This window comes from Myxococcus faecalis, assembly GCF_050039385.1.
GTDB classification, from domain to species: domain Bacteria; phylum Myxococcota; class Myxococcia; order Myxococcales; family Myxococcaceae; genus Myxococcus; species Myxococcus fulvus.
Map to the genome: position 1 here is coordinate 4,585,539 of NZ_CP144336.1, position 57,020 is coordinate 4,642,558.

Genomic DNA, 57,020 nt, shown 5'->3' on the forward strand with positions numbered 1-57,020 from the left:
GTGAGCCGCGCGTGCACCTGGTGGTGGTGGGCGCGGGGCACGTGGTGGGCGCGGAGGGCATCGTGGCGCTCTTGCAGAAGAAGGGGCACACGGTGCGACAGCTGCCGAGGGATGCGGCGGTGGAGTGAGGGGCGGGGCTACACGGGGGTGAACTTCGCGCCATTGGGCTTCAGGCGCTCCAGGGCCTGCTTGAGGTCCTGGGAGACGATGAGGGCGGTGCGCCAACCCTTGGTGCGGAAGACCTTGGCGTCGCCCACCTTCGATGTGTCGATGCGCATGTCGTCCACCGCGAAGTACTTCCCTTCCTTCCCGGGCGGCGCGTGCTTGGGGTCCCAGAACTGCACCTTGGACGCCTGCTCGTCGATGCAGTGGATGACCTTCGTGGCCACCAGGATGACGTACTGGTCCGGCTGGCCCTTGATGCTCACGGGGAAGGTCTGCACGTCGTCGGGAGCCATCTCCATGAAGAGGGTCGCCAGCCTCACGTGGAGGATGGGGACAACCCCCACGCCCGCGAGGCAGAAGTCCAGCGGCTTTCCTGGCGCATCGATGGACACCCAGAGAGGCCCCTGGACCTGGATGGGTTGCCCCGCCATGAACATCCAGGGGTCGTCCACCTCCTGGCCCGGGGCGCTTTCGATGTCGCCCAGGTACCAGTATCCAGCTCGGACGTCCTCATCCAGCCTGAAATAGCGACTTGGCATGACGTCGTTTCTAGCGGCTATCCGCCCCGAGTGACGAGGATGTTGAGCTCCGTCCCCTTCGTCGCCACTTCGTCGCCCAGTTGCTTGAGCGAGCGCGTCAGCACTGCGCGACACTCATCCACCCGGCGGCAGTCACCGAGCGCCTCGCGCAAACGATCCAGGATGCGTTGGTGGTATGCCTCTGGATGAGGCCCCTTGTGCCCATCGACGCGCACGATGTTCTCGGGGTCCTTCAGCTTCATCCCAGCCCGCTTGAAGAGTCTCTCGAACCTCGGGGTCCAAGGCCCTCCGCGCGCGGCGGACTTGCTGTTCTTGTTCGTCGCGAGGTGGTGCTTCTCGGTGCGCCCGCTCGCCATGGCGACCGCATGAGGCGCCAGCGCCACCGTGAAGCCCTCGGCCGACATCGCCACCGAGCGCACGCTTCCCACCGCCATGTACCGATAGCCCGCCTGCGACGCCACCGCGACCGCCGCCTGCGCCGAGCCCGGCAGCCCTGACGCCTTCGCCGCCAACCCCGCCGTGCTCCCAATCGCCGCCGTCGCGAGCATCATGAAGACTCGCGCCGAGTTCTCTCCGAGCACCTCGCCGTACGCCTCTCCCGCCGCGCTGAGCTCCTCGAAGCTCCGCGCCCGGTCCGCCGCGCGCACCAGCACCACCCAGCCATCCAGCACCCGCCACACCGTGTCCACGCCCAGGTACGCAATCGCTGTCGCCGTCAGCAGCGCCGCCAGCCCCTTGGACACGGGCTCGGGCAGCGCCCACAAGAGCAAGTACATGCTCACGGACGCCGTCACTGTCGCCAGCAACGCCTGGGGGTCCGTCGCATCCTCCAGCGCCTCCGCGGTCTCCTCCCACACCGCGTCCATCGCGATGGCCAGCGCCAACGAGTACCGGCCGTCACTCCCCAGCAACGGTCCCTCTTCCAGTAGGCGCAGACAGTCTCCAGGCTGCGACTTGCGCTCGCACCAGCGCCCGTAGTCCCGTGTCAGCGCGTCATCGGCGTACGTCTCCAGCAACCGGAGTCCTCCGACCTCCGCGTCCCCGCGCGGGACGAGCCTGGGGCCCTGAGGCTGGTACTCGTACACACCACTTCGCTCCGGCACACCGAAGCGCTCGCGGGCCTCTCTCAACGGGTGCTCGAAGGGCTTCACGTCCCGGGCGAGCACCACCAGGGCCTCTTCGAACTCATCGTCGTCCAACTCCACCGGCCCCGCGTCCTCTTCCTCGAAGGGCACATGGACCTCTGGCACGCCCTGGCCTGAGTCCAGTCGGACGACCCGCGTGCTCGAACAGCCCATCAAGGTCAGCGCCAACACCCACACGATGAAGCGATGCGCGCTCATCCAGCCCCCGTGCACATGACTTCGCGAGATTCGGGACGCAATAGCAAAGCAGTCCGACGTTCCACGGCGGTGTCCATCCAAAAGCCGAGGCGATGCGAGCGGCGCTCGTGGAGCAGACGCCGACACGGCCCGAAGTCCGGCCAAGACACCTCCGACAGAGACCTCCGCGCAGGCGCTCGCCGCCCTCCAGGAGGGTCACCAAGGTCATCGACAACGCCATCGCCTCCCGACGCTGGACAGACGAGGACGCCAGCGCCCTGCGCCGCACGCTGAACCGCCTGACCGCATCACAGCAAGACGAGGTCGTCCGCAGACTCGTCACCACCCTCAACTCCAACACCCTCGAGCTGCGCACCCATGGCGCTCCGTCCTGAGCCTCGCGCGCCTCATCTTCTCGAAACGGAAGAGCCGTGAGTCCTCGGCGATACACCCGACACGGCTTCGCTCTCAATCCCTGGCAATCCCGCGGTGAGCCGCGGGCGACGCAATCCAGACCCGGGGTGTCTCACGAACCCCGCGTCTCGCGATGTTTGCCTTCACGGACCGTGAACGCCATCCTGCCGCCCGGAGAGACATCCCGTTTCCTCCAGGAGAGACATCCATGACGAAGTACACCGCGAAGCTCGTGGGAATCGGCATCACGGCCCTTATCGGGACGGCGGCCTGGGCAGGCGCCAAGAGCACCAACACCGTCCTCGTCAACCTGTCCGCGATGAACGCCTCGGGCTCGATGGGCGACGCGCGAAACAGCGCGGACACCCGGCAGTTCATCGGCTGCTCCATCACCACGTACGTGGGGAGCGCGCCCACCCTCGGCTGCTTCGCGATGGATTCGGCCGGCAACTACGGCGGCTGTTCGTCGACCAACGCGGACCTGGTGGCGACCGCGCGATCCATCACGACCGACTCGTACCTCGTCTTCAACTGGGACGCGTGGACCTCCTGTACGTCCCTCCACGTGACGAACGCGTCGCATGGCGCGCCCAAGCAGCCGTAAGCCCGAAGGCCCGTGGGGATGCGCGCCCCCTTCGCGTGCATCCACATGGGCCGCCCTCCGCGATGACACCTCTGTCGAAGCCCCTCCTCCTGCTGAGCGCTTGCGCCACCGCGTTCCTCGCCGGACGCCAGACCGCCCTGGATACGAACGAGCAGGTCCTCCACGAGCTCGCGAACCAACGCGCGGTGTTCGACACGCTCCTGGCGCGAGCCTCCTCACCCTCTCCGGACGTGAATGAGCGGGTCCTCCGTGAACTCGCGAGCCAGCGCGCGGTGCTCGACACGCTGCTGGCTCGGACCGCCCCTTCACCCGACTCGCGCCAGGCCCTCACCCCCGAGGCCAGCGTCCCGGCCTCCGCCGAGAACCTCGCTGCCGCGCAGGAAGGCGAACGGCTCGTCGACGCCGCGCTCCGCGTCCGGCGCTGGACGAGCGACGATGCCCAGGCCTTCCGCGCCGCGCTCGCCGACATGACGCCGGACCAGCGCACCGAGGCCCTGCGTCGGCTCCTCACCGCCATCAACAGCCAGGCACTGCAGGTGCAGACCGGCGGCGCACCATTCTGAGACGGCGCAGGCCCTCCGCTTCGCCCGCGCGGGTCACGCCCGCGCCCACCGTGGCGACCGCGCTTCCCTTCCCCGCGCCTCACACCTGTCCGCTCCCCGGCACCACGCGTGCAATCGAGCCCGTGGGGCCCCGACTGCCCGTGAGCGAACGGACAGCCGGGCGACCTCCCACGTCGTTCACCCTTGCACTTCCACCCCACTTGCTTATTTTGCACGCCAAGTTTAATTTAACTGTCGAAACCTCGAAGCACTTATAAAAATAAGGTCAGACCCGCCGATGCCCATGGATGAGCTCGACTTCCGCCTGGTGGACCTGCTGCAGCGCGATGGCCGCGCGACGCAGCTGGAGCTGTCGCGCGCGGTGGGGCTGTCGCAGCCCGCGGTGGCCGAGCGCATCCGCAAGCTGGAGGAGCGGGGCGTCATCACCGGCTACGCGGCGCGCGTGGACGCGACGAAGCTGGGCAAGGACATCACCGCCTTCATCGGGGTGAGCATCGAACATCCGAAGTACTTCGAGGGCTTCGCCAAGAAGGTCCTCGCGCTGCCCGACGTGCTGGAGTGCCACCGCGTCGCCGGGCAGGACTCGTATCTGTTGAAGGTCAAGTCGGCCAACACGCGGACGCTCGATTCGCTCCTCGTGGAGACGCTGCGCACCATCGCCGGCGTCACCCGCACGCAGACCGTCATCGTCCTGTCGTCCATCAAGGAGGACACGCACGTCCGCGTGCCTCCCGAGCTCGCCAAAGGAGAGTGAAAGATGAGCGCCGATGCCATGAGCGCACCCCTTCCCCCGCCGCCGGTCTGGCGACTCGCCCAACGCATGTCGCGCATCAAGACGTCCGCGGTGCGCGAAATCCTCAAGGTGGCCGAGCGGCCGGACATCCTGTCCTTCGCCGGCGGCCTGCCCGCCCCGGAGCTGTTCCCCGTCCAGGCCATCGCCCAGGCGCACGCCCAGGTCATGGCCGACGAGGGCCCCGCCGCCCTCCAGTACAGCACCACCGAGGGCTTCGGCCCCCTGCGTGAGTGGATTGCAGGCCACCTGGGCAGGAAGGGCCGCGTCTGCGAGGCCAACCAGGTCCTCATCACCAACGGCTCGCAGCAGGGCATCGACCTGGTCGCCAAGGTGCTGCTGGACCCGGGCGATTTGGTCATCGTGGAGAACCCCAGCTACCTGGCCGCGCTGCAGACCTTCGGCGGCTACGAGGCGAAGTTCGCCACCGTGGAGAGCGACGACCAGGGCATGCGCATGGATGACCTGGAGCGGGTGCTGGCCACGTGCAAGCCCAAGCTGCTCTACATCGTCGCCAACTTCCAGAACCCCAAGGGCACCACCCTGGCGCTGGAGCGCCGCAAGAGGCTGGTGGAGCTGGCGCAGCAGCACCGCTTCCTCATCCTCGAGGACGACCCGTACGGCGAGCTGCGCTTCCGCGGCGAGCACCTGCCGTCCCTGGCCGCGTTCGATGACCAGGGCGTCGTCGTCTCGCTGGGCACGTTCTCCAAGACGCTGGCCCCCGGCCTGCGCATCGGCTGGGTGGCGGGTCCGCGCGACTTCGTGCGCAGCCTCACCATCGCCAAGCAGTCCACGGACCTGCACACCGCCACCCTCGCCCAGCGCGCGGTGGCCCGGCTGCTCAAGGACTTCGACTACTACGCGCACCTGGACGCGCTCACGCCCGTGTACGGCCAGCGCGCCAACGCCATGCTGGACGCGCTCAAGGCCTACATGCCCCAGGGCACCAGCTGGACGCATCCGGAGGGCGGCATGTTCCTGTGGGCCCGGCTGCCGCCCGGCCTGAGCGGGGACACGCTCCTGCCGCGCGCCATCGACCAGAAGGTGGCCTTTGTGCCGGGCAGCCCGTTCTTCGCCAGCGACCCGCGCTCGGAGTTCATCCGCCTCAACTACTCCAACCGCCCGCCCGAGCTCATCACCGAGGGCATGAAGCGGCTGGGTGGCGTCATCTCCGGCGCGCTCTAAGCCGCGCCCCTGACACCTCGAGGTCGTGCCGCGCCGCGTCGGACACCCGACGTGGCGCTTTCGTTTCCGCCCAAGTTGAATGTCGATTCAGGTTTCAACTCCATCGGTGCTGGCCAGGGCGGGCCGGGTTGCGTAGCCTTGGCGGCGGGTTTCCCGGCGGCACGGGCCCACAGGTGGGTTTCGACAGGCCGCCCCAACACACCGGAGAGAGACAGACATGCAGCTCAAGGACCTGAAGGTGATTGTGACGGGCGGCGCCCAGGGCATGGGCGCGCACTTCGCGCAGCGGCTGATGGAGGCGGGCGCGCAGGTGGCGGTGGGCGACGTGGCCGAGGACAAGCTGGCGGCGCTGCCCGCGGGCATCCACCGGCGCAAGCTGGATGTGTCGTCGGAGGCGGACATCACGTCGTTCGTGGCCTGGGCGCACGGGGCGATGGGCGGGCTCAACGGCCTCATCAACAACGCGGGCATCCTCCGCGACGCGCTGCTGGTGAAGAAGGACCGGACGACGGGCGAGGTGAAGAAGCTGTCCACCGCGGACTGGAACGCCGTCGTCGGCGTCAACCTCACGGGCGCCACGCTGATGGTGCGCGAGGTGGTGGCGAAGATGGTGGAGACGGACCAGAAGCCCGGCGTCGTGGTGAACATGTCGTCCATCGCCCGGCACGGCAACCGTGGTCAGTCCAACTATGTGTCCGCGAAGGCGGCGCTGGCGGCGAACACCGTGACGTGGTCGCGCGAGTTCGGCCCGTTCGGCGTGCGCGTGGGCGCGGTGGCGCCGGGCATGATTGAGACACCGATGACGCAGGGCATGAACCAGAAGGCCCGCGACGCGCTGGTCTCCGCCATCCCCGTGGGCCGCATCGGCCTGCCCGAGGACATCTGGCTGGCCGTGAAGTTCATCCTCGAGTGTGACTACTTCAACGGCCGCACCATCGACGTCGACGGCGGCCTGAGCTTCTAAGGCCGTCGCAGTGCGGGCGCGTCTCCGTCACCCCGAGGAGACGCGCCGCACACGCCGCTATCGCCGGCTGGCGGCCTCGACCTTCGTCGGGTGCAACATCACCGGCTGCCCCGTGTAGAGCAGCTTGTAGGCGCCGTAGCTGCCGAGCACGTGCTTCACGTACTCGCGTGTCTCGTCGAACGCGATGTGCTCCACCCACTCGTCGAGCTCCGCCTGCGGCAGCGCCTGACGCCAGCGGTCCACCGCGTGCGGCCCCGCGTTGTACGCCGCCACCGCGTACGCGACGTTGCCACCGAAGCGGTGCAACAGCTGCCCCAGGTACGCCGAGCCCAGTCGCACGTTCTGCGCCGGCTGCAGCAGGTTCGACTCACCCACGTCCCCCAGCTTCAGCGCCTGCGCCACCTGCTTCGCCGTCGCCGGCATCAGCTGCGCCAGCCCCAGCGCCCCCGTGGACGAGCGCGCCGTGGGACGGAAGCGGCTCTCCTCGCGGATGAGCCCCTGCATCAAATCCGGGTCCACCTTGGACGCCTTCGAGTACCGCTGGATGACGTTGCGGAACGCCAACGGCCACGTCGCCTCCCACACCGGACGTGACTCGGGGCTGAGCGGGCCCTGCACCTCGCGCCGCAGCGACTCGCGCGCCACCTGCCGCGCGGCCCGCTTGCGCCCCGTGCGCACCATCGTCTGGTAGAGCAGCCGCGCCGGCGCCTCCGACAGCCCTCGCGAGTTCACCGCGAGCAGCTCGTCCGCCGCGCCCGGATGCCCCAGCCGCAACAGCTCCACGCCCGCCGCGAAGCGCACGTCGTGACGCAGCGGCCCCGGCGGCAGCGGCCACACCTCGTCCGCGGGCTCCTCCGCGGCCCCGCTCGCCCCAGGCACCGGCGACAGCCGCCCCAGCCGCTCCGGCGCCAGCATCGCCAGTCGCGAGCGCGCCAGCATCCCGTACCAGGTCGCGGGCCGCTCGGTGGCCAGCTGCTCGTAGTCATCGAGCGCGGTCGCGCTCGTCAGGGGCACGGGCTCGCGCACCCGCGCGCGCCAGTACCGCGCCCGCCACAGCGCCTCGTCCGTGCGCGACGCCGCGGGCAGCCGCTCCACCGCCTCGAGCGCCGACAGCGCCTCCGCCTTCGCCTCGCGCCGCGTGTGCAGCCAGAAGGCCCGGAAGAGCGCCTCCGACGCGAAGTTGCCCGCCGGGTAGCGCTCCGCCGTCTCCTGGTAGCGCGCGAGCGCCTCATCCAGCTGCCCCGTGCGCTGCAGCAGCCACGCCTCGAAGAAGAGCGCGTCATCCGCGTACCCATGCTCGGGATAGTCGCGCGCGAGCGTGGCGTACGTGGTGATGGCCGACCTCGGGTCCACCACCGACTGCGAATAGCCCAGCACGTAGAGCGCCTGCGGCCGGTACTCCGCCGACGTGCACTTCTCCACCACCGGCGTCAGCATCTGGATGGCGCGGCGGTGCTGGCGCTCCTTGCGCAGCGCGCGCCCGAAGGCCAGGTGCGCCCGACACGACAGCTCATCCGGCGGGTCCACCTGGGACATCACCCCCGCGAGCAGCTCCGTCGCGGGCCCGTGCCGGTGCAGCTCCACCAGCGCCTCCCCACGGCGCACCTTCCACTTGAGCGGCAAGGGCAGCCCCTTGAGCCGCTCCTTCGCGCGCTGCGCCTCGCGCGACAGGGGGCTCGTGGCCCACACCTCCAGCAGCGCGCGGTGCTCGACGTTGTACAGCCCCTGCGCCCGCGCCAGGTCACAGATGGCCAGCAGCGCCTTCATCCGCAGCGCATCCGGCCCCCGCGCCTGCCGGCTGTCGATGAGCTCCTGCAGCGCCTGCAGCGCCCCCGGGATGTCCCGCTGCCGCTGCAGCACACGCGACAGGCTGAAGCGTGCCTCCGCGTACAGCGGCGAGCCCGCGCTCACCTCGCGGTACTGCGAGGCGGCCAGCTCCAACCTGCGCAGCTTCTCGTTCGCCTGCGCCGCCCACAGCAGGCAGTGGTCCTTCAACGGCACATAGTCCACCGCCAGCGCCGACAGCTCTTCCGCGGCAGTTGAGTAGTCGCGGCCGAGCAGCGCGCTCTGCGCCCGCAGGAAGCGCACCGGCAACGTGGGCTCCTGGTCCGCGAGCAGCGCGCGCGCCTTCGCGAAGCGTCCCCTCCGCACCTCCGAATGCGCCCGCGCGAGAACCCCTTCCGCGAAGTAGGGCGCGAGCTGCTCCGGGCCGAACGACGCCACGGACAGCTCCGCGCCCGAGGGCTGCTCGGCGGGAGTGTCGAGGAGCTGTTCGAGCTGCTCCTCCGACAGCACCTCTCCCGGCTCTCCCTCATCGGGAGCCTGCGCCCACGCGGAGCCCGCGCCGCCCACCAGGCCCGCGCACGCCACGCACACCGCCATGGCACTCGCGCGCAGCCGACGTCGTCCATCCATGCATGCCCTCGTCGCGTTTCGGGCCGCTGAGGATTTGCACGCCGGGCGGAGTTGGGACCGGGCTGCGCGCACGCCACACGCGCACCCGTCGTCCAGGCGATACACGCGCGCGACGTGTCCGCGCGTCACTGCCAGAAAGCCAACGGAAGCCCCTCGCGCGCACGTGGGTGCGCCTGCGCCAGGGTGCCTCCGGAGACGACGTCACGCGGGGCGCAAGGCCGCCCTCACCCGCTCCGCGAGCGCGCGGTTCATCCCCTCATAGGCGGCCCGGAACGCGTCCCGCCGGGGCTTGCCCATGAACCACGTCACCACGCCGCTGAAGTCCTCGCCGTGCACCAGCCGCGTCCCGGAGCCCTCGGGGCGCAGCTCGAACCCGTGCCGGCCGAACATCAGCCCCGGCACGCCGCCCGTCCACTCCAACCTCATGGGTGGCTCCACCCGCGTCAGCGTGGCGCGAAAGCCGAACACCCGCCCCGAGCCATCCGGCGAGCGCGCCTTCATCGCCACCCGCGCGCCCACCTCCACCCTCCCGTGCGCCTCCAACATCAACGGGTTCCACAGGGGATAGGCCTTGAAGTCACACAACACCGCCCACACGGCGTCAGGGGACGCGTCGATGAAGGCCTCGGTCCTCAACTGGAACATCCACCCCCCTCGCGCCCTTCGCTTCTGGCCACTGCAAAGTCACACCCACGCCGTCACCGGTGTGAAGCCAACGCTCACATGCCTCCCGGGACGATTGCGGGATGACAGGCGAATCGCGAGTTTCTAAGTTAATCAGGAACAAGCGGAGATAACGTGAGTTCCCCGGATTGGAAGCCGGGACTCGCTCTCCGCGCCGCCAGGTGGAACGAGCCACCACGGGCCGCCCTCCGGGACATCGGATGGGGAGCCCAGACCAGGGGTGCACGGCGAGGGGCACCCACCGCTAGTAGAGGTCGACGGGCATCATCGCGCCCGCCTCGAACTCCGGAGCGCGCCGCAGCTGGTCCAGCACGCGAGGCGCGCAGCGCAGGTGGAGCATGGGCATGGAGCCCGGCTCGCTCACCGAACGCACGGAGCCCAGGAGGTGGTGCGCCTCGAGCCAGCGCATGAAGCTCTCGTGGAAGCGAGCGCTCTCCGCCAGCCCGGCCCGTTGGACCTCCGCCCGTGACAGGGGCGGGGGCCGTGCGGGCGCGCGCGCGCGGGGAGGCGCGGGCGTCTCCCGGGGCATCACGGTGATGTCGATCCACTCGGGCTGCGTGCGCGCGCTGGCCATGCCTGGCAAGGCTCGCACACCCGAGGAGACGCGGGGAACCCCCGCCGCGAAGCCGTCTCCGGGTTCGCCATTCTTTCTGCTCATGGCCTCATCCTCCCCCGGGCCCGGCGCTCGACTGGCGCCGACCCCGGTTTCGACCCACCACCGTCACCTGAAGACAGCCAGGCCCTTGCCCGTTCGGTGACCACCAGAGCGAGGAAGCTTGACCGCATTGGCCAAAATCAAATCCCGCACCTCGAGCGCCGTCAAGTCAGGGGCGCGGCACCGATAGAGCGCCGCGATACCGGCTACATAAGGCGCCGCCATGCTGGTGCCACTCATTCGTTCGTAGAACGCCTGGTTGTTACAACGCCGCTCGGTGCTCGAGTACACATTGACTCCGTAACCCATGACGTCGGGTACGACGCGGCGCTCCACGACACCGCTGGCGGAGAAATGAGCCACGTTGCGCTCGAAGTCGACTGCACCGACGGCCAGGGACTCGTCAAAGGCGGCTGGATAACCAACCGTGTCGGGTCCACTGTTACCTGCCGCGACAACAGGCAGCACGTTGCTGTCGAGCAGCCGACGGATCATGGTCTGCAGCGCGCGCTGGTTGAGGCGGTAGTCGGCCTCCGAGATGCCCGGCGGCGGCTTGAGCGGGAAGCCCAGGGACAGGTTCACCACCGCGGGGCGGGTGACGTTCTGCGGGCTGCTGAACTGGTGCAGCAGCCACTCCATGCCGGCGGCCACGCGGCCCAGGCTGGTGCGGATGGTCTCCGATTCGATGACGGACGCGACGTAGAGGTCCACCTCCGGGGCGACGCCGTGGTGCGTGCCCGCGGCGATGCCGCACACGTGGGTGCCGTGGCCGTCCGGGTCGAAGCCGCGGATGTCCCGCGCCGGATTGTGCGGCGAGTTGGGGAACAGCGACACGTAGCGGAACTGGATGACCCTGGCGGCGTGCTCGGGGTGGTCGGCGTCCACGCCGGTGTCGAGCACGCCGAGCAGCACGCCGGCGCCGCGGATGCCCTGGGCGTGGGCCAGGGGGACACCGCTCTCCTCGGGCCACTCGCGCTCGGCCAGGGAGCTCATGCCCCGGTTGCGCGGGCCGGACTGTCCGGCGGACACCGGTCCGGGGAACGACAGGGGCACCACGTCGGGGATGAACTCGAAGTCGGCGGCGAGCTCGCCGCGCGCCTCGGCCTCCGTGGCGTCCGAGTAGAAGTGGGCCATGGTGGCGCCGATGAGCGGCATGAAGCGGAAGCTGCCCGCCTCGCTCCCCGTCTGCTCCGAGACAGGAGCGCCGGGCAAGGGCGGGGTGGTCGCGTCCGCGCCACGGGTGGTGGGGCGCTTCACCTTCGAGCCCTTCGCGACGCGCTTGCGCGCCTCCTGCCCGCTGACGGGAGGACGGGGACCGGGCAGCGTCGCCGAGCGCAGGCCCAGGAGCGACAGCGTGTCCGGCGCGCGGTTGGCGACGGTGAAGCGAAGCGCCGTGGTGCGCGGCAACACGCGCTCACCCTGCTGCGTGCCGCGAGGCCCGACGCGGGCCTGCGTTTCGATGGACTCCTTGGGGACCAACAGGTAGGACTTCATGGGTTGTCGACTCCTTGAACCACCGTGCAACGCGGATGGCGACGGACAAGGGCCACCCGTATCCAGACCGCGTCCGCCATGCCCGGAGCCTCGCGAGCCCGGCGGATGTGAAGGCGCGCTTGCTGGGCGCGCGTCTGCCGGGACCTCCCGCCCGGCGTGATGAGACCTCCCGGAATCCCTGAAGCCATTGTGAGATTGGACAGGGCCGACCTGACAATTAAAGCAGGGTTTACAAGCTGTAGACGCCTGAGCCCCCCTGTTTCGGTCCTGGCGGGACTTTCTGGAGCGTCGGGAAGTATGAAGGAGGCCCTCTGACTGCTCGGAGCGGCACAGGAGGGGTGTCCGCCAGCCGACCCGGGCCGTCCGGGCGGCAGGGGCGGCAGAGGGGGAAGTTCGCCTCCCCACAATTGTTCGCCTACGTCGCCCCCGACGGATTAAGTGGGGCGGACGGTCCGTCCTCTGGAGCCATCGACGTGATTCCTTACTGGCATGCCCCCTCGCTGAAGCTGGGGCCCCTCACCATCGAGCCCTTCGGCATCTTCGTGGCCGCGGGCATCCTGCTGGCCGCCAACCTGCTTGGCCGCCAGGCGAAGCGGCAGGGGTTGGACCCCACGCCGCTCGCCGACTACGCCCCCTGGGGCGTGGGCGTGGGCGTGCTGGTGGGACACTGGGTGCACCTGTTCTTCTACCACCCGGAGGAGCTGTCCAAGAGTCCGTTCCAGATTCTGAAGGTCTGGGATGGGCTGTCGTCCTTCGGCGGCCTCGTCGGCGGCATCATCGCGGCCATCTTCTTCTTCCGGCACCGCAAGCTGCGCTTCAACGACTACGCGGATGCGTTCGCGCTGGGCGTGGCGCCGGGCTGGGCGGTGGCGCGGCTGGGGTGCTTCGCGGTGCATGACCACCCGGGCGTGCGCACCGACTTCTTCCTGGCGGTGGCGTTCCCCAACGGGCCCCGCCACGACCTGGGCATGTACGACGCCATCGCGCTCTTCGCCATCTCCGGCCTGCTGTACGCGCTGCGGGACGTGGAGAAGATGAAGGGGCGGCTGTTGCCGCTGCTGGCGATTCTGTACGCGGCGTGCCGCTTCGGCTTCGACTTCCTGCGCGCCACGGACATGAGCTACGTGGACGCGCGCTACTTCGGGATGACGCCGGCGCAGTACGGCTGCTTCGCGCTGGTGGCCTACGGCCTGTGGGGCCTCTTGCGCCGCCGCGAGCCGAGCGCCCAGGCCACCGCGCCGGGCGAGGGCTCCCACGCGGGCCACCCCACGCACCGACGCGCGGGCTGAGCCACCCCACGCCCGGGCCCCTTCACACGGGCTCGGGCATCCGGAGGTTCGCGAGCTTGCGCTCGGCGAGCACCGAGTGGATGTGGGCGATGCGGCCATCCGCGCCCAGGTCCACGCGCACCACCGCCCGCGTCGCGAGCATCGGGTCCTTCGCGGGCGCGAGAATCATCACCAGCGCGGGCAGGCCGTTGAGCCACTGCAGCTCCACCGCTCGCGGCGAGCCGCGCAGCTCCATCAGCTTCGTCAGGAACGTCAGCACGCGGCGCGCGCCCACCACGGGCACCAGCGCGGCGCGCACCTCGCCCCGGCCGTCCGAGAGCGCCTTCACGTCGACGGACAGGAGCGCCTCGGCCGCGGCCACGTCCCGCTCGAGCAGCGCCGCCATGAAGCCCTCCAGCGCCGCGAGCGTGCGCTGCTGGAGGTCCCTGGTCGGCACGCAGCGCTCGCCCTCGTACGCGGCCATGGCCGCCCGGGCGCGGTGGTGCACCACCTTCACGTGCGCCTCGCTCATGCCCAGCGCCTGGGCCACCTCGCGCACGGAGGAGTCGAACACGTCGCGCAGCAGCAGCACCGCGCGCTGCTTGGGCGTCAGCGCCTCCAGCGCCAGCAGGAAGGCGAAGGAGACGCTCTCCAGCAGCTCGTAGCGCCCCTCCGTGGAGCCGCCTCCGGGCAGCCTCGCCTCCACCGCGGGCGGCACCTCCTCGTCCCCCGTCTCCAGGGGTGACGGCAGCCACGTCCCGACGTAGCCCTCGCGACGGCGACGGCGCAGCGAGTCCCGCGACAGGTTCACCGCCACCCGCGTCAGCCAGGGGCGCAGCTCCTCGTGCCGCGCGGGCGGCGAGGCGAGGGCGCGGGCGAAGGTCTCCTGCACCAGCTCGTCCGCGTCCGCCGCCACGCCCGTCATCCGGTAGCACAGGCCCCAGAGGTAGCGCTCGTGCTCGCGCGCCGCCTCCTCCAACACCCCTCGTGACAGGTCCGACATGGCCTCAGGCTCCCACCGCCAGGCGACGCGGCGCCACCTCCGCGTGATGGAGCAGCGCGCGCTCCACGGACTCCGCGCTGGCGAAGGACGCGTCCGAGAGCATCCCCTCCCCGCCGACCCAGTCTCCCACGCGGAACAGGCCCGCGACGTGCGGCACCGCGGGCGCGGGCCTCCCCGACAGGCCGCCCGTGCTCGCCGTCGGGAGCCAGTGGCTCACCACCAGCGCGGGCCGGAAGCGGCGGGCGACGAGCACCTCGCGCCAGCCCGGCTGCAGCGCGTCCATCACCGCCTCCAGCTCCGCCTCGGTCGCCTCGGGGGCGGACGGCGACAGGTACTTCATCACGTGCACCATGGCGCCGCCCTCCGGCCCCAGCCGGGCATAGGCCGAGTGCACCGAGGCGTACCATGGGCCATCGACGCCGAGCGCGAAGAGGGACTCGCTCCTGGGCAGCCGCGACAGGCCCAGCTCCAGCGTGGCGGCCCGGATGGGCGTGGCGCCTTCCGCCTCCTTCGCGAGCACCGCGTCCCCGGGCAGCAGCGACGCCACGTCCCTGGGGCTCCCCGCGAGCACCACCGCGTCCGCCGCGCGCACCGAGCCATCCGACAGCCGGAGGCCGCGCACCTGGCCCTGCTCGACGACCACGCCCTCGACGCGCGCGGACAGCTCCAGCGTCGCGCCGGACGCCTTCGCCACGGCGGCCACCGCGTCCACCAGGCCGGCCCAGCCGTCATCGAGGTAGAGCACGCCGGCCTCGATGGCGAGCTGCACCTGCGTCACCGCGGCCTCCGCGCTCAGCGTGTCCAGGTCCGAGGCATAGGTGGCCACGCGCACGAGCGCGGCGACGAGGGCGCGCCCGTCCTCCCGGGACATGCGCGTGTCGAGCCACTGGCGCATCGGCACGTGCGTCAGCGGCTCCGTGTCCACGCGGCGCAGGCTCGCGAGCAGCCGCGCCATCTCCAGCTTGCTGCTCAACTGCAACACATCCGTCGTCAAGAGTGACACGGGCCCGCGCGGCAGCGTGTGCAGTCTGCCGGCGCGCAGCGCGTAGGAGCCGCCCGACTCTCCGGCGACGCGGCCCCGCGGCTTCACGCCCAGGCGTCCGAGCACCCGCATGCCGGCCCCCGCCCGGTACAGCGCATGCGGCCCCAGGTTGAAGCGGAAGCCCTCCACGTCCGTCGTCTGCGCGCGACCGCCCAGGTGCTTGGAGCGCTCGTACAGCGTCACCGCGCAGCCGCCGCGCGCCAGCAGCGCCGCCGTCGCCAGGCCGCCCAGCCCTCCTCCCACCACCGCCACCTTCTTCGCCTCCATGTCCGTCCTCCGTCGCACCGCCGGGGGAAGTCCCGGCGTTCGACGACTCCACGAAAATGGGCGGCGAAAGGTTACAGGGGCTCGACGAACAGCCCGCACGCGGCCCTTGTTGGGGCCAGGCGCGAAACGCCGCGGCCCACGCACACGCGCCCACGAAACGCCCGAGGTCGATGACCGCCGCCCCCGCCGCGCCCTGGACTGTCGCGCGCACCGGTCGGTGATAGGGTGGCTCCCGCTTCGCGAAGGGGGACGACATGCGCCACACCATCTCGTACATCGCCATCGTCACCGGGCTGCTGCTCGCCGGCTGCGACCACGTGAACGGCATCCAGGTCAACGGCGGCCATCGCACCGCCGCGAAGCGCGCGCAGCCGTTCAAGCTGCCGGACCCCAACCCGAGCGATGAGCCCGTCTACGGCCCCGCTCCTTCGTCGTCGGGCGCCGACGCGAAGACAGACGCCCAGTCCTCCTGAGCGTCCGGCCGTTCACCTCGACGAAGCACCCGAGCCCGGGGACATGGCGCGTCGCAGCCCGATGACACGCGTGGGTTGCGCAGCTTTCCCCGCTCGGGTGTCAGGCCCTCGTGAGCCCTTCCCACCGGCGATTCCATCCCGCGCCGGTCATGTGGAGAACTCGACTACGGTGCGGGATTCAGAGCCGTCGGAGAATGCCATGCGCAACGTCGCCGTCGCCGTCATCGCCAGTCTCTTCTTCACGGGTTGCAGCAACTACTGGTGGCTCGCCCGCGCGCTCTTCCCCGGCCACGAGGTCGGTCACCCGAGCGACCGCGGCGGTAGCCGGAACTTCCAGGAGCCCCCTCCGAATCCCTCCAGCGAGCCCGTGTACGGACCGGACCGCTCCTCGGATGCTCCGGACGCGAAGCAAGAAGAGTCCAAGACCGCCAGCGACAAGCCCTGAAGCGCTTCGCGCCAGCGCGGCCCATCGCTGAAAAACCGTGGCCCCGCCCTACGTCGCGGCACGTCATGGGCGTGCGGACCTGGCCCTTCGAGACGTCGTCTTCGCGCATCGTCAAGCCAGGTTCGCGACACGGACTTGATACAGATTTCGCCGCGACAAGAACCTTCCGCTCCGAGTGGCGTGAGACATCTCGACCGGGTCTGTTTCACCTCGGACCTGGAGCGAAGACGACCCCACACGTCGCGGCAACCGAGGCAATGTCAGAGGTAGTCGTAGGATGATGCGTGCACGGCGGATTCCCCGCCGGGACTGGACAAGGCACGCATCCATGAAGACGCTCCTCGCCGCCCTGCTCACGCTTCCCCTGCTCGCCTGCGGCCCCGCGCCCGAGGCGGAGCCCACCGCGGCTCCCGCGGACACCGAGAGCCTGACGCAGTCGAGCGAGCTGTCCTCCGCGCCCCGCGAGCGCTCCATCCGCCTGCGCACCGGCGTGACGCTCCGCTATGTGGAGCAGGGCTCGCGGCGTGGCCCCGCCGTCGTCTTCCTGCACGGCTACACGGACTCGCACCACACCTGGGACCTGAACCTGTCGCGCTTCTCACGCGACCTGCACATCTACGCGCTGGACCAGCGCGGCCACGGCGACTCGTCCCGCCCCGCGTGCTGCTACACGCAGCAGCACTTCGCGGCGGATGTGGCGGCCTTCCTCGACGCCGTGGGTGAGCCTCGCGCCATCCTCGTCGGCCACTCGATGGGCAGCTTCATCGCGCAGCAGGTGGCGCTGGACCACCCGCGCCGCGTGGAGGCGCTGGTGCTGGTGGGCTCGGCCCCCACCGTCGCGGGCAACGAGGTGGCCCTGGGCCTGAAGTCCGTCGTCGACGAGCAGGTGGGCACCGTCGACCCCGACTTCGTGCGCGAGTTCCAGTCGAGCACCTTCGTGCGCTCCGTGCCCGCGTCCTACCTGGACACGCTCGTGTCGGAGAGCCTGAAGGTCCCCGCGCGCGTGTGGCAGGACTCGCTCGACGGGCTCATCGCGGAGGACCACTCCCAGCGCCTTGGCTCCATCCGCGTGCCCGTGCTCGTGGTGGGCGGAGACCAGGACGGCTTCTTCCCCGTCGCGCAGCAGCAGGCGCTCGTCAATGCGCTGCCCGACGCGCGCTTCATCCTCTACCCCGACACCGGCCACGCGCCCCACGCGGAGCTGCCGCGGACCTTCGTGCGCGACGTGAGTCAGTTCATCAAGCGCGTGACGCGGTAGTCCCTCGACGGCCCGCGTGAGGCACTCCCGGGCGGGTGTGCCTCACGCGGTGGTATCCGCGCCCTCGGGCTTCAGGCTCTGCCCCGGGACATCCGAGCGCGCGAGCAGCACGGCGGCCGTGAGGATGAGCACCCCGCCCAGGCCCTGACGCAGGCTGAGCCGCTCGTTCAGGAAGAGCGCGCTCAGCACCACCGCCGTCAGCGGCTCCATGTTGGACACCAGCGACGTGTTCACCGGGCCGATGCGCGCCATGCCCAGGAAGAAGAGGAACACGGCGGCCACGGTGGAGATGAGCGACAGGCCCACCACCGCGGCCCAGCCCAGCGTCGTCGTGGGGAAGGACGGCCCCTTCACCAGCGTCGCCAGTCCGAAGGTGAGCCCCGCGGACATCAGGATGACGGTGCTGGAGACCAGCGGCCCCGCGCGGCCCGCCACGCGCGCGCTGGTGACGACGTACACGGCATACAGCAGCGCGGACAACAGCCCCAGCGTCACCCCCAGCGGCGTCACCCCACCCTGGCTCAGGTCCGCCGTGAGCCCCGTGCCGCACAGGGCCAGCACCACCGCCACCCACTTGATGCGCCCCAGCTTCTCGCGGAAGACGAACACCTGGAGCAGGGCCACCAGCGCCGGGAACGAGTACAAGAGCAGCGCCACCAGCCCCGCGGGCGCGTGCTGGAGCGCGGCGAAGTACACGCCCGCCTCGCTCACGTAGCCCACCGCGCCCAGCAGGATGAGCGACACCAGCAGGCGCCCCTTGGGCAGCGGTTGGCGCATCGCCACCATCACCGCGCCGAGCACCGAGCCCGCCAGCGTGAAGCGCAGGAACAGCAGCGTGGAGACGTCCGCGCCGGCCGCGTAGGCCAGGCGCCCGAAGAGCCCGAGCGCGCCGAAGCACGCACCGGACAGGGCCACGATGAGGAAACCAGCGGTGCGGTTCATGACGGGAGCGACGGCACGCTGCTCCATGCCGCCCGCCTTGTCACGCGTCGCGCGGGGCCCAGGCCTCGCACGGCCCCGCGGTCACCAGTTGTTCACCGAGCGCAGGTCGAAGACGTCCGGGAAACCATTGGCGCGCAAAATTTGTGTGGCCACCGCGCTGCGGCCTCCGGCGGCGCAGTACACCACCACGGGGGTGCCGGGCGGGCCGACCTCCTTGACGCGCTGGGGCAGCTCCTGCACGGGGATGTTGCGAGCGGCCTCGGGGTGTCCCTGCTGGAACTCCTGAGGGGTGCGCACGTCCAGCAGCACCGCGCCATCGGCGACGAGCTGCCGGGCCTTCTGTGACAGTTCCTGGGGCGTCATGGGCGACAGCATGCCCTACTTGCCCGGGGCAGGGCTCGCTCGTCGCGCGGGTCCTGTTCCCTTCAAGGCACATCCCCCGGCTCAGAGCTCCACCGTCTCCTCGAAGCCGCCCGCCCTCACCGTGAGCGACTGGAGCGCGGGGAAGCGCTCGCGCGCCTGGGCCACCACCGTGGCGAGCGCGTCCTTCGCGGCCTCCTCCCGGTCGTAGCAAAGGGTGAGCTCGCGCAGGCTGTCCGAGCGCAGCTCGTGCACCCCCACGCCGTCCCCGGGGAAGAACTCGAACGCGCGCAGCCTGGGCAGGAACTCCACCAGCAGCGCCAGGATTCGGTTGCCTTCACCCAAGGACCACGTCTCGGTGGTGTCCACCCGCGCGCGCCGACGCCGCCAGACGAAGGCCGGCTTCAGGGTGATTCGGCTGCTGGCGTCGCCGCTCCACTCCGGCGTGAAGCCGTGCTCGCGCAGCACCTCGACGATGGTGCGCCCCACCGCCGCCGCGTCCTCGCTCACCTTCGCGTCCTCCGCCTCGGTGCGCTCGTCCTCGCGCGCGTCGTCCTCCGCGTCGTTGACGAGCCCATAGGCCAGGTGCAGCGGGTGGCCCTCCATCGCGGAGGCCGCGTCCTGCTGGTCGAAGAACACCGTGCCGACAATCGTCTCGCCCTGCTCCCGGCGCAGGTCCGCCAGCTCGCGCGACACCTCCCACCCGCCGCTCATCGTGGTGGACGCGGACATCTCCGCCACGAAGCCCCGCGCGCGCAGCACGTCGAACGCCGCCTCCAGCCGGTCCGCGGGGATGACGTCCGGCCAGGTCTTCTCCTCCTCGGCGCGCGCCCGCACGTGCGCGCAGACCTGCTCCAGCACCCGACGCCGCAGCCGGTCGTCGTCAATTTCATCCCAGTCCGGCATGCCCAGGTAGTCGAAGAGGCTGTTCAACGGGTGGTGGCCGTACTCGAACTGCTCGAGCACCGCCTCCACCACGCCCGGCACCCGCGCGGCCTCGTCCTCGGGCTCCGGGGCCCTCATCGCCTGGAATCCCAGCGCCCCCAGCTTCGCCGCCAGCGCCAGGGCCTGGGCCTCCAGCCCCAATCGCCGCGCGCATCCCGGCTCCGGGACATCCCCGCGCGTGGTCGCCAGCGTCTCGAGCTGGAAGCGCCACTCGCGCCTGTCGAAGGTGTGCACGCCCACCTCCAGATGGCCGTCCCCTCGCCACTCGACCACGGCGTCGTGCCCCGCGGGCTCCAGGACCTCCTGCGCCAGCGCGAGCACCCGCAGCTCCCACTGCTCCTGCTCCGACGGAGGACGCGGGGCGAGCGCCCTGAGCCGCTTCGCCAGCGCCTCGACCTCCTCGAGCAGGCCTTGCTGCTTCGCCCACAGCCGCAGGTGCACCTCGCCCAGCGTCGACGTCAGGGTGCGGAAGGCGACCTGTCCCGTGTCCGGGTCGACTTCGTCGACGTTGACGTAGCCCCGAGGCGGCGCGTGCCAGGTGGTGACGCCCAGCGAGAGCGCCTCGCCCAGCACCTCCCGGGCGACTTCGCGGATGCGCCCCCGCAGCTCCTCGTTCTCCATCTGTCGCGTCCTTCCCGGTGGGTGGGGGGCCGGCGCCGTGTACGGGCTTGCCACGAGGAAGAACGCCCAGGTGCACGGGATGTCGCATCGGCCCACACGGTGCGAGCCCGCGAGGGGGTGCCCGGTGGCGACGGAAAACTGGAGCCGGCGCCCAGGCGCGCTACAGTTCTGTGCCATCATGTCACTCGACAAGCAGGCACTGCTCCTCCAGCTCGCCGAGCGCCTCCAGCAGAGCGACCGGCTGGCCCACAGGGCCGAGGCCGAGGCTCGCGAGGCGGCCCGCAGCCTGGCCACCGAGTCGGAGAAGAAGGAGGACGGCCGCGCGGCGTTGGAGTTCGGCAGCCTGGCCACGGGGCAGGCCAACCGTGCCCGCCGGGTGCAGGAGGAGCTCCAGGCGCTGACGCACTTCGGCCAGGCCCCCATGCCGCGCTTCTCGCGCCAGGGCCCGGTGGGACTGGGCGCGCTGGTGGACGTCAGCACCGAGGACGAGGAGGGCTTCGCCGAGCGGACCTTCTTCGTGCTGCCCGTGGGCGCGGGCACGGAGCTGACGGGCCCCGGCGGCGACGGCTTCCTGTCCGTCATCACCCCCGCATCCCCGGTGGGCCGCGCGCTCATGGGCCGCAAGGCGGGAGACACCATCGAAGTGACGCTGGCGGGCGAGGTGCGCGAGTGGACGGTGCTCGAGGTCGCCTGACGCCGGGTGTCCCGCCCTGGTCGTCCGGGGTGTCAGGCCCCCGACGCTCGGCGAGGGAGCACTAGAACCATGGGCCCGGCCACGCCTGAATCCGGGAAGAAGATGTCTCCACCTCCCCCAGCGCGCACGCCCCAGGCGCACGCCTCCGCCACCCTGCTGCCGCTGACCTGGCCCGCGGCGCTCATCGGCCTGCTGTTCGGCGTGCTGATGACGTACGTGCCCTACGAGTTCCGGGTGGCCGCGTTCCGGCCCCTGTACCCGTACGTGCGGCTGCTGGGCGTCGTGTACCTCACCGGCAGCATCGCCCTGATGGGCGCCCTGCTGTATCCGCGCGCGCCGCGCTGGCTGGACGTGGGCGGACGCCTGCTCCTGGGCGTGGCCATCGCGCTGTACTGGTGGGTGCTCAACGTGCTGCCCGGCAGCCTCACGGGCATCGTGCTGTACCCGCTGCTGTTCGTCGGACTGCTCCTGGAGGGGATTCCCGCCCTGCGCCAGCGCGCCATGCTGCGGGGGCTCGCCGCCCTCACCGGCACCGCGTTCGGCGTGGCGCTGCTGTCCGTGCCGGAGCGCTTCCCGCTGTCCGTCTACGCGCACCTGGCCCCGCTGCGGCCGCTGGTGGGCCTGCTCTTCGCGGCGGGCGGCGTGGGGCTGCTCCTGCCCGCGCGCTGGCTGCACCCGCGCGTGCCCGCGCTGCTGATGGGCGTGCTCGCGGTGCCCTTCTCGCTGCTGGCGTACGCGCTGGCGCGGGGCGCGTCGTGGCTGGGCGCCAGCGTCTACACCGTGCTGGCGCTCGCGTGTGTCGCGCAGGCGGTGAGCTGGCGGCCGCGCGCGCCGCGCACGGTGGGCTGGAAGCTCTTGCGCGGGCTGGCCTTCGCGGGCCTGGTGCCGCTGCTCGCGCTGGGGGGACTGGCCGCGTACCTGGCGCAGAAGGCCATCGAGAAGCAGGTGCGCGACGACACGCGCTACGCGGCGGCGGGCGAGGCGGACTTCACCCGGCGCTACCTGGATGACTCGCGCGAATCGCTGTACCTGTTGCTGGAGTCACCGGGTTTCCGCGCCGCGCTCATGAGCGGGGAGCGCGAGTCCCTGCGGCCGTACCTCTCCAACCTCGCCGCGCGCGAGCGCACCTTCCACGCCGCGCTGGTGCTCGACGAGCGCGCGACGGTGCTGGCCACCTCCGAGGGACTGGAGGGCTGGGGCTTCCAGATGCGGGAGCTGTTCCCGGAGGCCCCCGCGCCCGGGGAGCTGCCGCTGTCGCTGCCCTTCACCCGGCCGCCCGACAAGCCGCTCGTGGCCGTGGCCCTGCCCTTCCAGCTCGACCTCCACGGCGCGCGCCGGGGCCTGCTCGTGGGGCTGCTCTCGCTGGAGCGGCTGAGCGAGGCCGCCACGCCCGCGTCGCGCCGCTTCCGCGTGCAGGTGCTGGACCGGCGCGGACAGAAGATCCTCCGGGACACCGCGCCGGGCGCCCAGCTCTTGGGCTCCGCGCACCTGCCGGAGGCGCTGCAGGAGGAGCTGGCGCGGCCCGGTGGCGGCGTGCTGGAGGCGTTCGACGCGGCGGACCGGCGCGTGCTCGCGGCCGAGGCGCCCGTGGAGGGCTCGCCCTGGAGCGTCGTGGTGACGCAGGAGCTGGGCGTGGCGTACGCGGCGATTACTCGCATGAGCGCGGCCGTGGTGGGGCTGGTGCTGATGGGCGTGTTGCTGGCCCTGGCGCTCTCGCAGCTCGTCGCGCGCGACGTCATCCGCCGGCTGGGCACGCTGCGCGAGGCCACCGCCGCCCTGGCCGCCGGCGACCTCACCCGCCGCGTGGAGGTGGAGGAGGACGACGAGCTGGGAGAGCTGGCGCGCGGCTTCAACGAGATGGCGGACCGCACCGGCGCCACGCAGGCGGAGCTGAAGGAAGCGGTGCGCGCGCGCGAGGAGTTCCTCAGCGTGGCGAGCCACGAGCTGCGCACGCCCCTCACGCCACTCAAGGGCTTCGCGGCCCTGACGCTCCAGCGACTGGAGAAGAGCGGCGACTTCCCGGAGCGCGAGCGGCTGCTCAAGGCGCTGCGCTCCATGGCGCGGCAGACGGAGCGGCTGGCCCGGCTGGTGGATGACCTGCTCGACACCGCGCGCATCCAGGGCGGACGCTTCGAGCTGGAGCGCCAGCGCGTGGACCTGCTGCCCGTGCTGCGCGAGGTGATGGAGCGCTTCGAGCTGCGCGGCGAGGGCGGCGTCACCTTCGAGCTGCGCGTGCCCGAGCACCCCGTGGAGGGCGACTGGGACGCGCCCCGGCTGGACCAGGTGCTCACCAACCTGGTGAGCAACGCCGTGCGCTACTCGCCCCAGGGGGGCCTGGTCCGCGTGACGCTGGAGGAGGCGCCCGACAGCATCCACGTGCACGTGAAGGACGAGGGCATCGGCATCCCCCCGGAGAGCCTGGCGGGGCTGTTCCGTCCCTTCGCGCGCGCTTCCAACGCCACCGCGCGCCACTACGGCGGCCTGGGCCTGGGCCTGTTCATCTGCCGCGAAATCGTGGAGCGCCACGGCGGCACCATCTGGGCGGAGAGCCCGGGGCCGCAGCAGGGCAGCGCGTTCCACGTCCGGCTGCCGCGCAACGTCGCGCCGCCCGCCGTGTCCGACGCGGCCGCGTGACTCAGGGCTCGGGCGCGCCCGGCACGGACAGCCACTCGTCCGGGATGTCGCCCCGGGGCAGCTCCAGCACGAAGGTGGAGCCCTGCCCCAGCGCGCTCGTGGCCTTCACCGTGCCGCCGAACGCCTCGACAATCTGCCGGGTGATGTAGAGCCCCAGCCCCAGGCCGCCGTAGTGCCGGTCACTCACCGCGCGCTCGAAGCGCTCGAAGATGCGCGGCAGGTCCTGCGCGGAGATGCCGATGCCGCCGTCCTCCACGGTGAGGCGCGCGGTGCGCCCGTCCGCCTCCACCGTGAGGCGCACGGGCTGGCCCGCGCCGTACTTCAGCGCGTTGGACAGCAGGTTCGTGACGACCTGCTCCAGCCGCAGCCGGTCCCACCGCCCCAGCACCGGCACCGGCGCGTGCATCTCCAGCGAGCAGTGGAGCTGGGCCGCGGACGGCGCGAAGCGGTAGAGGATTTCCGCCGCCACGCTCGCCAGGTCCATCTCCTCCAGCTCCAGCTTCAGCCGGCCGGCGGTGATGCGCGACACGTCCAACAAGTTGTCGACCAGGCTGGTCAGCTTGCGCACCTGGCGCTGCACCACGTCCAGCGTCTCGGAGACGCGCTCGGCGGACACGGGCTTGCCGTGGGCGGCCAGCACGTCCACCTGCTTCTGGAGCAGCTGAACCTTGAGGTGCAACGGCGTCAGCGGCGTCTTCAGCTCGTGGCTGGCGATGCCCAGGAACTCGTCGCGAAGCCGCACCGCCTCGCGCGCCTCGCGCAACAGCCGCGCGTTGTCCAGGGACAGCGCCGCCCGGCGCGCCAGCTCCTCCGCCACCCGCTCCTCCTCGTCACCGAAGGCGGGCGCCCCCTCCGAGCGGAACAGCGCCAGGGCGCCGATGACGCGTCCGCGCGCCACCAACGGCACGCCCAGGTAGCGCGTCACCCCGAGGAGCGCGAACAGCCGCGCGTGCTCGGAGTCCCGGGTGAGGGCCTCCACGTGCGCGTCCGACAGCTCGGCCACCCGCTCGGTGCGCCCGGTGAGGAACAGGGCCGGCAGCCCGCGCGGGTCCAGCGGGTCCGGCGGGTAGCGCCGCAGCATGTCCACCAGCAGGACGTGGCGCTCCGGCTCCGCGTGCACCGCCGCCGCCGCGCGCACCGCCTCGCCGCCGGCCCCCAGGAAGAACACCCCCGCGTCCGCCAACGTGGGCACGAGCAGCCGCAAGAGCGGCTCCACCCGCTCCTCGTTCTCCAGCTCCGCGGCCAGGAGCGCGCCCGCCTCCGCGAGCAGCCGCGCCGCGCGCATCGCGTCCAGCCGCGGCTCCTCCATCACCTCCCGCGCGCGCAGCAGCACGCCGGCCGGCTTCGCGCCGGGCTCCTGCCCCACCGGGAACACGCTCCCCTCGAGCACCACCCGCGTGCCGTCCGGACGGCGCAGGCCCCAGCGCTCGTCGCGCACCCCCTCGCCCGCGAGCGCCCGGGACAGCGGTGACACCGCGGGCACCCCACCGCCCTGGTCCAACCGAACCCAGACGCAGCCTGGAAGATTGCCGTGAGGCTCGATTCTCTCGGGCGGGGGAATACGAAAGCGCGACCCGGCTTCGGAGTTGAAGGCGAGCACGCGGCCCGTCGCATCCATCAGCAGCACGGCCTCGCCCGTCTGCTCCACGAGCAGGCGCAGCGCCGCATCGCTCAACCGGGCTTCCGCCCGTTCCGCGAGCGCCTGATGAATCAAAGAAAGCTGGGCGCGGCCAGAGGACATGAGTTCAGGGACTTTCCGCTCGTGGCATGGTGGCATCCCCACCCGCCTGAAGGAAGACAACTCCCCGCCCTCGCACAACATCCAACGGCACGCGGTCCGAATCCCTGCCCCGGGGTCAGGCCAGCCCCCTTGCTTGGACTGCAGGAAATCCTGAATCGTTGGATAGTTGCACATCGTCCGGACTCCTCGTCCGGATGAGCGCCGTCCACTTCCTCGAGCCTCAACATGCAGACGCCGCCCCCCAGGCCAGACTGGACTCCACACGAGCGACGCTACCGGCTCGTCATCGACAGCCTGAAGGAGGTGGTGTTCCAGACGGACGTGCAGGGCCGGTGGACGTTCCTCAACCGCGCGTGGACGGAAATCACCGGCCACGCGGTGGACGTGTCGCTGGGCAAGTCGTTCCTCGACTTCGTGGACCCGGAGGACCACGCGCCCTGTCGGGAGAACCTGCGCCGGCTGATGACGCGCGAGGTGGAGCACGTGCGCATCGAGGTGCGCTACCTGACGCGCGATGGAGGCTTCCGCTGGGTGGAGGTCTTCGGCCGGGTGATGGTGGGCGAGGACGGCGAGCTGGTGGGCACGTCCGGCACGCTCAACGACATCACCGAGCGCAAGGCGTCGGACGGGGCGCTGGCGCGGCGTGAGCGCTACCTCACGGCGCTGGTGGAGATGCAGCAGCGGCTGCTCGCGGTGCGCGATGGCGGAGACCTGTACGGCTCCGTGCTGTCGTCGCTGGGGCTCGCCGCGGGGGCCAGCCGCGTCTACGTCTTCGACCTGCACCCGGGCCCATCCGGGGAGCGGATGTGCAGCCAGCGCGCGGAGTGGTGCGCGCCGGGCGTGCACGCGGAAATCGACAACCCGGACCTGCAGAACGTGCCCATGGTGCCCGTGCTGGAGCGCTGGGAGACGACGCTGTCGCGGGGCGATGTCATCGAGGGCCTGGTGGCGAGCTTCCCCGAGGTGGAGCGGGCGCTGCTGGACCCGCAGGGCATCCTCTCCATCCTGGTGCTGCCCCTGCGCGTGCAGGGGGCGCTGACGGGCTTCGTGGGCTTCGACAACTGCTCGGAGGCGCGGCGGTGGGACCGGCTGGAGGTGGACCTGCTGTCCGCCGCGGCGGGCGCCATCTCCGTCGCGCTGGAGCGGCGCGAGTCGGAGCGCGCGCTGCGTGAGCGTGAGCGACGCTTCCGTCAGCTCGCGGAGAACGCGTCGGACGTGCTGTACCTGTACCGGCGCGAGGCGCCCCGGGGCTTCGTCTACGTCAGCCGGGTGGCGCACGCGAAGCTGGGCTACGGGCCGGTGGCGCACTACGGCGACGCGGACCTGTGGTACCGGCGCGTGCACCCGGAGGACCGCGCCGCGCTGGAGCAGCTGCTCGAGGCGCCGCGCGCGTCGGCGGGGGCGCCGGTGACGGTGCGCTACCTGCACCCGGACGGCCGCATGCTGTGGCTGGAGCACGTGGTGGTGCCGGTGACGGACGCCATGGGCCGCATGGTGGCGGTGGAGGGCCTGGCGCGCGACATCACCGAGCGCCGGCAGGCGGAGGAGGCGCTGCGGCTGTCCGAGGCGAGCTTCCGCGCGCTGTTGGAGGGCGTGCCGGACGCGGCGGCCATCGAGCGGGACGGGCACATCGTCTACGCGAACGCGGCGCTGGTGGGCACGCTGGGCTTCGAGCGGGCCGAGCAGCTCGTGGGCCGTCAGCTCTCCGAGTTCGTCAAGGACATGCGCGGCGTGGAGGCGGTGCGCGCGGGCGCGCTCACGGGCGAGCGGCGGCTGGTGCGGCGCGACGGGCGCACGCGCGTGGCGGAGGTCGTCTCGCTGCCCCTGCGCTTCGACGGACAGCCCGCGGTGGTGTCCATCGCGCGCGACGTGACGGAGCAGCGGCAGCTGCAGGCGCGGCTGACGCTCGCGGACCGGCTGGCGTCGGTGGGCACGCTGGCGGCGGGCATCGCGCACGAAATCAACAACCCGCTGGCCTTCGTGCTGTCCAACCTGAGCTTCCTGTCGGACGAGTTCCGCCGCAACCTGCCCCCGGGTGACGGCGCCGCGGCGTTGCAGGCCCGGCTGCGCGGCGAGCCCGACCTGGCCGAGTGGGGCGAGGTGCTGCACGAGGCCTGCGAGGGCGCGGAGCGGGTGCGCCAGATTGTCCGTCAGCTGAAGACGTTCTCCCGTCCCGACGAGGAGCGCGTGTCGCCGCTGGATGTGCACACGGTGCTGGAGTCGGTGGCGATGATGGCGGCGAACGAAATCCGCCACCGCGCGCAGCTCAAGCGGGAGTACGGCGACATCCCCTCGGTGATGGCGAACGAGGGCAAGCTGAGCCAGGTGTTCCTCAACCTGGTGGTGAACGCCGCGCAGGCCATCCCCGAGGGCTCCGCGCACCGGCACGAAATCCGGCTGGCGACGCGGCGGGACGGGCTGTCGCGCGTGGTGGTGGAGGTGCAGGACACGGGCGTGGGAATCGCCCGCGAGGTCATCGACCGCATCTTCGACCCGTTCTTCACCACCAAGCCCGTGGGCGTGGGCACGGGGCTGGGCCTGTCCATCTGTCACAGCATCGTCCACGGGCTGGGCGGTGAAATCACCGTGGAGAGCGAGCCGGGCCGGGGCACCACCTTCCGCGTCGTGCTGCCCACCACGGAGCCGGAGGCGCGCGCGGTGGCCACGTCGCCGGAGCCCTCGGGCGCGCCGGTGGGTCCGCCGAGGGGACGCGTGCTGGTGGTGGACGACGAGCCCGCCGTGGGCCGCGTGCTTCAGCGCATCCTGCGCGGCCACGAGGTGGAGGTGGCGTGCAGCGGGCGACAGGCGCTGGAGCTGCTCGAGCAGGGGCTGAAGCCGGACGCGGTGCTGTGCGACGTGATGATGCCGGACCTGACGGGGCGCGACGTGTACGAGCTGGTGCGGCGCGCGCACGCGGGCCTGGAGGGGCGCTTCGTCTTCGTGTCCGGCGGCGCATTCACCACGGGCGCCCGCGAGTTCCTGGCGAGCATCCCGAATCTCCTCCTGGAGAAGCCCTTCGACGAGGGACGCGTGCGGCGCGTGGTGGATGACCTGGTCCGCCTGCGACCTCCGGAGGCCTGACGCCGCGTGTGGACCGATGAGGAGCTGCGAGAGCTGGAGACATGCGCCGCGCGGCTGCTCGCACGGGTGCGCGAGTCGGACGGGTTCGAGCAGGTGAGCGCGCAGGTGGCCGAGGCCCAGGCCGTGGACGCGGGGCTCGTCGCGGTGATGACGGCGGGGCTGGTGAAGAGCTTCGGGATGTACCGCGAGCCTCGCTACCTGCGGCAGGAGGCGTACGTCTGGGAGGCGCTGGACGGCGTGCGCCGCGCCCGCGTCCGGCCGCTGTCGGGCCTGTTGCTTTACTGGGCGGGCGGCGACGTGAGCCCCTACGTGCCCCAGGAGGTGTGGGGCCAGGGGCTCGTCGAGCACCACTACGAAGAGACCGCGACGGAGAACGCGCTGGACTCCAGCGCGACCAACTTCGACACCTGCGGCGGCTTCGGGCTGGGCTCGGTGGGCGATGCGCTGCTGGAGCTGGCCGAGGACCGCGGGCTTCGCGCGCTGGAGGTGTTCGCTCCGCTCGAGAAGCTGCTGGTGGTGCGCTCACTCCAGTGCGCGCGTGAGGCGGTGCGGAAGGCCGTGGAGTCGGAGGCCTTCCGCGCGCTGCCTCGTGAGGCGTCGTTCCAGGTGCTGGCCATGCCGGGACACGACGCGCCGGCGTGCCTGCTATGGCGCACGCCCTGACGGACTACTTCACGCCGTCGAGCGACAGCGGCCCGCTGTCCAGCAGGCGCTGACGCGTCACCACCTGGCCATACTCGGCGGTGCGGAAGGTGCGCCCGCCCGCTTCCGTCGTGCCGTGCAGCCGCACCTCGGAGGCGTCCGGCAGGTAGCCCACGCGCAGGCGCAGCTCGCGCACGGCGGACAGCTCCAGCGTGGTCTCCGTGCCCTGGGGATAGGGCAGCGACGTGCGCAGCGGCAGGGGCACCACCAGACGCGAGGACACGGTGGCGCCGGGCGCCAACAGGCTCACGTTGGGGACCTCGGGCGCCTCCACGTCGAGGTTCTCCGGCACGGGCACCAGCGCGCGCAGCAGCACGGCGCCGTCACCGGAGAGCTCCACGTACGCGCGCTCGGGGGCGAGGCCGACGTAGCCCGTGGGCCCCCACTCCGGCAGGCCGTCCACGAGCAGCACCTCGCGCGGCGAGCCGTTGTGCACCGCGTACGAGACGGCGAGCCCCTCGGGCCCGCTCGACACCGACTCCACCTTCAGCTCCACCACGTCCGCCTGGGCCACGCTTCCTCCCGCATTCACCGGGCGCTCCGCCCGCGTGCAGCCGACGATTATGGCCAGCGCCATGCCGAGGGCGCCAGCCTGGAGCAGGGTCCGCATGGACTAGTAGCGCGGGCGGGTGGGCAGGTTCAGCTCGTCGCGCAGGACGTTCTCACCCGGGCGGCCCGGCTGCACCACGTCCGGCGTGGCCGGGTTCTGGTCCAGGTCGATGGGCAGGCCCACCGCGGACGTCTCGCGGTTGTTGACGCCGTTCTTCTCGCCGCGCGCCAGCGTGCCGTTGGCGTAGTCAGACGCGTGCACCAGCTCGTGGAACAGGGCCACGATGGGAGGACGGGTCATCCACTCCTCGCCGCCGAGCGAGGTGCGCGTGGTGTTGTAGTTCACCGTGCCGTCGGTGCCCTTGCCCGGCGTGCCGTCCGTGTTGAACCAGGCATCATCGCGGTTGGCGGGAGACGCGGAGTTGCCGCTGGTGGTCTCCTTGATGGTCGTCGAGTGGCCGCTGTCGTCCAGCGTGCGCAGCAGGTCCTGGCCCGAGGGCAGCGAGCGCATCGCGTCCAGGTCCGACTGCGTGCGCGCCTGGAAGTCCGCGCTGCCCTCCACCGTCACGGAGCGGCCGCGCTGGCTCGCGTCCGTCATGTCGACGATGGTCCGCTCGCTCGCGGCGCCGTCGGTGGTCTCGTTCTCCTCGACGTAGAGCTTGTCGTCGCCGGCATCGCCGCTGACGGTGTCCGCGCCCTCGCCGCCGGCCACCGCGTCGTTGCCTTCACCGCCGCTCAGCCGGTCATTGCCACGGCCGCCGATGACCTGGTCATCGCCCGCGCCACCCGTGGCCGTGTCGTCGCCCGCGCCACCGTCGATGTAGTCGCGGCCCTCGCCGCCGTTGAGCAGGTCATTGCCGTCCAGGCCGTAGAGCACGTCGCGACCCGCGCCGCCCTGCACCAGGTCGTCGCCCGCGCCGCCCTCGACGTAGTCGTCGCCGTCGTCACCCGACACCGAGTCGTTGCCCGTGCCGCCGATGATGGTGTCGTTGCCAGCGCCACCGCGGATGGTGTCGTGACCCGCGCCGCCCTTCAGCGTGTCATTGCCATCGCCACCGTCCAGGGTGACGTCGACGGTGACGTTCGGGTCCACCGTGATGGAGTCATTGCCCGCGCCGCCGTTGATGATGGCGTTCTTCGACTGCTCCGGCGACAGCGTCACCGTGTCCGAGCCGGACTTGATGACCAGCCCGCCGCTCTTGTTCATCGTCACCGTCGCGGTGTTGTTCCCCGCGCCCAGGTCCACCACCGTCTGGCCGTTGGCGTTGGTGCTCACCTGCGGCGCCGTCGCGGAACTCGCGGCCTGCTTCACCTTCTCCGCGATCTTCGCGATGGCCTTGCCCAGCCCGCCACCCGGGCCCGGAGGAGGGGCACCCTCGAAGTCGCTGCCACCAGCGCGGGACGGGGTGCTCGCGCGCGTCGGGGCCGCGTCGAAGCCGTCCTTCATCCGCTGGTCCACCGCCGTCTTCACCACGTTGGGGCGCTGGGCCGGCTGCTTCGCCGTCTCCTGCTTCGGCTCGGGCTTCACGTACGAGGTGCTGCGCGAACCGGTCTTCCCAATCGTGGACATGCGGCTTCTCCCTGAGGCGGCCCGTGCCTGTGAGGCGGACCAACGCCGAACTCCTTGATTATCGGGACCTCAGGACGCCAGTTGCTTCGAGGCCCGGGGCAGGGCGCGGATCACTCGTTCCATGGGGGGAGCGGATCACTCGTTCCATGGGGGAGCGGGACCGAGTCGCTGGCGCGCGACGCGTCCGCGTCGCACAAAGAGCCTGTTGTTCCAGGGGGTTGGCGGAGAGGAGTGCGAATCAACCCAGCACATGGTGCCCTGCATCACGTCGACGCGGCGCCAGAGGCGAGTGCCCGGGCAGAGCCCCCATGTGGAACATGCACATCCCTGCGTGGCCCTGAATTGGCGTCGACGCAGCCCCAGAGGCGAGTGCTCGAACGGAGCGCGCCCCCAACGTGGGGCAGGCACGTCCCTGCGCGCGGCCCTGAATCCACGTTGAGGCCACGCTGGAGGCGCGTGCCTGAGCAGCCCCCCGCCGTGGGGCAGGCACATCCCTGCGCGCGGCCCTGAATCCACATCGACGCCACGCCGGAGGCGCGTGCCCGGGCAGAGCCCCCCACGTGGAGCAGGCACCTCCCCTCGCGGCCCAGAATCCACGTCGAAGCCGTGCCGGAGGCGCGTGCCCAGGCAGAGCCCCACGTAGAGCAGGCACCTCCCCTCGCGGCCCTGAGTCCACATCGACGCCGCGCCGGAGGCGCATACCCGAGCAGAGAACGCCCCTGCGTGGAGCCGGCACAGCCCTGCGCGGCCCTGAATCCACGTCGAAGCCATGCCGGAGGCACATGCCTGAGCGAAGCACGCCCCCACGTGGAGCAGGCACACCCCTGCGCGGCCCTGAATCCACGTCGAAGCCGTGCCGGAGGCGGGGCGCCCGGGGAGGGCCCCCCGCCAGCATCGGCGGCTCACATCGAAGCGCGGCTTAGTAGTGCGGACGGGTGGGCAGGTTCAGCTCGTCGCGCAGGACGTTCTCACCCGGGCGGCCCGGCTGCACCACGTCCGGCGTGGCCGGGTTCTGGTCCAGGTCGATGGGCAGACCCACCGCCGAGGTCTCCAGGTTGCGCACGCCGTCCTTCGAGCCGTTCGCCAGCGTGCCGTTCGCGATGTCGGACGCGTGCACCAGCTCGTGGAACAGACCGACGATCGGGGGACGGTTCATCCACTCGTCGCCACCGAGCGAGATGCGCGTGGTGTTGTAGTTCACCGACGCATCCGAGCCCTTGCCCGGCGTGCCGTCCGCGTTGAAGAAGCCATCGTTGAAGTTGGTGCCCGACGCCGTGTTGCCACCGGACGTCTCGCGAATCGTCGTCGAGCGGCCGCTCTTGTCCAGCGTGCCCAGCAGCTCCTGACCCGACGGCAGCGAGCGCATCGCGTCCAGGTCCGACTGCACGCGCGCCTGGAACTCCGGCGAGCCCTCCACCTTCACCGAGCTGCCGCGCTGGTCCGCGTCCGTCATGTCGACGATGGTCCGCTCGCCCTCGGCCGCGTCCGCCGTCTCCTCGCCCTCCTCGACGTAGAGCTTGTCGTCGCCGGCGTTGCCGCTGACGGTGTCCTTGCCCGCGCCGCCCGCCACCGCGTCGTTGCCCTCGCCACCCGACAGGGTGTCGTCGCCGCGGCCGCCGATGACCTGGTCATCGCCCGCGCCGCCCGTGGCCGTGTCGTCACCCGCGCCACCGTCGATGTAGTCGCGGCCCTCGCCGCCGTTGAGCAAGTCGTTGCCGTCCAGGCCGTAGAGCACGTCGCGGCCCGCGCCACCCTGCACCAGGTCGTCGCCCGCGCCACCCTCCACGTAGTCGTCGCCGTCGTCACCCGACACCGAGTCGTTGCCCGTGCCGCCGATGATGGTGTCGTTGCCCGCGCCACCGCGGATGGTGTCGTGACCCGCGCCACCCGTCAGCTTGTCGTTGCCCTCGCCACCGTCCAGCGTCACGTCCACCGTGACGTTCTTGTCCACGGTGATGGAGTCGTTACCCGCGCCGCCGTTGATGATGGCGTTCCGCGACTGCTCCGGCGACAGCGTCACCGTGTCCGAGCCGGACTTGATGACCAGCCCGCCGCTCTTGTTCATCGTCACCGTCGCGGTGTTGTTCCCCGCGCCCAGGTCCACCACCGTCTGACCGTTCGCGTTCGTGCTCACCTGCGGCGCCGTGGCCGAACCCGCGGCCTGCTTCACCTTCTCCGCGATCTTCGCGATGGCCTTGCCCAGCCCACCACCAGGGCTCGGCGGAGCATTCTCCGTGGTGCGCGTCTCGGTGAGCACCTGCGGCCGGGACGCCGAGCCCGCGCGAGCCGGGGCCGCGTCGAAGCCGTCCTTCATCCGCTGGTCCACCGCCGTCTTCACCGCGTTGCGCTGCGCCTGGGCCGGCTGCTTCGCCGTCTCCGCCTTCGGCTCGGGCTTCACATAGGTGGGGGTGCGCGAACCCGTCTTGCCAATCGTGGACATGTCTTCCTCTCCTGGCGGGCGCGCTCCCAGTGCGGTCCCGACCCTCTGAAGTCGCGGTCGGAGAAGCTCCGACCTTCCCGATTATCGGAATCCCCGGAGAGCAGTTGCTTCGATTCTTGGTTCTCGGGAAGAAATGATGATCCGCCCCATCCTCCCCGAGCGACACCTCGGGGTCCGGATCCGCCGACTCCGGGAACCCAGCGGGGCGGTGAGGTGTCCAGCGACCCGGAATGCCTCGCGCCGCAATGTCTGACGTCTGGGTTATCGGTCATCGGGGGGACCCTCCTCCCGGTGACCGATGCGGTCCGGGGGGCGGACGGGCGAGTGTCCCTCCCGCCAAAGCCACACACCCCGAGGAACCGCATGAACCGCACCCTGCTGCTGCTGTCCGCCGCCGGATTGCTCGCCCTGGGCGCGCTCTCGCTGGGCAAGCCTCCACCGCCGCCCGCGCCTCCTACCCCGCCCGTCACCGACACCAGCCACACCGTGGCCCAGCCCGACGAGCCCCCCGCCACCACCCTGCTGCCGCACGTCATGTCCCTGCCGGATGACGGCGCCCTCGTCCTCTCCGGCAAGCTGTCCGGCAGCTACATCCAGACGGGCCCCAGCGAGGCCTTCGCGTGGCTGGAGGTCAAGGCCCGCCCCAACCCCACCGCCGCCCGCCGCGTCCCCGTCAACCTGGCCCTCGTCGTGGACCGCTCCGGCTCCATGAGCGGCCAGAAGCTCGCCGACGCCAGGAGCGCCGCCGTGGAGCTGGTGCGCCGCCTCACCGCAGAGGACCGGCTGGCCCTCATCCACTACGGCACCGACGTGAAGGTCCTCCCCAGCCGCCCCGTCACCGAGGCCGTCCGCCAGGAGCTGCTCTCCGCCATCGCCAACATCCGCGATGACGGCTCCACCAACATCAGCGGCGGTCTCACCGAGGCCGCCGTCGCCCTGCGCCCCCACCTGCGCGAGTACCGCGTCAGCCGCGCCATCCTCCTGAGCGACGGCCAGCCCACCACCGGCATCGTCACCGAGCCGGAGCTGTTCCACCTGACGCGCCAGCTGCGCGATGAGGGCATCACCGTCAGCGCGCTCGGCGTGGGCGAGGACTACCAGGCCTCCCTCATGCGCGGCATGGCCGAGCAGGGCGGCGGCTTCTCCGGCTTCATCGAGGACTCGGCCCGGCTGGCGGAGGTCTTCTCCCGCGAGCTGGACCAGGCCACCAGCACCGTCGCCCGTCAGGTGGAGCTGCGCCTGGAGCTGCCCCCCGTCGCCCGCGACGCGCAGGTGCTCGGCCTGCCCTCCACCCGCGAGGGCACCACCCTCAAGGTGCCGCTGTACGACCTGGCTGGCGAGCAGTCCATCCGCGTCGTCGTGAAGCTGACGCTCAACACCCAGGCCACGTCCGACGCGCTCCCGCTGCTCCAGGCCAGCGTGCGCTACATGGACGTCCCCCGCGACATGCGCGCCGAGACGAAGCTGGCCCTGTCCGCCGTCGTCACCCAGGACGCCTCGCTGGTGCGCGCCAACCTGGACCGGGAGGTGCGCGTGCACGCCGTGCGAGCGTTGGGAACCCAGCAGATGCGCGCCGCCGCGGAGGAGATGAAGCGCGGCAACCGCGGCGCCGCCATGGGTCTGTTGGGCAACGCCCGGAAGCTTTTCGGCTCGTCCGCGGACGCGCTCTCGGGGGAGCTTGCGGAGCTGGACCAGACCCAGGCAGCCTATGAGGGGGCATCGAGTGACGACGAGGTCCGCCGCGAGTCGCTGAAGCTCTACAAGAAGACCATGAAGAACTTCGGCGAGAACAACGCCTACTAGTCAGGACGGTGCAGCCCCATGGCCCTCTCCCTGCAGATCCTCCACCGCGAGGAGTTCGAGTCCCGCACCCTGCGCGCACTGGGGGGTGGAGCGTGCATGGGCATCTTCGCCGCGCTGGCGCTGCGCCTGTGGGCCCCCTTCGAGCCCGTCGTCCGGCTCACCCTGGAGCCGGGCTACTTCGCGGTGCTGGGCGCGGCGCTCGCCGCCGCCCGGACGGCCAAGGGTGGCGGCTGGGGGCTGCGCGCGGCCCTCACCGTGCTGCCCGTCTTCCCCTTCCTCTTCTCCGCTCCGTGGCCCCTGGCCCAGAGCGTGGCGGGCTGCATCGCCGCCGCGCTGGTGACGTGGCTGGGCCATGGCCGCGAACAGCCCGGCGCGCCCGTCCCCGTCGCCCTGAGCGCCGCCGCCGCGGGTGTGCTCACCCCGGTGGGCCTGTACGTGCAGCAGGTGCTGGATGCCCACTTTCTCGGGAACACCGCGCTCGTCTCGCTGGTGGTGGGCTACGCCTGCGTGGCGCTCTTCTGGAGCACCGGCACGCTGATGTCGCACCTGGTGCTGCACACCGACGCCGTCGAGGCGCGGGGCAAGACGCTGCAGGGCACGCTCTCGGGTGAAGCCAAGGAGCTGACCACGCGCGCGCTCGGGCTGTATCAGCAGTGCAAGAGCTCCGCGCTGCGCCTGCCCGCGAGCCCCGGCCGCCAGGAGCTGCTCGGCGTGGTCGAGAAGATGGCCGCGGAGAGCTTCTCGCTCGCGGAGGCCCACGCGGGCCTCACCGCGCAGCTCGACTCCGTGGTGGCCCATGACGTGGACGCGCAGGTGAAGGAGCTTCGCGCCCGCGCCGCCGCCACCCAGGACACCGTGGCGCGACGCCAGCTGGAGCTCGCCGCGTCCTCGCTGGGCGAGGAGCTCAACCACCTGGATGCCCTGGGCCGCAAGCAGGAGCGGCTGCTCGCCCAGCTCCACGCCCAGGTGGCCCTCCTGGAGCGCGCCCGCGTGTCCTTCGTCGGCGCGCAGGGCCACGAGCTGGGCACCAAGGGGGAGCAGGCCGCGCAGCTGGCGCGCAGGCTCAAGGGCCTGGGCGAGGAGTCCGCCACGCCGCCCGCCCCCGTGGACGACGCCGCGCGGCCCGCCACCAGCGCGGCCACGCGGCTCAACAGCTAGAAGACTCGCGTCAGGAGGCCTGGCCCTTCTTCTTGCGCGCCGCCGTCCGGCGCTGCTTGGGCTTCTGCTGCTGCGCCCGCGCCCGGAAGCTGCCGGGCGGCGCGTGCAGTTCGTCCGCGATGCGACGTTCGATGGCCTCGCGAGTGTCGCGTGCCACCAGGAGCGCCGCCTCGATTTCCTCGCGAACCCGCGCCGCCTGCTCCTCGGCCGCCGCGCGGTACTCCGAGGTGGGCCGACGTAGGGCGAGCGAGCCCCGGTCCTCCCCTTCCATCGGCTGGGTGCGCCGCGTCGTCACCGCGGCCTGTCCCCGAGCCTTGCTCCCTCGCGCCTTGTCTTCCCCAGCCTTTTCCGCCATGAGGGCCTCCCCGCGCTGATCCCTTGCGTCGAACATGGGCTCCGCGCTTCCCGCCGGGAAGTCCACCGGCCGACTCGGCCCCCACCCGGGCGGGAGGGCAGGCGTCCCACCGGGGGGACGCACAGCAGCGGTGCTTCTCTTGGGCCGCAGAAAAACGTAAAAGCCGGCCGGATGATTGTGGCGCGAGCGCGCCCGGGCCCTGCTACTCACAGCGGCGCCGCATGCCCCAGGCCGGCGGGCATGGCGCGGCCCACCTGCTCCACTGCCCCCAAGGGCAGCGTCCACCTGCGAGGCATACCGTGGCGGTCAGCGCACCCTTTTCGTTCTTGAAGAACCGGAAGCACAACCTCGACCGGATGACGCTGGGCGACCTGGTCTATTCGTTCTTCACCTACTACGCCGTGCTGGCCTACATCACCGTGGGCATCGTCAGCCTGGTGTACGCGGTGAAGTGGTTCGAGAGCCCCGTGCGCACGCTGCTCTCCATGGCGGCCGCGAGCGTGGTGTTCCCGCTCGGCTGGTTCCTGGTGCACAAGCACATCCTGCACAGCCGCTTCCTCTACAAGTCGCCCCTCACCGCGGCCACGTGGAAGCGCATCCACTTCGACCACCACCAGGACCCCAATGACTTGCGCGTGCTGTTCGGCGCGCTGGCCAACGTGCTGCCCACGGTGGGCGGGGTGATGGCGCCCTTGGGCTACCTCATCGGCGGCAAGGCGGGCGCGGCGGCGGCGCTGGGCTGGGGCATGGTGATTACGTGCTTCTATGAGTTCTGCCACTGCATCCAGCACCTGAACTACACGCCGAAGCTGGGCTTCCTGAAGGACATCAAGCGCCTGCACCTGTCGCATCACTTCCACAACGAGCAGGGCAACTACGGCATCACCAACTACTTCTGGGACCGGCTCTTCGGCACCTACTACGCCAAGGCGGGTGATTTGCCCAAGAGCCCCACCGTCTTCAACCTGGGCTACACCGCCGAGGAGGCCCAGCGCTATCCGTGGGTGGACCGGCTGTCCAACGGCACGCGCGGGGACGGACACCCCAAGCGCTTCTGGCAGGGCAAGGACGGCCAGGGCACCCAGCCCGAGTAGTCCCCGAGCGCGGCGACGGGCGGGACCCCACGAGGAGGACCCGCCCGTGGTCAGGGCTCACCGAAGGGCGCCGCGCTGCCGCCCTCCGGGAGCCTCACCCCTACCGTGTCGGCTAGAACTTCACCGCGCCGGAGGGCAGCAGCAGCGTGCTGGTCTCCACCAGGCCGTTGGAGCCCGACACGGAGGTGTCCACGATGGAGCGCGACACATCCAGGTGGAGCACCGCGCGGCCACGCGTCCTCAGGTCGGACACCTTCGCCTCGAAGGTGATGGGCGCCACGCGGGCGTCGAGCTGCGAGGCCTGCGCGGAGTGACGGGCGAAGTCACCCATGGCGTTGAAGAACACGGTGACCTGCACCTTGTCGACGCCGGGAGGCACCGTGAAGCGCGCGGCCAGCGGCGCGTGGATGGGGTCGGCGATCTCCAGCAGGTTCGACACCACCTGCACGTTCACCGGCTTGCCCTCGGCGGTGATGGTGACGTCGGAGATGGGCACCTTCAGCGAGGTGAAGTCCATCAGGCTCTCGCCCTTCAGGCGCAGCTCGAAGCTCTGCGTGGAGGGCGTGCCGGGGTCCTCACCACCGGGCGTGGGGCCCGGGTCCTCGCCACCGGGCGTCGGGCCCGGGTCTTCACCACCGGGCGTCGGGCCCGGGTCCTCGCCACCGGGCGTGGGGTCCTCGCCGCCAGGGACGGGAGTCTCCACGCCGGGGTCTTCATTGCCAGGAACCTGGCGGGAATCATCCCCGCCGCAGGCGGAGAACAGCAGGGCCGAGGCCCACAGGGTCGACATCAGGAACTTCTTCATGACTTGATACCTCAAAGACTTTCAGTGATTCGGATGTGTCTGGAATGGATTGGGACGCCGACGCTCACGGCAGGGGCGGGATGCAGAACAGCCCCGTGGGAATGGTCGGGTCGATGCCCAGCGCCTCCGCGGCCTCCGGCGTCGAGGGACCGGGGTCGAACCCGCCCGGGAACGGCGCCGTGGTGCAGGAGTTGTTGTAGGTGCTCAGCTGCGTGGTGAGGCTGGTCAGGTCCGCGCAGTTGACCGTACCCAGCGCGGTGAGGATGAGCTCGAGCAGGTTGGCTGGGACGGTGACGCCACCGAACACACGCTGGTTGCACGTGGCGACGAACAGCTCACGCCCGGCCAGGAAGCGGATGCGGTCCAGCTGGCTGCGCGGCAGGTTGGTGATGGGGTAGCGGTCCGGGTTGCCCCAGAGGATGCCCTCGGCGCCCGCCAGGCCGATGACGATGCCGATGCTGCCCAGCGGAATGGGCCCGCCAGCGAGGCACTGCTGCACCGCGGGGATGTGGTTGCGCCAGAAGTCCAGCCCACGCGTCGCGTTCTCGCACACCTCGCCCGAAGGGTCTCCGCAGGTGACGCGCGCGGTGCACAGCGAGCTGCCCAGGTCGAAGCCCGCGGTGAACGTGTTGTCGATGTTGTTGTCCGGCAGGCCGTCCAGCAGCGCCAGCGCCCGGCACTCCTCGACAGTGTCCAGGGTGACGCTGAAGTTCGACGTCACCGACGCGCCCACCGGAATCACCACCGGCGGCGGCGGATTGAAGACGAACCCCTCACCCGCCAGCAACGGGTCCGTGGCCGTCAACAGGATGGACGGCAACGTCGGATGCACGTTGTTGACCTGGAAGCTGAAGTTCGCGGTGAACGGATACGTCGTCGCCTGCACCGACGCCTGACCATTCACCAGCTTGGTGCACGTCAAATCGTGCGCCTGGGCCACTCCAGAGAACCCCACCACCGCGGCACAAGCCGCCCCCATCCAACTGCTCAACGCCTTCATGTGTCTGCCTCGTCTTTGCTTCGCGGCTCGAGCCCCGATGACCCGCGCCGGGCAGACCCTTTTTCACCGGATGTGCCACGCGCCCGACCTGTCAGGTCGCATCCGCGGCAACGCACCCACCTCCCCCCAGTCCGATCTGCCTGGACCCGGGGGAAGCTTGCGTGGCCCTCGCGCTTCCCTCCGTGGGCAGAAATCTTCCCACTCGGAAAAACGGATTCTTCTCCTCGTGGGTAAAACCTGGGAGCAGGCAGGCGTCCCGCTGGGGAAGCTACGGCCCTTGCGCTGATGTCACCCACACCTCGGGAGTGAATCCCACCCCACGGGCGGCATCTACGAAGACCTTCGTTGACATCTACGAATCCGTTCGTATGATGGCCTCGTGGATGTTCGAAGCGAGGGAGTCATGAGCGAGGCGGTGCTGCCGCGCCCCACGGATGGCGAGCTGGCCATCCTGCGGGTGCTGTGGGAGCGAGGAGACAGCACGGTGCGGGAGGTCCATGAGGTCCTCACGCGGCGCGAGCCAGGGGACGCGGGCCCGGGCTACACGACGGTGCTGAAGCTGATGCAGATCATGACGGACAAGGGCCTGGTGGAGCGCGACGAGACGCAGCGCGCGCACGTCTACCGGGCGAAGGCGACCGAGCAGCGCACGCAGCGGCAGCTGGTGACGGACCTGGTGGAGCGCGCCTTCGGTGGCTCTCCGGCGCGGCTGGCCATGCAGGCGTTGTCCTCGCGCAAGACGAGCCCCCAGGAGCTGGCGCAGCTCCGTCAGCTGCTCGATTCCCTGGAAGGAGCGGACGAATGAGCAGCCTGGTGATGGAGTCGCTGGGGTGGGCGCTGGTGCACTCGCTCTGGCAGGGCGCGCTGGTGGCGGTGGGGCTGGCGGCGGCGCTGTTGATGGTGGGCCGTCACGCGGCGAACGCGCGTTATGCCCTGGCGTGCGGCGCGCTGGTGCTGGCCGTAGCGCTGCCGGTGGCCACGGGCGTGCGGCACGCCACGCGGGCCCGGGCCGAGCAGTCCGCGTCCTGGCGAGGCGAAGCGGCCCCGGCGTTCCAGGCGGCGCGGGCGCAGGTGATGGAGCGCGTGTCGCGGGCGCTCCGGGCCGACAGCCGGCCCGCGCTCGAGGCCGCGCGCGACCGGGGCTTCGACTGGCGTGAGGCGACGCCGGCCACGGCGCTGGCGTGGCTCTGGGAGCGCGCGAGCAAGGCCGCCCCCACGCTCTTGCGCTGGCTGGTGTTCGCGTGGGTGGCGGGCGTGGGGCTCAGCTCCGGACGGCTGACGGCGGAGTGGGTGCGGCTGCACCAGCTGGCGCGCCGCGCGCTGCCCGCGCCCCGGGAGTGGCAGGAGCGGCTGGACGCGCTGTCGGGCCGGCTGGGCCTGAAGCGCGCGGTGCGGCTGCTCCAGTCGGTGGAGGTGGACGTGCCCTCCACGGTGGGCTGGCTGTCGCCGGTGGTGCTGCTGCCCGTGTCCACGCTGTCCGGACTGCCCGCGCGGCAGCTGGAGATGGTGCTGGCGCATGAGCTGGCCCACATCCGCCGGCATGACTTCGCGGTGAACCTGGCGCAGGTGGTGGTGGAGACGCTGTTCTTCTACCACCCGGCCGTGCGGTGGATGTCCAACGTCATCCGCGTGGAGCGCGAGCACTGCTGCGACGACGTGGCCGTGGGCGCGAGCCCCAACCCGGTCTCCTACGCCCGCGCCCTCACCGCGCTGGAGACGCTGCGCGTGATGCCCGCCGTCGAAAGCCACGCCATGTCCGCCCTGGGCGGCTCGCTGCCCGAGCGCGTTCGCCGCCTCGTGTCCCCGCCCGCGTCGCGCTGCTCCTCTCGCTGGGTGGCGGGGGCCTCCGTGCTCACGCTCGTCAGCGGCCTCGCCGTCGCCGCGCCGCTGGCCTCGCTGGTGATGGCCCAGACGCCTCCGCGCACCCTCGCCATGCTCCCCGTGCCTCCCGCGCCTCCCGCTCCCGCCGCGCCTCCCGCGCCCCCCTTCCCCGCGATGGACGTGAAGGTGGACTTCGCGCCGAAGGTGAAGCTCGCGGCCGCGCCGAAGGTGAAGGTGGACTTCGAGCGTGAGGATGACGTCGACGGGAGCACCCGGGTGGGCGCGGGGCAGCCGCTCTCCGTGGACCAGCTGGTGGCGCTGAAGGTCGCCGGCGTCACGCCGGAGCGGGTGAAGGAGCTGCGCGGGATGGGCCTCGAGCCCACCGTGTCCAACCTGGTGGGCATGGGCCACGCGGGCGTCACCCCCGAGTTCGTGAAGCGGATGAACGAGGTCTTCGGCCGCAAGCTGGAGGCGGGCATGTTGGTGGAGCTGCGCCACCTGGGCGTCACGCCGGAGTACGTCGCGGCGCTCTCGGGCGCGGGCTTCGAGACGAAGAACCCGCGCGACGTGATGGACGCGCGCGCCGTGGGCGTGAGTGAGCAGTACGTCCAGGGCTTGAAGGAGGCGGGCTACTCGGGCCTGCCGCTCCAGCAGGTCATCGAGCTGCGCGCGGTGGGCGTGGACCCGGGCTTCATCAGCGCGCTGGGCAAGTCGGGGCTGACGAAGCTGACGGCGGACCAGCTCCAGGAGCTGCGCGCGGTGGGCGTCAACCCGGCGTGGCTGGAGCAGATGCGCTCGGCGGGCGTGGACACGAAGGACCCGCGGGTCCTCACCGAGCTGCGCGCGGTGGGCGTCAACCCGGACTTCCTGCGCGAGCTGAACGCCGCGGGACTGAAGAACCTCACGCCCGAGGAGCTGGTGCGCCTGCGCACCGGCGGCGTGGACGCCGAGTTCATCCGGCGCATGCGCGACACGAAGTAACACCTGTCACACCGTCACGCCGAGGTCGGAGGGCTTTCTCCCTCCGGCCTCCGGACACCCCACCGCTCATCACCGCCTTCCCACGGCGGCGTGCCCCACCCGAGGGGCGCGCGCCGGACGGGAGGGCTCCATCCTCGAATCGAAGGAGCCTCACCATGCGCCGAGCGTCGTCCTCGTGGTTGTTGTGTGTCCTCATGCTGGTGGCCAGCGCCGCGTCCGCCGCGAGCGAGCTGCGCGGGGCGTGGAGCGCGTCCACGCACGAGAAGTCCCCCGACAAGCTCCACCTCAACCTGAGCCACCCCGAGGACGAGCGGAAGGGACGGGGGCGGCTGGGCTTCACCGAGTCCCGCGCCTCCTTCCAGGGCCTGCCCACCGGGGACGGCCCGGCCACCTTCACCCTGCCGCGCGAGGCGGGCACGTTCGCCTTCACCGGCAGCTTCCAGGACGGCGAGGGCGCGGGCCACTACCGCTTCACCCCCAGCGACGCCTATCTCAAGGCCATGGCCTCGCTCGGTTACGCCTCGCTGACGCCGAACCAGCAGTTCCAGCTCGCCGCCACGGGCGTCACCACCCAGCGCATCAAGGACCTGGGGGCCGCGGGCTACAAGGACATCCCCGTCGAGAAGCTGCTGATGGTGGGCATCTTCGACATCACGCCCGAGTACGTGAAGGAGCTGTCGAGGCTGGGCTACGACACGCTGGACCTGGATGAGCTGGTGCAGGGCCGCATCCACGGCGTCACGCCCCAGCGCGTGAAGGAGCTGGCGGACGCGGGCTACGCGAAGCTCGCGTGGGACGACCTCATCGCCATGAACATCCACGGCGTCACGCCCGCCTTCGTGAAGGAGATGAAGGAGCTGGGCTTCAAGGACGTGGGTCCCGAGAACATCGTCTCGCTGCGCATCCACGGCGTCAGCGCGGACTTCGCCCGGCAGATGCGCGAGCTGGGCTTCCAGGACCTCGCGGCCGACACGCTGGTCAACTTCCGCATCCACGGCGTCACGCCGGACTTCGTGAAGGAGATGCGCCAGCTGGGCTTCCAGGACCTGGGCCCGGACGAGCTGGTCAACTTCCGCATCCACGGCGTGAGGCCCGCCTTCGTGAAGGAGATGCGCGAGCTGGGCTTCGCGAAGCTCACGTCGGACGAGCTGGTCAACTTCCGCATCCACGGCGTCACGGCGGACTTCGTGAAGAAGCTGCGCGACGCGGGCTACACGAACATCACGCCGGAGGAGCTGGTGCGCCTGCGCATCCACGGCATCGACGAGACGTTCATGCGCGCCATGTCCCAGGGCGACAAGCCCAAGGGCGGAAAGTAGACGGCGCCCGGTTCTGGAAGGACCAGGGGGCGCCGGGGCCGGGGCGCTCGGGCGGGCGGGGGCCCGCCGCCAGGGCGTGGGAGCGTCGACTGGACGACGGAACGTGGGGGGAAGGCCGTGCACGCGCCGGACACCGGCCACACCTTCGCCGCGGGTGGCGTGGAGGAGGTGGGTGCAATGGTGTCACTGCGAATCGCGTGTGTCGGGTTGCTGGCGCTTTCGGCGTGTTCCTCGTCGAGGCCCTCGGTGGTGAGGGCCCCCCGGCAGGAGGCCGCGCCCGTCGCGACCTTCCCGGACGAGGGAGGCACCTACGGCTACCGCGCGGAGGACCCGGTGCGGGTGGGCTGGGGCAACCCGGGCATCCTGGCCTTCTTCGAGCTGCTGCGCGGCCCCCAGGGGCAGCGCGTGGCCTGGAAGCGACTGGGGCCGTGTGACGAGGGCCCCTCGCGGGAGTACGCGGACCTGGTGATGTTCGAGGTGAGCTACGACGGCCTGGGGCTCCCGGTGCGCATGTACCTGGACCCCAACCACGGGGCGTCCATCCGCGCGCCCCGGGGCTTCACCATCGAGGGCCTGTCCTCGCGCGACGCGCCCCAGACGCCCGAGGACGTCATCGAGCTGTAGTCGCGCGAGGCGTCGGGCGCGGGTGCTCGGCTACTCCAGCGACGGCGCCTCGTCGCCGGGGATGAGCACCTTGCGCGCGAGCGACACGGGCAGGCCCAGCTGCAGGAAGCGGTCGTGGAAGTCCTTCAGCACGAACTTCTTGCCGCTCGCCTCCAGGTGCTTCTTGTAGTCCTCGCGCAGCTTCAGAATCTGCATGCGGCCCAGCGCGTAGTACAGGTACGTGGGGTTGGAGGTGCCGCGCTCCACCTCGCGCAGCGCGGGGAAGGGCTCGAAGTAGGCAATCTCCGCGTAGCGCTTCGCCACGGCCTCCACCGGCTCGTTGTACACGTGCAGCGCGAGCGCGGCGTACCAGCGCGCGTGACGCTGGAGCGCGCGGCGCAGCTGGCCCAGGCGCACCGCCGGGTCACCCTGGCCCAGGCCCTCGTCCACCATCATCTGCTCGGCGTAGTGGGCCCAGCCCTCCACCACGGAGGCGGGGGTGAAGACCTTGCGCACGTCGGTGGGAATCTTCGCCCCGTAGAGCAGCTGCACGAAGTGGCCGGGCATGGCCTCGTGCACGGTGATGCCCAGCAGGCCCGCGCGGTTGAAGTACGTCAGGTGCTGCGCCTTCTCCTCGGTGGACCACTCCGCCTCCACGTTGGTGATGTTGTAGTAGGCCTCCTGGGCCTTGCTCTCGAAGGGGCCCGGCGTGTCCATGGACGCGAAGCCCAGCCGCTCGTACGGGGGCGTCTCGCGCACGGACGGCAGCGAGTCCGAGGGCAGCGTGAGGATGTCCTTCTCCCGCACGAAGCGCTGCAGCTCCACCAGCTGCTGGCGCGCCAGGGGGATGAGCTCCTCGGCCTGCGGGTGGTCCTTCACCAGGGCGGCCATCACCTCCGCGGGGGACTTCGTCGGGTCCACCTTGGCCGTCTCGCGCGCCACCCAGGCCTGGTACTCGCGGATGGCCCGCTCGTTGATGTCGCGCAGCTGGTCCGCGTTCAGCGTGATGTGCTCCTCCAGGGCCAGCTTCTTCTCGAACCGCTCGCGGCCCAGGCGGAAGTCACCGGTGGCGCGGGGGAGCAAATCCTGCTCCAGCCACGCGGTGAAGGCCTCCATCTGCTCGAGCGCCTTGGCGCGCGCGGCGTCGAAATCCTGGCGCTCGGCGGGGGGCAGCTTGTCGGCGCCCTGGGCCTCGAGCGCGCGAGGCAGGTCCACGCGCAGGTACACCTGGGTGCCGCGCGCGTCGCGGATGGCCTGCTCGGCCCACAGGCGGGGCACGTCCTGGAGGTTCGCCTTGGCGGCCTCGAGCACGCGCGGGATGTCGTTCATGCGCGAGCGCATGTCCATCATCCGCTCGGACAGGGGCGCGAAGTCGCGCGAGGACAGGCTGGACAGTCCACCGGAGACGAGCCCCACGTAGGCGCCCGGGTTGCGGCGCCAGACGCGCTCCTCTTCCAGCTCCAGCAGCTCCGCGCGGATGGCGTTCTCCAGCACCACGCCGTCGACGGCGTCGTCACCGGTGAGGGCCGAGCAGTTCACCTGCTCCAGCCGGGTGAGCCAGCCGCGCAGCGCCTCCGCCTTCCGGTCGAGCGCGACCTGCGAGACGTCCTGCAGGTGGGCGTCGTGCTTGTGGAAGCCCAGGCGCGTGGCGCGCACGGGGTTGGCGGCGGAGAACCAGTCGAGGTACTCGCGGATGAAGTGGGAGTAGGCGGTGGTGGCCGCGTGCGAGGGCGTGGGGAGGGAGGACGCATCCCTTCCTTCCTTCGGGCGCGAGGCGCACGCGCAGACACTGGCCAGCAGGACGACGGCGACACGGATACGCATGAGGGCTCTCATCGAGATTGACGGGCCCCAGTGTCCGCACTGTGCGCCGGAAGAGGTAGGCGGAAACAAGGGCAGACGTCGGAGGCCGTCCTGCGCTCAACCCGCCACGTCGCCCCCGAGGTCACGGTTGACCGTGTGGTGAATCACCCTTGCGTGTCCGCGCCCGTGGGTCCGTCGTGCGGCGGACGCTCGCGTGCCTGGCTGCGTTCTCGTCGTGACGACGAAGCGAGCCCCTCACGAGGCGCGAGCCGCCTGGCCCCTCGAGGTCCGCGCGAGCGCGAGCACGTCCTCCACCTCCCAGTGGTCATCCGCGTGGCGTCCCCGATGGAGCGCGAGCACCCGCCCCGTGGCATCCAGGAGGAAGTCCGCGGGCAGCCCCTGGGCCCCGCCTTCCCCCGCGAAGGGATTCGAGGGGACGGAGGCCAGCCCCTTCACGGCCGCCAGCATGGCCCGCGGATGGAGCGCTGAGACCCGGGACTGCTCCACCCCGAAGTGTCGGTACCAACGACGCTCCGGGTCCGGCACCACGGGGAAGGGCAGGTCCCCCTGATAGGGGCGCATGGACGCCTCGGTGGAGTGGAAGAACGCCACCGGGTGGACCCCCTCCGCCTCCAGCCGCTCCCGGGCGGCGGCGAACCTGCGCACGTGCAGGTTGCAGATGGGGCAGCCCGCGAACCGCCGGAACTGCAGGTGCGTGAGCGCGCCGGCGCTCCGCAGCGGGAGCTCCAGCGAGCCCTGGGTGAGCGTGGTGACGAGGAAGGGGGCGATGACCTCGCCGACCTGGAGATGGGAGCGCTTGTTGGAGTCCATTCGCGCAACCTAGCGACGCGGCGCTCCATCGCGCTGCTTCATCTCCGACATGAGCATCATGGCATCATTCGATGATGCGCTTCGACCGCCTCGACCCCTCGCACCTCCACGCGCTGCAGGTCCTGCTGGAGGAGCGGCACGTCACGCGCGCCGCCCGGCGCCTCGGCATCAGCCAGTCCTCCCTGAGCCATCGGCTGCGGCGCCTGCGTGAGTCGCTGGGTGACCCCTTGCTGGTGCGCTCGGGCCCGGGGCTCGTGCCCACGCCGCGCGCGGAGGCCATCGCCCCCCGGCTCACCGAGGCCCTCCGGGCGCTCGAGGCCGCCGTGAGCCTCCCGGCGGCGTTCGACCCGGCGACGTACACCGGGGCGCTGACGCTGGTGATGCCGGACCTGTTCGTCCCCGTGCTCTCGAACCTCCTCGCCGCCCTCCAGCGGACGGCCCCAGGGCTGAGCCTGCGCGCGCGGCCCCTGTCTCCGGAGCTGCCGCGACTGCTCGCCGAGGGCCCGCTGTGCCTCGCGCTCGCGCCCTCGCACTTCGCGGACGCCACCACCCACGCGCGACTGCTGGCCGAGCCACGGTTCGCCGTCGTCGGACGCCGAGGCCACCCGGCGCTGCGCCAGCGCCTGACGCTCTCGCGCTGGCTGGCCCACGGGCACGTCGTCGTCCATGTCGGCGGCGAGCGGGTCAACCCCCTGGCGGAGCTGCTCGCGCGCCAGGGGCTGCGGCGGCACGTCGCCCTGGAGGCGCCGTCGTTCCTCTCCGGACTCCAGGCGCTGGCCCACTCGGACCTGCTGATGAACGTCCCCATGCCGCTCTTCGCTGACGCCATCCGCGCGCTGGACCTGGAGACCCGCCCACCTCCCATCGCCCTGCCGCGCGTCCGCTTCGCCATGCAGTGGCACGAGCGCTTCCAGCACGACGCCGCGCACCGGTGGGTCCGGGACCAGGTCTTCTCGGCGGTCCGCCCGCTGCTCCACAAGCCCGGCGCATCCCCGGGCGCGCGCGCAACCTGAGCGCGCGGGCCCACCCGGCTCCCTGGCCGCCCCGTCCCATCGGGCGATGCCCGCGAGGGGTGCGCTCTCCAATGTGCGGGGACCCGATGGGCCGGAGGGCCGCCGCATGTCCACGCATCCTCAGCGACAAACCTCCCACGCGCGCCCTCTCGCCCGCCACCTGCCCTTCCTCACCTGGCTCCCCGCGTGGCGCCCCAGCTCGCTCAAGCGCGACCTGGTGGCGGCGCTCACCATCACCGCGCTGCAGATACCGGAGGCCATGGCCTACGCGGAGCTGGCGGGCGTCCCACCACAAGCCGCCTTCTACGCCGGCCCGGTGGCGCTGGTGCTCTACGCCCTGCTGGGCACGTCGCGCCAGCTCGTCGTCGCCATCTCCGCCACGGTGGCCGTGCTCTCCGCGTCCACGGTGGCGAGCCTCGCCGAGAGCGGCACCCCGCGCTTCATCGCGCTGACGGCCGCGCTCGCGATGCTCGCCGGGGTCATCTCCATCCTGGCCGGCGTGCTCAAGCTGGGCCGCATCGCCCAGTTCTTCTCCGACTCACTCCTCACGGGCTTCGTCTTCGGGCTCGCGCTCGTCATCGCCATCAAGCAGGTGCCCAAGCTGCTCGGCATCCAGGCCGGGAGCGGCAACTTCTTCGAGCGGCTCTGGGACCTCGTCACCCACCTGCCGCAGACACACCCGCTCACGCTCGTCGTCGGCGCGGTGAGCCTGGGGCTGTTGCTCGTGCTGGGCCGCTGGGTGCCGAAGCTGCCCGCGTCCCTCGTGGTGCTCGTGCTAGAGCGCCGATCAGGTTATGGCGAGGGAGCAGGCAAGCGGTAGGGGATCGACTCGGGCTGTGGTCGCGTGATCAGGTCGCCACCTTCGGAGGTGGCGCATGGAACGCTGGAAGCCGGCTGTGGAGCAGAGCGCACGGGAGCAGCGCCTGCTGAAGCTGGCGGGGAAGAGCAGGAAGCTTTTCGTCTTCCTGCGCGAGCATCGGCACGAGTTGTTCGACGAGGCCTTTCAGGACGAGCTCGAAGCGATGTACCGACAGACGGGCCAGGGACAAGAGCCGCAGCCGCCCGCGATGATGTGCATGGCGCTGTTGGTGCAGGCCTACACGCAGGCATCGGACGCCGAAGCCGTGTGCCTGTCGGGCACTGACAGCCGGTGGCGGATGGTGTTGGACCGACTCGGCGCGGACGAGGACGAGCCCGCCTTCTCCCAGGGCGGGCTGCAGCAATTCAGGGAGCGACTCATCGCGACCGAGATGGACCGCCGGCTGCTGGAGCGCACCGTTGAGGTGGCGAAGCGGACGAAGGGCTTCGACCCGAAGAAGACGCCGAAGACGCTGCGAGTGGGGGTGGACAGCCGCCCTCTGGAAGGGGCCGGGCGGGTTGAGGACACCATCAACCTGCTCGGCCACGCAGGCCGCAAGGTGGCCGAGGGCATGGCGCTCGCGCTCGGCACCGACGTCGAGGAGGTGTGTCAGCAGGCGAATGCGCCGTTGCTGATGGCCAGCAGCATCAAGGCCGGCCTCGACATCGATTGGAGCGCGCCCGACGCGAAGCTCGACGCACTCAATCGCCTGTGCCGACAGCTCGACCGTCTCATGGCCTGGGTGGCGAAGCAGTCGAAGTCGTGCGTCGCGGCTCCACTGACGCGCTACATCGAAGCGCTCGCGCAGGTGAAGGCGCAGGACCTTGAGCCGCGTCCCGAGGGCGGAGTGCAGATTCGGCAGGGCGTGGCGGCCGACCGTCGCATCTCAATCGAGGACCCGGACATGCGCCACGGGCGCAAGAGCAAGAGCAAGCGCTTCAATGGCTACAAGCAGCACGTCGGCACCGACCTCGACACGGAGCTCGTGGTGGCCTGCGCCGTGACGCCGGCCAACCGACCCGAAGAGGAGGCGACGGGGGCCCTGCAGGAAGACATGGCCCACCAGGAGCTCTTCCCCGACGTCCTGCTCATCGACAGGGCGTACCTCAACAGCCCCATGACCGAAGACGTGCTGGCCAGCGGCGGCGACGTCGTCTGCCGGCCGTGGCGTGGAGCCAGCGCGAAGCCCGGACTCTTCGGCAAGCGCGACTTCAAAGTGAACATCCGCGACGGCACCATTACGTGTCCTGCTGGCGAGGTGGAGCCCTTCGAGCCCGGCGCCGTCGTGCACTTCGACCCGGAAGCCTGCGGACCGTGCAAGCTGCGCCCGAGTTGTACCCAGGCGGCGTCCGGCAAGGGGCGCAGCGTCACGATGGGCGACGACGAGCGGCTCCAGAAGCGCCTTCGCTCACGTCTGCAGTCGCGCGCAGGCCGTGCACAACTCCGCGAGCGTGTCGGTGTCGAGCATCGCCTGGCACATCTCGCCAACCGCCAGGGCCCGAAGGCCCGTTATCGAGGCACGCGCCGCAACCTCTTTGACCTCAGGCGACTCGCGGCCGTCCAAAACCTTGAGGTCGCCGCTCGCTACCAGCGCGCGGCGTGACCTAACCTGTTCGGCGCTCTAGGCACCGCGTGCATCGGCCTGCTGGGACTCCAGGGCCACGGCGTGAAGGTGGTGGGCGACATCCCCTCGGGCCTCTCCGGTCCCGCGATTCCCGACGTCGGCTTGAAGGACCTGCTGGGCCTGCTGCCGGGGGCGTGCGGCATCGCGCTGGTCACCTTCGCGGAGGCCATCGGCCCCGCGCGCGTGCTCGCGTCGAAGCACCGCTACGAGGTGGACGCGAACCAGGAGCTCATCGGCCTGGGCGCCGCCAACCTGGGCGCCGGGCTCTTCCGCGGGCTCTCGGTGGGCTGCAGCCTGTCGAAGTCCGCGGCCAACGACGCGGCCGGCGCGCGCACGCAGATGCCCAGCCTGCTCGCCGCGGCGCTGCTCGCGCTGGTGGCGCTCTTCTTCACGCCCCTGTTCCGCACGCTGCCGGAGGCGACCCTGGCCGCCATCGTGGTCCTGGCCACCGCGGGGATGATGGACGTGAAGCAGATGCGCCGCCTCTTCACGCTGCGCCGCACCGACTTCCTGCTGGCCATGGGCGCGCTGCTGAGCGTCCTCGTGCTCGACGTGCTCCCCGGGTTGATGGTGTCGGTGGGGCTCTCGGTGGCCTTCCTCGTGTGGCGGGCGAGCCAGCCCCGGCTGAGCGAGCTGGGCCGCGTCCCGGGCACCCTGGACTTCGCCGACATCCACCGCCGCCCGGCGCCCTTGCGCGTCCCGGGCCTGCTGATACTCCGGCCGAACGAGGGCATCTTCTTCGCCAACGCCACCGCGCTGCGCGACGCCGTCATCGCGCACGTGGACCAGTCGAGCGCGCCCGTGCACACGGTGCTGCTGGACCTGGAGGTGACGGCGGACCTGGACGTGCCCGGCGCGGACATGCTCGGTGAGCTGAAGGAGTCGCTCGACCAGCGCGACATCACGCTGATGTTGTCCCGCGTGCTCGCGCCCACCCAGGCCCTGCTGGACAGGACCGGGGTGACGGACCGCCTGGGCGACGGGGACCTCCAGCCGCAGACGCTCAACGGCGTCATCGAGTACCTCACCCGCAGGGCCCACCACTCGGAGGAGGAGTGGGCCCTCATCCGGGATGGGCTCCACCGCCTGGGCGAGCTCGTCGATGAGGCACACGACTCCTCGGAGGATGAGGCGGAGCGCCGACGGCTGGAGCAGCTGCGTCGCACCCTCGCGCGGCTCGACACGTCCCACGGCCCTCCGAAGTGACGGCGGCTCAGCGCGGCGGGTCCTCCTTCTGCTCCCCACGCAGCTCGCGCATGATTCTGCGGCGGTGGAAGACGCGAATCTCCAGCAGCCCCACCAGCCAGCTCGTCACGGAGATGCCGGGCGCCACGCAAGCGGCGAGCAACGGGTTGCCCAGCGCGGCCTCACAGCCCACCGCCGCGGCAATCCAGATGGAGGCGGCCGTCGTGATGCCGAAGATGGCGCTCCCCCGCTTGAGCACGCTCGCCGCGCCCACGAACCCGATGCCGGAGGCCACGCCCTGGATGATGCGCAGCGCCTCCCCGGGGGTCGCCATCAGGTTCGCCCCGGAGGTGCAGAAGAGGGCGGCGCCCAACGTCACCAGGTAGTGCGTCCGGACCCCGCCCGGCCGCTTGCGGTACGGCAGCCCCAGGACGATGCCGGCCCCCCCGGCCACGAGCAGCCGGACCAGAATCTCTCCACTCCCGAACTCGGCCGCCATCCCTGACTCCTCGCGCGCCCGCTCAGAAACCGATGGCCGGAAGCGGTGGCATGGGCCCTCCGTCGAGCGCCCGCTCCAGCGCCTCGGCGTGACGCTGAAGCAGCGGGCCCACCCCGATGCCCTGTCCCGCCGCCCGCTCCGCGACGGTCGGGATGGAGCGCAGCAGCTCACGCGCCGCGGACCGGTCCTCCGCGTCCCGCGCGCGCTGCCCCACGGCCGCGGCCAGGCGCATGAGCCGCAGCGCCACGGTGGGCTCCGAGGCGCCATAACGCAGGAGCGGCTCCGCGACCGACGCCAGGTAGTCCCGCAGCGTGGGGCCGTGCAGGAACACGCGCGGCGTCCCGGCGTCGTCCGCCAGCACCCGGGGCCCCAGGCGCATCGGGCTCAGCTCGCACAGGAGGAACGTGAGCTGGTCCAGCGCCTCGACGGCGGTGTACGGGTCATTGACGCCAGGGGACAAGGCTTTGAGGGCCACGTCCACCAGCTGCCGCACGCCCAGGGCGATGTCCCGGTCCTCGTCCCGCCAGTGGTCCAGGCGGATGGCGCGGCCCATCGCCTCCACCAGCTCCCGCCGCGAGGGGGGCCCTCGGGCAGGCTCCACCTCGACCTGGCCGACCTGCTCCCCCCGAATCACCGGCTCGCCGATGGCGCGCTCCAGATGGATGACCCAGCGCTTCGTCGTCGCCACCTCCAGCAGGGCCTTCGCATCGACGGCGGCGATGAAGCCGTCACCAGGGCTTCGCAGCGGCATCGCCACCGCCGCGCGAACACGCGCGGGAGGTGCCGCCTCCAGGTCCCCCTCGCGGAACCGCTCGAGCTCGCGCGCGACCGTCAGCGTCTCCTGACGCACCCGCCGGACCAGGTTCTCCACGCGCATGAGCTGGAAGGTCTGGAGCACCTGGAAGACGAGCGCCCCCTCGCAGGCGATGAGCAGCAGCATGGCCAGGGCGAGCGCCGGTCGCGGCATGCGCTCCAGCCCCGAGACGAACCCGAACTCATGCGCCGCCACGAGGCAGAAGACGCTCGTGGCCACGAACACCGGGATGACCACGCGGATACCAGTGCCATGCAGATACAGACGCAATAGACGTGGCGAATACTGCCCCGCGGCGTTCTGCACCACGAGCATGGACAAGGACAGCACGATGCTCAGCGAGGTCAGCGCGATGCCCAGCACCGCGGAGAGCATGCCGCGCGCCTCGGCGGCCGTGGCCCGCCAGGCCGCGCCACTCAGCAGGCGGGGCAGGAGGGTCGGGGAGGGCTCCACCAGGAGCACGGCCAGACAGGCGCCGAGAGCGGCTCCCACGACGGGCGGAATCCAGGACTGGTGACGCACCCGTCCGCGCAGGGGCAAGGCCTCTCGCGGCCGGGCCCGCATCCCTTGCCCCGGCCGTGCCTCCGCCCGCGCAAACGCCTGTGCGCCCGCCATGTGCGTCACCTCCGTGCCATGCGCCCCGCCCCTGCCCGACCCCAGCCCCTCTTCGTCGAAGCTGGGCCCCCACGGAGGCGGGCACAACGCGGGCCCGGCCCGCGAGACGAGCGTCCGCACCGCCCGTGAGCGCCCCATGCCTGCCTCGACGAGCCCCACCACCTGGGAGGCGGCCTCGCGGTAACACCTCTGCCCACCTCGAAAGCGGGAGCACACCCCTTCCCTCGCGGCGCGCCCGTGGATACCTGGAGCGTGTTGGGTGGCAAGGAGGCGCCAGAGGGCCGGCTGGCGCCTCCGCTCTCGCCCCCGGGACGACCGGACGGGCCCCGCGCCCTGGCGGCGTGCATTTCCAGCCCCCTCCACCGTCCCGGGATGAGATGAGGCCCCCGCCGAGCCACCCCGATACGTGGCCGCGCCAGACGCGTGCGGCACGCCCCGGGCTGGGCTAAGCGTCCCGACGTGAGCCCAGGCTCCGCGCCGGGCCGAGACCCGGGGCCGCTCACCTGAGGAGGAACCAAGCGATGTCCGACGTCGTGAAGAAGAAGCGCCGCTGGCCGTACGTGCTCGGGGGAGTCTTCGCGCTCCTCGTCGTCGCCGTGCTCGTGGTGCTCTGGCGGCTCGACGCCATCCTGCTGAAGACGGCCAGGGAGCAGGCCGCCACGTATTCGCAGAAGCTGGGCCGCCCGATTGAAATCGGCGACATCTCCACCCAGCTCTTCCCCAGCGTGGGCGCGGTGGTGAAGGACGTCTCCATCGGCGCCGCGGAGGGCGAGGACCTGCCGCTCGCGACGCTCGCCAAGGTGGACGTCAGCGTGGCCGTGGGCCCGCTGCTCTCCTCGAGCGGCAAGGACATCCAGGTAAAGAACGCCGAGGTGTCCGGACTCACCGTCAACGTGGTGCGCCTGGCCGACGGCACCACCAACGTGCAGCGCCTGCTCCAGCGCCTGGAGGAGCAGTCCCCTCCCGAGGAGGAGAAGCCCGAGGAGGAGTCGAAGCCCACGGACCTGTCCGGCGTGCACGTGGAGCGCGCGACGCTCACCGACGGCACCATCCGCTTCGTCGACCGCGCCGGGGGACAGGGCGCGCGCGAGCTGGCGGTGAAGGACCTGGACGTCGAGGTGAAGGATTTGCGCGCCGGCAAGCCGCTGGTGGTGGACCTGGCCGCGGCGGTGCTCGCGGAGAAGCAGAACCTGAAGCTCTCGCTGCACGCGGCCCCGCTGCCGCCCACGCTGATTCCCACGCCGGAGCGCGTGACGCTCAAGGCGGAGAAGATTGACCTGTCCCCGCTGGGTCCCTTCCTGCCGCCCGACGTGGGCCTGCAGGCGGGCACGCTGGACGCGGACTGGAAGGCGGAGCTCGGCGGCGCGGTGCCCGGTGGCAAGGGCCCCACGCGGCTGGTCGGCGCCATCTCCGCGCTGGGCCTGCGCTTCGCGGGCGCCGAGGGTGGCAAGGCGCTGGACGTGGTGCTCGACACGGACGTCGCCGGAGACCTGGCCACGGGGGACTTGTCGCTCGACAAGCTGAAGCTGGACCTGGGCCCGGCGAACATCACCGGCAAGGGCCGCGTGAAGGGCATGCTGTCGGACACGCCGTCGGTGGAGGGCTTCGAACTGGTGGGGCGCGACCTGGACCCGGCCGTGCTCGCCGAGTACTACCCGCCGCTGAAGAAGCAGCTCCAGGGGATGATTGCCGGTCCCATCGGACTGGACGTGCGCGCCAGCGGGACGCAGGCCGCGCAGGCCATCAACGTGTCGGTGGACCTGACGCCGGTGCGCCTGCGGGTGCCCGCGCAGCTCACCAAGGACGCGGGCGGCGCCATGAAGCTCACCGCCAGCCTCACGGGCGCGGCGGCGAGCGGCGGCGCGCTGAAGTTCGACGCGAAGGCGGACCTGTCCGGCGTGGACCTGCGCCCGGGCCTGCTGGTGGACAAGGCCCCGGGCCAGCGGATGGAGCTGGCCGCGGCGGGCACGTACGCGCCCGGCAAGGGCGGCGTGGGCATGAAGGTGGACGTGCCGAAGATGACGGCGAACCTCCTCCAGGACACGGTGACGGGCAGCGCGTCGTTCGCGACGGCGGGCACGGGCAAGAAGCAGACGACGACGTTCTCCGCGGACGTGAAGGCGAACAAGCTGGACGCGGACGCGCTGCTGTTCGACGAGCAGGAGCTGGCGGCGCGCAACGGCGGCACGGTGCCCGCGCCCGGGTCCGCGGAGCTGCCTCCCGAGGACCCCGCGCGCTTCAACGGCTACCGGGGCGACCTCCGCTTCGCGGTGGGCACGCTGCGCTACACGCAGATGGACCTCACCAACGTCACCGGCGTGGTGAAGATGACGGACGACCTCATCACCGTGGAGAAGTTCTCCTCGGGCGTCTTCGGCGGGAAGGTGGTCGCGGACGGGACGAGCATCCGCCTGGGCCCCGCGGCGCCGCAGCGCCCGTTCGAGGCGAAGGTGAAGGTGGAGGGCGTGCAGGTGGCGGACGCCATCGCGCAGGCCACGCCGCGCAAGGTGATGACGGGCACGTTCAACGGGAACGTGGACGTGAAGGGCATCGGCTACACGCCGGAGAAGCTCAAGGAGACGCTGCTGGGCGGCATCAGCGGCAACATCCTGGGCGGCACGCTCCTGGGCAAGGACCTGGTGTCGTCCGTCTCCGAGCCGCTCGCCAAGGCGCTCCCCTTCGCCTCCAAGGCGCTCAAGAGCAACGAGGTGACGTCGCTCAGCGAGAACCTGCCCTTCGGCGTGCAGATCAAGAACGGCGTCGCGCAGCTGTCCAAGCCCATCACGTGGACGCGGCCGGAGGCGGCGATGAGCTTCGACGGTGGCATCAAGCTGGACGGCACGCTGGACCTCACGGGCGCGGTGGCGCTGACGCCGTCGACGGTGAAGACGCTGACCTTGGGCAAGGTGACGCCGCCGTCGGACATCCCGGTGGGCCTGAAGTTGACGGGTCCGGCGTGGAAGCCCGAGGTGACGGGCGTGGACGTGAAGCCGGCGGTGACGACGTTGG

48 protein-coding genes (2 of these 48 cut by a window edge) are annotated in these 57,020 nt (G+C 71.3%); 26 read left to right on the forward strand and 22 right to left on the reverse strand.

Annotated elements, in window-relative coordinates; all coding sequences use genetic code 11:
* Positions 1-128 carry the final stretch of a TraB/GumN family protein gene (locus VZQ01_RS18355; RefSeq protein WP_426748503.1) on the forward strand. Its footprint begins 811 nt before the window's first position, so 128 of the gene's 939 nt are visible here — the last part of the coding sequence; its start codon lies beyond the left edge, outside the window; the stop codon is at positions 126-128.
* Positions 129-137: 9 nt separating this feature from the next.
* Here the strand turns inward: VZQ01_RS18355 and VZQ01_RS18360 are convergent, their stop codons facing one another.
* Positions 138-704, reverse strand: a complete 567-nt coding sequence (locus VZQ01_RS18360) for an imm11 family protein (protein WP_141330985.1) — start codon at positions 702-704, stop codon at positions 138-140.
* Positions 705-721: 17 nt separating this feature from the next.
* Positions 722-2,047: an AHH domain-containing protein gene (locus tag VZQ01_RS18365; protein WP_426748504.1), complete on the reverse strand. Its 1,326-nt coding sequence runs from the start codon at positions 2,045-2,047 to the stop codon at positions 722-724.
* Positions 2,048-2,648: 601 nt separating this feature from the next.
* Here VZQ01_RS18365 and VZQ01_RS18370 point away from each other — a divergent pair.
* From VZQ01_RS18370 to VZQ01_RS18390, 5 genes are all read left to right on the forward strand, one after another.
* The gene (locus VZQ01_RS18370; RefSeq protein WP_223751967.1) at positions 2,649-3,044 is read left to right on the forward strand and encodes a hypothetical protein; all 396 of its coding nucleotides are present in this window, start codon (positions 2,649-2,651) and stop codon (positions 3,042-3,044) included.
* Between the two features lie 62 nt (positions 3,045-3,106).
* On the forward strand, positions 3,107-3,607 hold the full coding sequence (locus VZQ01_RS18375; RefSeq protein ID WP_426748505.1) for a hypothetical protein: 501 nt from the start codon (positions 3,107-3,109) through the stop codon (positions 3,605-3,607).
* Positions 3,608-3,884: 277 nt separating this feature from the next.
* Positions 3,885-4,361 (forward strand): Lrp/AsnC family transcriptional regulator, encoded by a 477-nt coding sequence (locus VZQ01_RS18380; protein WP_082164907.1) that lies wholly within the window; start codon positions 3,885-3,887, stop codon positions 4,359-4,361.
* Between the two features lie 3 nt (positions 4,362-4,364).
* Positions 4,365-5,582, forward strand: coding sequence for an aminotransferase-like domain-containing protein (locus VZQ01_RS18385; protein WP_223751969.1), 1,218 nt, complete (start codon positions 4,365-4,367; stop codon positions 5,580-5,582).
* A 217-nt stretch (positions 5,583-5,799) separates the two neighbouring features.
* Entirely contained in the window at positions 5,800-6,546 is a 747-nt protein-coding gene (locus VZQ01_RS18390) for an SDR family oxidoreductase (RefSeq protein ID WP_223751970.1), read from the forward strand.
* Positions 6,547-6,603: 57 nt separating this feature from the next.
* Here the strand turns inward: VZQ01_RS18390 and VZQ01_RS18395 are convergent, their stop codons facing one another.
* The 4 genes from VZQ01_RS18395 to popC all read right to left on the reverse strand — a co-directional run bounded on the left by VZQ01_RS18395 (position 6,604) and on the right by popC (position 11,794).
* Positions 6,604-8,961, reverse strand: a complete 2,358-nt coding sequence (locus tag VZQ01_RS18395; protein ID WP_426748506.1) for a lytic transglycosylase domain-containing protein — start codon at positions 8,959-8,961, stop codon at positions 6,604-6,606.
* A gap of 201 nt (positions 8,962-9,162) precedes the next feature.
* A complete protein-coding gene (locus VZQ01_RS18400; RefSeq protein WP_426748507.1) occupies positions 9,163-9,606 on the reverse strand; it encodes an SRPBCC family protein in 444 nt (147 codons plus the stop codon).
* A 283-nt stretch (positions 9,607-9,889) separates the two neighbouring features.
* Complete coding sequence (gene popD, locus VZQ01_RS18405; RefSeq protein WP_046710407.1) at positions 9,890-10,303, reverse strand: PopC secretion inhibitor PopD; 414 nt, start codon at positions 10,301-10,303, stop codon at positions 9,890-9,892.
* 63 nt (positions 10,304-10,366) lie between these two features.
* Positions 10,367-11,794 (reverse strand): subtilisin-like protease PopC, encoded by a 1,428-nt coding sequence (popC, locus tag VZQ01_RS18410; protein ID WP_141330969.1) that lies wholly within the window; start codon positions 11,792-11,794, stop codon positions 10,367-10,369.
* Between the two features lie 473 nt (positions 11,795-12,267).
* Between popC and VZQ01_RS18415 the strand changes: the two genes are divergently transcribed.
* Entirely contained in the window at positions 12,268-13,083 is an 816-nt protein-coding gene (locus tag VZQ01_RS18415; RefSeq protein WP_223751973.1) for a prolipoprotein diacylglyceryl transferase, read from the forward strand.
* Between the two features lie 22 nt (positions 13,084-13,105).
* Here the strand turns inward: VZQ01_RS18415 and VZQ01_RS18420 are convergent, their stop codons facing one another.
* Positions 13,106-14,065: a sigma-70 family RNA polymerase sigma factor gene (locus VZQ01_RS18420; RefSeq protein WP_426748508.1), complete on the reverse strand. Its 960-nt coding sequence runs from the start codon at positions 14,063-14,065 to the stop codon at positions 13,106-13,108.
* Positions 14,066-14,069: 4 nt separating this feature from the next.
* A complete protein-coding gene (locus tag VZQ01_RS18425; protein ID WP_426748509.1) occupies positions 14,070-15,374 on the reverse strand; it encodes a phytoene desaturase family protein in 1,305 nt (434 codons plus the stop codon).
* Between the two features lie 254 nt (positions 15,375-15,628).
* On the opposite strand from VZQ01_RS18425, the gene VZQ01_RS18430 reads away from it, so the two are divergent.
* From VZQ01_RS18430 to VZQ01_RS18440, 3 genes are all read left to right on the forward strand, one after another.
* A complete protein-coding gene (locus VZQ01_RS18430; protein ID WP_223782102.1) occupies positions 15,629-15,847 on the forward strand; it encodes a hypothetical protein in 219 nt (72 codons plus the stop codon).
* A 199-nt stretch (positions 15,848-16,046) separates the two neighbouring features.
* A complete protein-coding gene (locus tag VZQ01_RS18435) occupies positions 16,047-16,292 on the forward strand; it encodes a hypothetical protein (RefSeq protein ID WP_426748511.1) in 246 nt (81 codons plus the stop codon).
* A 328-nt stretch (positions 16,293-16,620) separates the two neighbouring features.
* Entirely contained in the window at positions 16,621-17,550 is a 930-nt protein-coding gene (locus VZQ01_RS18440) for an alpha/beta fold hydrolase (RefSeq protein WP_426748513.1), read from the forward strand.
* Between the two features lie 42 nt (positions 17,551-17,592).
* Here the strand turns inward: VZQ01_RS18440 and VZQ01_RS18445 are convergent, their stop codons facing one another.
* From VZQ01_RS18445 to VZQ01_RS18455, 3 genes are all read right to left on the reverse strand, one after another.
* A complete protein-coding gene (locus VZQ01_RS18445; RefSeq protein WP_223751979.1) occupies positions 17,593-18,519 on the reverse strand; it encodes a DMT family transporter in 927 nt (308 codons plus the stop codon).
* A gap of 54 nt (positions 18,520-18,573) precedes the next feature.
* Positions 18,574-18,855, reverse strand: coding sequence for a rhodanese-like domain-containing protein (locus VZQ01_RS18450; protein WP_141330090.1), 282 nt, complete (start codon positions 18,853-18,855; stop codon positions 18,574-18,576).
* Positions 18,856-18,936: 81 nt separating this feature from the next.
* A complete protein-coding gene (locus VZQ01_RS18455) occupies positions 18,937-20,418 on the reverse strand; it encodes a DUF6891 domain-containing protein (RefSeq protein ID WP_426748514.1) in 1,482 nt (493 codons plus the stop codon).
* Positions 20,419-20,596: 178 nt separating this feature from the next.
* Between VZQ01_RS18455 and VZQ01_RS18460 the strand changes: the two genes are divergently transcribed.
* Together VZQ01_RS18460 and VZQ01_RS18465 are read left to right on the forward strand one after the other, a co-directional pair.
* Positions 20,597-21,112: a GreA/GreB family elongation factor gene (locus tag VZQ01_RS18460; RefSeq protein ID WP_141330071.1), complete on the forward strand. Its 516-nt coding sequence runs from the start codon at positions 20,597-20,599 to the stop codon at positions 21,110-21,112.
* Positions 21,113-21,181: 69 nt separating this feature from the next.
* Positions 21,182-23,746 (forward strand): sensor histidine kinase, encoded by a 2,565-nt coding sequence (locus VZQ01_RS18465; protein ID WP_426748515.1) that lies wholly within the window; start codon positions 21,182-21,184, stop codon positions 23,744-23,746.
* A 1-nt stretch (position 23,747) separates the two neighbouring features.
* On the opposite strand, the gene VZQ01_RS18470 is transcribed toward VZQ01_RS18465, so the two are convergent.
* On the reverse strand, positions 23,748-25,421 hold the full coding sequence (locus tag VZQ01_RS18470; protein WP_223751982.1) for a sensor histidine kinase: 1,674 nt from the start codon (positions 25,419-25,421) through the stop codon (positions 23,748-23,750).
* Between the two features lie 291 nt (positions 25,422-25,712).
* Between VZQ01_RS18470 and VZQ01_RS18475 the strand changes: the two genes are divergently transcribed.
* Entirely contained in the window at positions 25,713-28,568 is a 2,856-nt protein-coding gene (locus VZQ01_RS18475; RefSeq protein WP_223782095.1) for a PAS domain S-box protein, read from the forward strand.
* 6 nt (positions 28,569-28,574) lie between these two features.
* Positions 28,575-29,231 carry a hypothetical protein gene (locus tag VZQ01_RS18480; protein WP_426748516.1) on the forward strand — a complete coding sequence of 219 codons (657 nt, stop codon included), beginning with the start codon at positions 28,575-28,577 and terminating at the stop codon, positions 29,229-29,231.
* 4 nt (positions 29,232-29,235) lie between these two features.
* On the opposite strand, the gene VZQ01_RS18485 is transcribed toward VZQ01_RS18480, so the two are convergent.
* The 3 genes from VZQ01_RS18485 to VZQ01_RS18495 all read right to left on the reverse strand — a co-directional run bounded on the left by VZQ01_RS18485 (position 29,236) and on the right by VZQ01_RS18495 (position 33,829).
* Entirely contained in the window at positions 29,236-29,880 is a 645-nt protein-coding gene (locus VZQ01_RS18485) for a hypothetical protein (RefSeq protein WP_426748517.1), read from the reverse strand.
* Positions 29,881-29,883: 3 nt separating this feature from the next.
* Positions 29,884-31,389 (reverse strand): M91 family zinc metallopeptidase, encoded by a 1,506-nt coding sequence (locus VZQ01_RS18490; protein ID WP_426748518.1) that lies wholly within the window; start codon positions 31,387-31,389, stop codon positions 29,884-29,886.
* A 919-nt stretch (positions 31,390-32,308) separates the two neighbouring features.
* A complete protein-coding gene (locus tag VZQ01_RS18495; protein ID WP_426748519.1) occupies positions 32,309-33,829 on the reverse strand; it encodes a M91 family zinc metallopeptidase in 1,521 nt (506 codons plus the stop codon).
* Between the two features lie 363 nt (positions 33,830-34,192).
* Between VZQ01_RS18495 and VZQ01_RS18500 the strand changes: the two genes are divergently transcribed.
* Both VZQ01_RS18500 and VZQ01_RS18505 read left to right on the forward strand, forming a co-directional pair.
* Positions 34,193-35,632: a vWA domain-containing protein gene (locus VZQ01_RS18500; protein WP_426748520.1), complete on the forward strand. Its 1,440-nt coding sequence runs from the start codon at positions 34,193-34,195 to the stop codon at positions 35,630-35,632.
* Positions 35,633-35,650: 18 nt separating this feature from the next.
* Positions 35,651-36,790 (forward strand): hypothetical protein, encoded by a 1,140-nt coding sequence (locus tag VZQ01_RS18505; RefSeq protein ID WP_223782089.1) that lies wholly within the window; start codon positions 35,651-35,653, stop codon positions 36,788-36,790.
* A gap of 10 nt (positions 36,791-36,800) precedes the next feature.
* On the opposite strand, the gene VZQ01_RS18510 is transcribed toward VZQ01_RS18505, so the two are convergent.
* The gene (locus VZQ01_RS18510) at positions 36,801-37,145 is read right to left on the reverse strand and encodes a hypothetical protein (protein ID WP_426748521.1); all 345 of its coding nucleotides are present in this window, start codon (positions 37,143-37,145) and stop codon (positions 36,801-36,803) included.
* A gap of 299 nt (positions 37,146-37,444) precedes the next feature.
* On the opposite strand from VZQ01_RS18510, the gene VZQ01_RS18515 reads away from it, so the two are divergent.
* Positions 37,445-38,239 carry a sterol desaturase family protein gene (locus tag VZQ01_RS18515; RefSeq protein WP_141330039.1) on the forward strand — a complete coding sequence of 265 codons (795 nt, stop codon included), beginning with the start codon at positions 37,445-37,447 and terminating at the stop codon, positions 38,237-38,239.
* Between the two features lie 112 nt (positions 38,240-38,351).
* Here the strand turns inward: VZQ01_RS18515 and VZQ01_RS18520 are convergent, their stop codons facing one another.
* Both VZQ01_RS18520 and VZQ01_RS18525 read right to left on the reverse strand, forming a co-directional pair.
* Positions 38,352-39,044, reverse strand: coding sequence for a hypothetical protein (locus tag VZQ01_RS18520; protein WP_426748522.1), 693 nt, complete (start codon positions 39,042-39,044; stop codon positions 38,352-38,354).
* Positions 39,045-39,108: 64 nt separating this feature from the next.
* Positions 39,109-40,044: a hypothetical protein gene (locus tag VZQ01_RS18525; protein ID WP_267698527.1), complete on the reverse strand. Its 936-nt coding sequence runs from the start codon at positions 40,042-40,044 to the stop codon at positions 39,109-39,111.
* A 403-nt stretch (positions 40,045-40,447) separates the two neighbouring features.
* Between VZQ01_RS18525 and VZQ01_RS18530 the strand changes: the two genes are divergently transcribed.
* From VZQ01_RS18530 to VZQ01_RS18545, 4 genes are all read left to right on the forward strand, one after another.
* The gene (locus tag VZQ01_RS18530; RefSeq protein ID WP_046710388.1) at positions 40,448-40,849 is read left to right on the forward strand and encodes a BlaI/MecI/CopY family transcriptional regulator; all 402 of its coding nucleotides are present in this window, start codon (positions 40,448-40,450) and stop codon (positions 40,847-40,849) included.
* Positions 40,846-42,846, forward strand: a complete 2,001-nt coding sequence (locus VZQ01_RS18535; RefSeq protein WP_426748524.1) for a M56 family metallopeptidase — start codon at positions 40,846-40,848, stop codon at positions 42,844-42,846. Before VZQ01_RS18530 ends, VZQ01_RS18535 begins: the two co-directional genes overlap by 4 nt.
* Positions 42,847-43,001: 155 nt before the next feature.
* On the forward strand, positions 43,002-44,165 hold the full coding sequence (locus tag VZQ01_RS18540; protein WP_426748525.1) for a 4-hydroxy-3-methylbut-2-enyl diphosphate reductase: 1,164 nt from the start codon (positions 43,002-43,004) through the stop codon (positions 44,163-44,165).
* A 177-nt stretch (positions 44,166-44,342) separates the two neighbouring features.
* Complete coding sequence (locus VZQ01_RS18545; protein ID WP_426748526.1) at positions 44,343-44,789, forward strand: fibril protein; 447 nt, start codon at positions 44,343-44,345, stop codon at positions 44,787-44,789.
* A 30-nt stretch (positions 44,790-44,819) separates the two neighbouring features.
* Here VZQ01_RS18545 and VZQ01_RS18550 read toward each other — a convergent pair whose 3' ends face one another.
* Both VZQ01_RS18550 and VZQ01_RS18555 read right to left on the reverse strand, forming a co-directional pair.
* Complete coding sequence (locus VZQ01_RS18550; protein ID WP_223752079.1) at positions 44,820-46,592, reverse strand: DUF885 domain-containing protein; 1,773 nt, start codon at positions 46,590-46,592, stop codon at positions 44,820-44,822.
* Positions 46,593-46,826: 234 nt separating this feature from the next.
* Positions 46,827-47,402 carry a peroxiredoxin-like family protein gene (locus VZQ01_RS18555; protein ID WP_426748527.1) on the reverse strand — a complete coding sequence of 192 codons (576 nt, stop codon included), beginning with the start codon at positions 47,400-47,402 and terminating at the stop codon, positions 46,827-46,829.
* A gap of 71 nt (positions 47,403-47,473) precedes the next feature.
* Here VZQ01_RS18555 and VZQ01_RS18560 point away from each other — a divergent pair, with 71 nt between their 5' ends.
* The 4 genes from VZQ01_RS18560 (at position 47,474) to VZQ01_RS18575 (ending at position 52,104) form a co-directional block, all read left to right on the forward strand.
* Positions 47,474-48,415 (forward strand): LysR family transcriptional regulator, encoded by a 942-nt coding sequence (locus tag VZQ01_RS18560; protein ID WP_426748529.1) that lies wholly within the window; start codon positions 47,474-47,476, stop codon positions 48,413-48,415.
* Between the two features lie 106 nt (positions 48,416-48,521).
* A complete protein-coding gene (locus VZQ01_RS18565; protein WP_426748530.1) occupies positions 48,522-49,235 on the forward strand; it encodes a SulP family inorganic anion transporter in 714 nt (237 codons plus the stop codon).
* A 55-nt stretch (positions 49,236-49,290) separates the two neighbouring features.
* Positions 49,291-50,877: an IS1182 family transposase gene (locus VZQ01_RS18570; protein WP_408891322.1), complete on the forward strand. Its 1,587-nt coding sequence runs from the start codon at positions 49,291-49,293 to the stop codon at positions 50,875-50,877.
* A gap of 63 nt (positions 50,878-50,940) precedes the next feature.
* Positions 50,941-52,104 (forward strand): SulP family inorganic anion transporter, encoded by a 1,164-nt coding sequence (locus VZQ01_RS18575; protein WP_426748531.1) that lies wholly within the window; start codon positions 50,941-50,943, stop codon positions 52,102-52,104.
* Between the two features lie 7 nt (positions 52,105-52,111).
* Here the strand turns inward: VZQ01_RS18575 and VZQ01_RS18580 are convergent, their stop codons facing one another.
* Positions 52,112-52,582: an MgtC/SapB family protein gene (locus VZQ01_RS18580; RefSeq protein ID WP_223752083.1), complete on the reverse strand. Its 471-nt coding sequence runs from the start codon at positions 52,580-52,582 to the stop codon at positions 52,112-52,114.
* A gap of 22 nt (positions 52,583-52,604) precedes the next feature.
* The gene (locus tag VZQ01_RS18585; RefSeq protein WP_426748532.1) at positions 52,605-53,888 is read right to left on the reverse strand and encodes a DUF2254 domain-containing protein; all 1,284 of its coding nucleotides are present in this window, start codon (positions 53,886-53,888) and stop codon (positions 52,605-52,607) included.
* Positions 53,889-54,532: 644 nt separating this feature from the next.
* Between VZQ01_RS18585 and VZQ01_RS18590 the strand changes: the two genes are divergently transcribed.
* Positions 54,533-57,020, forward strand: the 5' portion of a protein-coding gene (locus VZQ01_RS18590; RefSeq protein WP_426748533.1) for an AsmA family protein. The gene runs 230 nt beyond the window's last position; only the first 2,488 of its 2,718 coding nucleotides appear in the window; it begins with the start codon at positions 54,533-54,535; the stop codon falls past the right edge of the window.

Coding starts and splice junctions, on each gene's coding strand:
- VZQ01_RS18360 (WP_141330985.1), bottom strand. CDS start 704: ATGCCAAGTCGCTATTTCAGGCTGGATGAGGACGTCCGAGCTGGATAC.
- VZQ01_RS18365 (WP_426748504.1), bottom strand. CDS start 2,047: ATGAGCGCGCATCGCTTCATCGTGTGGGTGTTGGCGCTGACCTTGATG.
- VZQ01_RS18370 (WP_223751967.1), top strand. CDS start 2,649: ATGACGAAGTACACCGCGAAGCTCGTGGGAATCGGCATCACGGCCCTT.
- VZQ01_RS18375 (WP_426748505.1), top strand. CDS start 3,107: ATGACACCTCTGTCGAAGCCCCTCCTCCTGCTGAGCGCTTGCGCCACC.
- VZQ01_RS18380 (WP_082164907.1), top strand. CDS start 3,885: ATGCCCATGGATGAGCTCGACTTCCGCCTGGTGGACCTGCTGCAGCGC.
- VZQ01_RS18385 (WP_223751969.1), top strand. CDS start 4,365: ATGAGCGCCGATGCCATGAGCGCACCCCTTCCCCCGCCGCCGGTCTGG.
- VZQ01_RS18390 (WP_223751970.1), top strand. CDS start 5,800: ATGCAGCTCAAGGACCTGAAGGTGATTGTGACGGGCGGCGCCCAGGGC.
- VZQ01_RS18395 (WP_426748506.1), bottom strand. CDS start 8,961: ATGGATGGACGACGTCGGCTGCGCGCGAGTGCCATGGCGGTGTGCGTG.
- VZQ01_RS18400 (WP_426748507.1), bottom strand. CDS start 9,606: ATGTTCCAGTTGAGGACCGAGGCCTTCATCGACGCGTCCCCTGACGCC.
- popD (WP_046710407.1), bottom strand. CDS start 10,303: ATGAGCAGAAAGAATGGCGAACCCGGAGACGGCTTCGCGGCGGGGGTT.
- popC (WP_141330969.1), bottom strand. CDS start 11,794: ATGAAGTCCTACCTGTTGGTCCCCAAGGAGTCCATCGAAACGCAGGCC.
- VZQ01_RS18420 (WP_426748508.1), bottom strand. CDS start 14,065: ATGTCGGACCTGTCACGAGGGGTGTTGGAGGAGGCGGCGCGCGAGCAC.
- VZQ01_RS18425 (WP_426748509.1), bottom strand. CDS start 15,374: ATGGAGGCGAAGAAGGTGGCGGTGGTGGGAGGAGGGCTGGGCGGCCTG.
- VZQ01_RS18430 (WP_223782102.1), top strand. CDS start 15,629: ATGCGCCACACCATCTCGTACATCGCCATCGTCACCGGGCTGCTGCTC.
- VZQ01_RS18435 (WP_426748511.1), top strand. CDS start 16,047: ATGCGCAACGTCGCCGTCGCCGTCATCGCCAGTCTCTTCTTCACGGGT.
- VZQ01_RS18440 (WP_426748513.1), top strand. CDS start 16,621: ATGAAGACGCTCCTCGCCGCCCTGCTCACGCTTCCCCTGCTCGCCTGC.
- VZQ01_RS18445 (WP_223751979.1), bottom strand. CDS start 18,519: ATGGAGCAGCGTGCCGTCGCTCCCGTCATGAACCGCACCGCTGGTTTC.
- VZQ01_RS18450 (WP_141330090.1), bottom strand. CDS start 18,855: ATGACGCCCCAGGAACTGTCACAGAAGGCCCGGCAGCTCGTCGCCGAT.
- VZQ01_RS18455 (WP_426748514.1), bottom strand. CDS start 20,418: ATGGAGAACGAGGAGCTGCGGGGGCGCATCCGCGAAGTCGCCCGGGAG.
- VZQ01_RS18460 (WP_141330071.1), top strand. CDS start 20,597: ATGTCACTCGACAAGCAGGCACTGCTCCTCCAGCTCGCCGAGCGCCTC.
- VZQ01_RS18465 (WP_426748515.1), top strand. CDS start 21,182: ATGGGCCCGGCCACGCCTGAATCCGGGAAGAAGATGTCTCCACCTCCC.
- VZQ01_RS18475 (WP_223782095.1), top strand. CDS start 25,713: ATGCAGACGCCGCCCCCCAGGCCAGACTGGACTCCACACGAGCGACGC.
- VZQ01_RS18485 (WP_426748517.1), bottom strand. CDS start 29,880: ATGCGGACCCTGCTCCAGGCTGGCGCCCTCGGCATGGCGCTGGCCATA.
- VZQ01_RS18490 (WP_426748518.1), bottom strand. CDS start 31,389: ATGTCCACGATTGGGAAGACCGGTTCGCGCAGCACCTCGTACGTGAAG.
- VZQ01_RS18495 (WP_426748519.1), bottom strand. CDS start 33,829: ATGTCCACGATTGGCAAGACGGGTTCGCGCACCCCCACCTATGTGAAG.
- VZQ01_RS18500 (WP_426748520.1), top strand. CDS start 34,193: ATGAACCGCACCCTGCTGCTGCTGTCCGCCGCCGGATTGCTCGCCCTG.
- VZQ01_RS18505 (WP_223782089.1), top strand. CDS start 35,651: ATGGCCCTCTCCCTGCAGATCCTCCACCGCGAGGAGTTCGAGTCCCGC.
- VZQ01_RS18510 (WP_426748521.1), bottom strand. CDS start 37,145: ATGGCGGAAAAGGCTGGGGAAGACAAGGCGCGAGGGAGCAAGGCTCGG.
- VZQ01_RS18520 (WP_426748522.1), bottom strand. CDS start 39,044: ATGAAGAAGTTCCTGATGTCGACCCTGTGGGCCTCGGCCCTGCTGTTC.
- VZQ01_RS18525 (WP_267698527.1), bottom strand. CDS start 40,044: ATGAAGGCGTTGAGCAGTTGGATGGGGGCGGCTTGTGCCGCGGTGGTG.
- VZQ01_RS18530 (WP_046710388.1), top strand. CDS start 40,448: ATGAGCGAGGCGGTGCTGCCGCGCCCCACGGATGGCGAGCTGGCCATC.
- VZQ01_RS18535 (WP_426748524.1), top strand. CDS start 40,846: ATGAGCAGCCTGGTGATGGAGTCGCTGGGGTGGGCGCTGGTGCACTCG.
- VZQ01_RS18540 (WP_426748525.1), top strand. CDS start 43,002: ATGCGCCGAGCGTCGTCCTCGTGGTTGTTGTGTGTCCTCATGCTGGTG.
- VZQ01_RS18545 (WP_426748526.1), top strand. CDS start 44,343: ATGGTGTCACTGCGAATCGCGTGTGTCGGGTTGCTGGCGCTTTCGGCG.
- VZQ01_RS18550 (WP_223752079.1), bottom strand. CDS start 46,592: ATGCGTATCCGTGTCGCCGTCGTCCTGCTGGCCAGTGTCTGCGCGTGC.
- VZQ01_RS18555 (WP_426748527.1), bottom strand. CDS start 47,402: ATGGACTCCAACAAGCGCTCCCATCTCCAGGTCGGCGAGGTCATCGCC.
- VZQ01_RS18560 (WP_426748529.1), top strand. CDS start 47,474: ATGATGCGCTTCGACCGCCTCGACCCCTCGCACCTCCACGCGCTGCAG.
- VZQ01_RS18565 (WP_426748530.1), top strand. CDS start 48,522: ATGTCCACGCATCCTCAGCGACAAACCTCCCACGCGCGCCCTCTCGCC.
- VZQ01_RS18570 (WP_408891322.1), top strand. CDS start 49,291: ATGGAACGCTGGAAGCCGGCTGTGGAGCAGAGCGCACGGGAGCAGCGC.
- VZQ01_RS18580 (WP_223752083.1), bottom strand. CDS start 52,582: ATGGCGGCCGAGTTCGGGAGTGGAGAGATTCTGGTCCGGCTGCTCGTG.